Here is a 57671-nt window from a genome sequence, read left to right on the forward strand (position 1 = left end):
TTCGGCGCCGATGAGCAGGCCGATGGTGAGCGAGAAGGCCACCAGCAGATAGCGGGGCCCGTCCGTCCACAGGCCGCCCCAGCCGGAGGTCCAGGCGAACACCGCGTACAGGGCCATCGCGCTGCATCCGCCGACCAGTGCGAGCGCCGCCTCGACCGCGCCGAAGCCGGCCGCGGCGCGCGGGCGGAGCCGTTTCGCGGCGAGGGAGCCGACGCCCATGGCGAAGACCATGACGGAGAGCACGACGGATGCCTGGGTGACCGAGTCGCCGATCAAGTACGAGGCGAGGGCGACGAGTTCGAGTTCGTACACGAGTCCGCACGCCGCGCAGACGAACACTCCCGCCAGGACGAGGAACCTGCCGATGCCCGGGCGGACGGGGAGCCGCGCCTGGCCCTGGACGCCCCAGGGCGGCGGCACGCCGGGGGGAGCTGGCGCGTGCGGTTCGATCACGCCGTGAACGCTACGTCACGCCGCCACTACGTCTCGTCACCCACACGTGTGGAAACCATTGCTCTTCATGGCATACGGAGGTGACCTGGGCATCTTCCCCGCGCACCGCCCGCGAACCCCCACATCCGCGCGCTCCGCCCTCAGAGGGCGGACGCGCTGAGGGCGTCCGCCCGGACGCCGACCCGCGTACGCGTCGCGACCAACTGGCCGTCCTGCGGATACGCGTGCCACGTACGCCAATGGACCTGGCCCTCGTGGTGCTGGGCGAGCATCGCGGTGAACGCGTGCGGGCTGCCGGGGAAGACGCCGGCGAGACCCTGGGGGTGGTCGGACACCAGTGCCAGCAACTCCTGGGCGCGGCCCGCGAAGGAGCCCGGGGACAGGATCTCGACGCGGGCCGCGAACTCGTACTCCCAGTCGTCGAACCGCTTCGCGACCCCGAGCGGCAGGGGTGTGCTGCTGCCGGGGATGCACGCGACGGTCTCCGAACACATGCCCCGCTCCTCCTCCAGAAGTACCTGGTGGGATGCGCCGAGCAGTCTCAACTGGAGTTTTGCCCCCGCCAGTTCGAGGTCGAGTGTGGCGAGGGCCGGCAGCGGTTCGCGGCCCAGAGTCCAGGCGAGATCGGCCGCGCGCGTGTCGGTGTACGAGGTTTTCAGGGTCGTGAGCATGGGTCGGCTCCGCTAGCACGCAAAGGTGAGGTGGGGTTCCGGCGCACCCGGTCAACACCGGGGGAACGGCCCGGTCAGCCCGGCCGGAAGGGCATCCGAAGGACGCGTCCGATAGGAACATCCGATGGACTTCCGAGGCCTGTCGGCCCAGGGCTGCTTGGTGATTTACCAGGGCTGCTTTGGTGGTTTAGAGGGAATCATGAACTGTGGTGCCGCCACAGCGTTTTTACCCAACTTCGTGGGGTTTCCATCCCCCCGAGGGCTCCACAGCTCAACTGTTCAACTACGGCGTGCGCCCCGCGCATGGATGTGCCCGTCGGCATTCGTCGGCCGACGGGCACATCCGTGCGCCGGATGCGTTTTCCCGCAGGGAGCTCAGCTGCCCCGTGTCAGCTGCCTCCGCCGCATCCGCCCCCGCCGCACGAGGACCCGCCTCCGCAGGACGACCCTCCGCACGACGAGTGACCCCCGCAGGAGTGACCCCCGTGTCCTCCGTGGTGCCCGCCCGACGAGCCGCCGGACGAATCACCGAACGAGGCGCCGTCCGCACCGCCGGCCCACCAACTGCGGCTGCCACCACCGCCGCTGCCCCGGGAGCGGCGCCGTCCCCTCCTGACCCCGCCGACGACCTTCATGACCACAACAAGCACAACGACCGCCAGGATGATGCCGATGACCATGGCGTCACCCTCCTCTCGTTCCCCCGAAGCGGCCCCCCGTGGGCCGTGCTTCTCTCTTCCGGTCCTGCGTGACAGGGGGATGCCCCCGCGCCCCGCGGCCCAAAGCAGAGTTGAGGAACTCCAGAGCTTGGGCGGAGGATGGCCGGCATGACCTCCAGCGCGCGCCCCTTTCTGAACCGCCGGCTCGCCGAGTTCGGGACGACGATCTTCGCCGAGATGTCCGCCCTCGCGATGACCACCGGCTCGATCAACCTCGGCCAGGGCTTCCCGGACACGGACGGCCCCGAGGAAATTCGGGAGGCGGCCGTCCGCGCGCTGCGGGACGGGCGCGGCAACCAGTACCCGCCGGGTCCGGGCGTCCCCGAGCTGCGCACCGCGGTGGCCGCGCACCAGAAGCGCCACTACGGCCTGTCGTACGACCCCGACACCGAGGTCCTGGTGACGGCGGGGGCCACCGAGGCCATCGCCGCATCGCTGCTCGCGCTTCTGGAACCCGGCGACGAGGTGATCGCCCTGGAGCCGTACTACGACTCGTACGCGGCCTCCATCGCCATGGCGGGCGGGACGCGCGTGCCCGTGACACTGTGCCCCGACGAGGGCACCACCGACGGAGTCGCCCACCGGCGCTTCCGGCTCGACCTCGACGAGCTGCGCGACGCGGTCACCGACCGGACCCGGCTGCTGCTGATCAACACCCCGCACAATCCGACCGGCACCGTCCTCACCCGCGCGGAACTGACGGAGATCGCGCGGCTCGCCGTCGAGCGGGATCTGCTCGTGGTGACGGACGAGGTGTACGAACACCTCGTCTTCGACGACGCCGAGCACGTACCACTGGCCGGACTGCCGGGGATGCGCGAGCGGACGGTCACCATCGGCAGCGCGGGCAAGACGTTCTCGTTCACCGGCTGGAAGGTGGGCTGGGTGACCGCGCCGCCGGCCCTGGTCAGCGCCGTACGGTCGGCGAAGCAGTTCCTGACGTACGTGGCGTCGGGGCCCTTCCAGTACGCCGTCGCCGAGGCGCTCGCGCTGCCGGACACCTACTTCGAGGCCTTCCGTGCGGACATGCTGCGCAAGCGGGACGTGCTGGCGGCGGGCCTGACCGAGGCGGGCTTCGCGGTCTTCCGGCCGCAGGGCACGTACTTCATCACCACCGACATCCGGCCGCTCGGCGAGACGGACGGTTTCGCCTTCTGCCGCGCCCTGCCCGAACGCGCCGGGGTCGTCGCCATCCCGAACGCCGTCTTCTACGACCACCGCGAGCAGGGCGCGCCCTTCGTACGGTTCGCGTTCTGCAAGGCGACGGACGTGCTCCACGAGGCCGGCAGTCGCCTGCGTCGCCTCGCATCCTGAACTCACGTTGTCCCGCTGTCCCGAGGGGGGCGGGGCGAGGGGGAAGACGGTTCGCCCGGTGCTAGTGAAGAGTCCAGGCCCCGGCCACGAAGAGGGTGAGGACGAGCAGGCCGGGGCCCAGCGGGAAACCGCGGCCGCGGGGTGGGACGGGTTCGGTGGGCCTCAGTTCCGGGTGGTCGCGGAGCGCGGTGACCTCCTCGGTCATGCTGACGTAGGAGGGGTTGAGGCCGAAGCGCCGTTCCAGCTTCGGCATTCCGAGGCCGGGCAGCCGCCAGTCACCGCCGTCCGGCATCCTTATCTTCACGCTCCCTTCCCTGGTGTACCGGGCCGACCGCAGGCGATCCCACGGCAGGTGCCGCACCTTCCACCACCCGGACAGCCACAGGCCCGAACTGTCGGCGGTGACACGCCAGTTGAGCAGTTCCGCGGCGGTCCCGAGCCAGCTCAGCAGGCAGAGCAGGAAGAAGACCGTCTTCACACCGAACCCGCCCGTCACGAGAGCGCGGGTGTTGAAGGCGACGCCCGCGATCATGATCAGGGCCAGAGCCGCACCACCGGCGCGGGCCAGGGCGCCGGGTCCCCAGCTCAGCGGGCGTCCCGTCGTGACCAGAGTCGCCGGGACCGCGGTGGCGACGCCGTCGGTCGCGGCGTGGGCCTCCGTTTCCGGGGCGGACACCGGTCGCCGGACGGAGCGTGGCAGCCGGACCGGGCCGCTCGTGCGCAGGACGGCCGGCTGCCCGTCCCGGAACGTGGTGACGAGGAACAGTTCGCCGCCGTCGTAGGGGGAGCCGAACATGACGGCCTCACGGGGCAGCATGGCGGCCGAGATCAGCTCTTCCATATCGACGTCGTCAGCCGCCGGGTGCGCCGGTTCCCGCTCATCCGCGCCGGGAGCCTCGGCGACGAAGCCCGCGCCGAGAACGGGCCGACGGCAGGCGGTGTCGTCGCCCGCGTGGATCCAGACCAGACCGTCCTCGTCCATGCGTTCCAGCACACGCAGGACCGGAACCGGTCCGCGGCGCAGCGCCGCGGCACGGCGTCGGGCGAGCAGACCGGTGACGAGCAGGGAGAGTCCGGGAAGACCGGCGGCCAGAACCCCCAGCTGCGGGCCCATGGCGTCGTACGGCTCGGACACCAGGCGCCGCCACGACCCGTCCTCCAGTACGGTCACGGTGCCGCCGACGCGGTGGTCCTCCGGATAGAGCGAGTCGAGCCGCAGCCGTCGCCCGTCGTCGGTGCGCACCCGGACCGACTCGTCGTTTCGGCCGACCACCTTCGCCACGGCGGGGACCGCGTGATCGGCGTGACGCCGGTCGTCGCGGACGCCCGCGAGTCCCTGGGCCACGCAGAAGGCGGCGACGGCGACAAGCAGCAGTCCCGCCCCGATCGGGATCAGTCCGCGCCGCAGGCGAGCGACGGGCTCGGGCAGCGGGTGCCGCACGCCCGAGGAGCCCTCCACCAGATCCCGCCGCCGGCGGCGGGCGGCGATGCGTTCACGGGCGGCTGCCCATCCGAACCCCAGGGCCCCGAGCACGCAGAGGTTCGCGGCCAGCGAGTTCGGCCCCGCGCCCGGCAGCTCCAGCCGGGCCACGACCGCCGCCAGCACGGGGGCGGCGACCAGCGTCAGCTCCGGCAGCCGGGCGAGCCAGTACAGCAGCCCCACGGCCAGGCCCATCTCCACCATGCCCGGCCAGTCCGCACCGCACGGCGCGACCTCGGTGCACGGCGGTTCCGGCGCCGCCGCGATCGCCCACACCACGGTGATCAGCAGCGCCAGTACGGACCAGAGGGGGCGCGCCCAGGACGCGGCGCGGACGCGCGACCACCGGGCCGCCTCCTCGGAGGACCAGACAGGGGTGCCCGCGGGAACGCAGCCGGACGGTATCGGGGCAGGTGTCGGGCCGGGGGTCTCGGTCACGCGAGGATTATGCGGTACGGCTGCCCGCTTGCCATTGCCGGTGCACGGCGACGTTCCGGACCCCGCGCCCGCATGCCGACGGCAGGTCGACAGGGGCCGGCCAACGGGACCGGAAGCCGGCCGGGAACCCGCCCGGCGAAGCCGTCTAGCACCGGGGGCACCTCGCGTGCGGGCGGCGCGCCGGGGGCCCCGGAACGGAACCCGCACGGACGAGCAAAGCTCGCGAATACCCCGTAGGGAACGCACAGTTCGGGTGTGACCCACCCGAGTACCCTCGCTCGCCCCGCCCTCACGGAGCCCGGCGACCGTGCTGTCCGTCCGTCCCGCGCCGCACGCAGCCTGACGTCCGCCGCGATCACGGCGCTCGGGCTGTTCGCCGCCGTGCGCCTGGCCGGTCTCCTCGTGCTCGCCGCGACCGCCTGGGCCACCGGCAGACACCCGCTCACCCTGCTCGCGCGGTCCTGGGACTCGGCCTGGTACCTGGGGATCGCCGCCCACGGCTACGGCCGGACGCTGTTCTTCCACCCCACGGTCATCCACAGCGACCTGGCGTTCTTCCCCCTCTACCCGGCCCTCGTACGGGCCGTCACCGCGCTGACCCCGCTGAGCTCGGGCACGGCGGGCCTGCTGGTCTCCTGGGTCGCGGCGGCGGCCGCCGTGTGCGGGGTGTACGCGATCGGGGCCCGCCTGCACGGCCGGGCGGTCGGTACCGCGCTGGTGCTGCTGTGGGGTCTGCTGCCGCACTCGGTGGTGCTGTCGATGGCGTACACCGAGCCCGTACTGACCGCGTTCGCCGCCTGGTCGCTGTACGCGGTGCTCGACGGGCGCTGGCTGTGGGCGGGCTCGCTGGCCGCGCTCGCGGGGCTGGCCAGGCCGAACGGCTTCACGGTGGCCGCGGCGGTCCTCGCGGCGGCGGCGCACGAGCTCTGGCGGAGCCGCGGAAAAGTTTCCCACAGGCTGTGGACGGGTGCCGCGCTCGCACCGGTCGGCTGGGGCGGCTATGTGCTGTGGGTGGGACACCACAAGGGCGACTGGCTCGGCGGCTACTTCGAGGTGCAGCGGCTGTGGGGCTCGCGCTTCGACCTCGGCGCCGGGTCGCTCCACTTCGTCAAGCACCTGCTGCTGCACGGGGACCGGTTCGTGTTCCCCATGACGATGGTGATCGTCGCCGCGGCCGTCCTGCTGTACGCGCTGCTGATCGCGGACCGGGCGCCCCTGCCGCTGCTGGTCTACAGCGGCATCCTGCTGCTGATCGCGCTGGGCGGCTCGGGGTTCTTCGAGTCGAAGCCGCGCTTCCTGCTGCCGGCGTTCCCACTGCTGCTGCCGCTGGCCCGCGCCCTGGTGCGAACGGCGAGAGCCCGTCCCTGGCACGCGACCCTGGTGGTCGGTGCCCTGGCCGGGCTCTCGTTCGCCTACGGCACGTATCTGGTCGTGATCGCGCACACCCCGCTGTAGGGGCCGCGCGCCACGAGAAGCGCCGCTGGGAGGACGTTCCTACTCTTCGTCGCCGTCCTCGGGCTTCTCAGCCTCGTTGATCTCCTGCTCCAGGCCGAGCTGCTCGACGAGCCACTTGTCGAACTCGATGGCGGCGCGGACCCAGCTGACCGTGGAGGAAACGAAGTGCTCCAGGCTGACGCCGGTGCCGATCAGCATCTGCGCCTCGCCGATCAGGCGGACGGTGCCGTCGTCGTGGGTGTGGCTGTAGACCTTCGGCCACAGGGTGCGGCGGTTCCAGTCGTCGATCGACTCGAGGAGCGCGTGCTTCTCGTCGAGCTGGTGCGGGCGGTCGTAGAACGTCCGCACCGAGAAGACCTGCTGGTCACCCTCGCCGCGGAACATGAAGTACGTACGGAACTCCTCCCACGGCGCCGCGAGGTCACCCTCGTCGTCGACGACGTACTTCAGCTCCATCTGGTCCAGGAGCTGCTTCACGAGGTCCTGATCCGGGACCACGGGGCCCGCGGGGCCGCCGGACTGCGGCTCGGGCTGGCCCCCGAAGTTCGGAATCGAGGACGGGTCGATGCTCACCGTGTATTTCCCTTCGTACGGATGGTGCCATCCTCTCTCATGCGGGACGGGGAGTGGCAACCTCTGGCGGGGCCTGTCCGCCGGGGGCTGACAAGATCCGGTCATGTGCGGGCATCGGGCCAGGTGGGGGTGGTCCGCACGGGCACGCCGGGAATCGCCCGGACAGCGGTGGCATGAACATTCATCGCGCTGCCGATCCCGACCACCTGATCGCAACCGTCGCGGAACGGCGGAACGAGCGGGCGCGGGCAGACAAGGGGCCCGCGGCGGGTGTGCCGCGGGCCCCTGTCGGGTTCCGGTGCCGGTTACAGCGTCTTGCCCGTCGGCGGTCCCACGATCAGGCCGTCGCCGAAGGCGTCCACGCGGACCGTGTCGCCGTCCTTGACCTCGCCCGCCAGGATCTCCTTGGCCAGCCGGTCGCCGATGGCGGTCTGGACGAGGCGCCGCAGCGGGCGCGCTCCGTACGCCGGATCGTTGCCCTTCTCGGCGAGCCAGGCCAGGGCCGCGTCGGTCACCTCCAGGGTGAGCCGGCGCTCGGCGAGCCGCTTCGCGAGGCGGTCGATCTGGAGCCTGGCGATGCGCTCCAGCTCCGCCTGGTCGAGTGCGGAGAAGACGACGAGGTCGTCCAGCCGGTTCAGGAACTCCGGCTTGAAGGAGGCGCGCACGACCTCCAGGACCTGCCGCTTGCGCTGCTCGTCGGAGGACAGCGGATCGGCGAGGCCCTGCCCGCTCAGGAACTGGCTGCCCAGGTTCGAGGTGAGGATCAGGATGGTGTTGCGGAAGTCGACCGTCCGCCCCTGCCCGTCCGTCAGCCGCCCGTCGTCCAGCACCTGGAGCAGGATGTCGAAGACCTCGGGGTGCGCCTTCTCCACCTCGTCGAGCAGGATCACGCTGTACGGGCGACGGCGTACGGCCTCGGTGAGCTGGCCGCCCTCCTCGTAGCCGATGTACCCGGGCGGCGCTCCGACCAGCCGGGCCACGCTGTGCTTCTCGCCGTACTCCGACATGTCGATGCGGATCATCGCCCGCTCGTCGTCGAAGAGGAAGTCCGCGAGGGCTTTGGCGAGTTCGGTCTTGCCGACGCCCGTCGGGCCGAGGAAGAGGAAGGAGCCGGTGGGCCGGTCCGGGTCGGCGATTCCGGCACGGGTGCGGCGCACGGCGTCGGACACCGCCCCCACGGCCTCGGCCTGGCCGATCAGACGGCGACCCAACTCCGCCTCCATGCGCAGGAGTTTCTGCGTCTCGCCCTCCAGGAGACGGCCGGCGGGGATACCGGTCCAGGCGCCGACGACGTCCGCGATGTCGTCCGGCCCGACCTCCTCCTTGACCATGGTGCCCTTCGTGACCTCCTCCTCGGCCTGCGCGGCTTCCTCCAAGTCCCTTTCCAGGGTGGGGATCTCGCCGTACAGCAGCTTGGAGGCGGTGTCGAAGTCGCCGTCGCGCTGCGCGCGTTCGGCCTGGCCGCGCAGCTCGTCGAGCTTCTCCTTCAGTTCGCCGACGCGGTTGAGGGACTGCTTCTCCTTCTCCCAGCGGGCGTTGAGACCGCGCAGCTCCTCCTCCTTGTCGGCGAGGTCACGGCGCAGCTTCTCCAGACGCTCCCGGCTGGCGGCGTCCGTCTCCTTGCCGATCGCCAGCTCCTCCATCTTCAGCCGGTCGACGACACGCTGGAGCTCGTCGATCTCGACCGGGGACGAGTCGATCTCCATGCGCAGCCGAGAGGCCGCCTCGTCGACGAGGTCGATGGCCTTGTCGGGGAGGAAGCGGGAGGTGATGTAGCGGTCGGACAGGGTCGCGGCCGCCACCAGCGCCGAGTCGGCGATCTGCACCTTGTGGTGGGCCTCGTAGCGGCCCTTGAGCCCGCGCAGGATGGCGATGGTGTCCTCGACGGTCGGCTCGGCGACCAGCACCTGCTGGAAGCGCCGCTCCAGCGCCGGGTCCTTCTCGATCCGCTCGCGGTACTCGTCGAGGGTGGTGGCGCCGACCATGCGCAGCTCACCGCGGGCGAGCATGGGCTTGAGCATGTTGCCGGCGTCCATGGCGGAGTCGCCGCCGGCGCCCGCCCCGACGACGGTGTGCAGCTCGTCGATGAAGGTGATGATCTGCCCGTCGGAGTCCTTGATCTCCGCGAGCACGGTCTTCAGGCGTTCCTCGAACTCGCCCCGGTACTTCGCCCCGGCGACCATCGCGCCGAGGTCGAGCGAGACGAGCCGCTTGTTCTTGAGGGACTCCGGTACGTCGCCCTTCACGATCCGCTGGGCGAGCCCCTCGACGACGGCCGTCTTGCCGACGCCGGGCTCGCCGATGAGGACCGGGTTGTTCTTCGTACGGCGGGACAGGACCTGCACCACCCGGCGGATCTCGTGGTCCCGGCCGATGACGGGGTCGAGCTTGCCCTCACGCGCCGCGGCGGTGAAGTCGGTACCGAACTTTTCGAGCGCCTTGTACTGGCCCTCGGGATCCGGGGTCGTCACCCGGCGCCCTCCCCTGGTCTTCTGGAACGCGTCGAGCAGCTTTTTCGCACTCGCGCCCTGCTGGGAGAGTACGTCGGCGATCCGGCCGCCCTTCGCGGCGGTCCCGATGAGCAGGTGCTCGGTGGAGATGAACTCGTCACCGAGCTCCTTGGCGCGCTCGGCGGCGTCGGCGATGACGGCGAGCACTTCGCGGTTGGGCTGCGGGGGCGCGACGGTGGAGCCGGTCACGCTGGGCAGCCCCGCCAGCACGCGCTCGGCGCCGGCCCGCACGGACGCCTGATCGGCGTCCACGGCCGCCAGCAGGTCGATGATGTTCTCGTTGTCCTGCCCCTCCAGCAGAGCGAGCAGCAGGTGGGCGGGGGTGAGGTCCGGGTGCCCCTCCTTCACGGCGCGGTTGCTGGCCGCGTTGATCGCGTCCCGGCTCCTGTTGGTCAGCTCGGCGTCCACGTTCGCGTTCTCCTCCTCCTGGTGTCCCTGACCGTTTCCTGACACGGCCAACCTGCACAAAGTTGAGTCTATTCCACTCAAGGCTGCGGCGGGAGGGAAACGGACACCCGCGAGGCGTAGATTCGGGCCCCATGGCTTCCTATCCGGTGGACCCGCGGCAGCCCGACGCCACCTACCTGAGCTTCTGGCGCGAGCGCCATCTGTGCACCCTGACGACCCTCCGTCCCGACGGAACCCCGCATGTGGTGCCCGTCGGCGTTACATACGACCCCGAGGCCGGTCTCGCTCGGGTCATCACCAACAAGTCCAGCGCGAAGGTGGGCCACGTGCTGGCGGCGGGGCCGGACGGCGGGCGCGTGGCGGTCTGCCAGGTGGACGGCCGGCGCTGGGCGACACTGGAGGGGCGGGCCCGGGTCTCCACGGACCCGGAGCGCGTCGCGGAGGCGGTGCGGCGCTACGCGGAGCGGTACGAGCGCATGCCCTCGCAGAACCCGTCCCGGGTGGTGATCGAGATCGAGATCACGGCGGCGATGGGCCGCGGATGAGACCACGGGCGGCGACGGCCGGGCGGAATCCGGGAATTTCCCGTAAAACTGCAGCGGCGTCACCGTGTTCAGGTCACGGTGACGCCGCTGCGGGGGGAAGTACCTGCGCGATCTACTACGACGGGGGAATCGCGTCAGGCACTGCGGGGGGTGGCTGCGATGGTCTCGATGTCCGGGACATCCGGACCGGCCAGCTGGTGGTCACGCTGGTCGAGGTTCACAAAGATCATTCCGTAACGAATGGCGCACCGTACTGGCTGTGGCGCCCCCCGAGGCCGCCGCAGACACCGGTAAGCCCGTACGTCCTCGTCGTCGTCGCGGGTGACGACCACGGGCTCCCCGAACACGGTCACCATCAGCGAGTCACCGCTGCCGGGGATGGCGGTGACCAGATCGATGAAGTGCCAGCCGGATCGGTAGGCGGTGGCCATTTCTCGGCGAAAGGAACGGTCGTCTGGAGGAATAGTCATGTCAAGCCCAGACGCTGTCGTCAGTGCGGTCAGGAGACACCGGCCAAACGCTGTCGCCGGCTACCGCGTTGGCCGCGGCTGCCGCTGGCCAGACACTGTCTGCCCGAACGTCGCCCTTCGCATCGGAGAGGCCACTCAGCGCTCCGAAGGCCGTGACGGCAGAGAAGGCGGCGACAAGCACCAAGCGAAGCATTTTCTTACGCATAATCGGCTTCGTCCTCACTTGAAGGTCCCCTCTTCCCCCGTCGGATACGACGATGGCTCATTCGGGGAGGTCATGGCCACACAATCGGTGCATCATGTTCCTGCACGTTCAGGACCCTGGGGGGTGGAGATTTGATAACCAATGGGACTAAAGCGACACATCCCCATGCGGTGACCGAGTTGTGTGGGGAAGGTGGCCGACTTTATGCGAACGCTCTCCGCACGGGACGTATCGCCCGCGCAGACGTGGAGAGCGCTCCCTGTTTGATGGAGTTCGCCCTTCTCCACCCGGATCCTGACGATGCGAACTGGCTGCGCCCCGTGTCCCCGTCGGCCGCCCTGGCCCAGCGGCTCAACGCCATAGAGCGCGAGATCACCGAGCGTAGACGGATGTCGATCGAACTGGCCGACGCTTTCGAGCCGTTCATGACCCTCAGCGCGCAAGCGGCTGCGACCACTCACTCGATCACAGTGCTCGAGGGCAACGACCGGATCAACGCGGCACTCGACCTGGCCACGGCCCAGTGCCAGACCGAGATGCTCACGGTCCAGCCGAGCGGCCCCCGCCCCGAACGCAACCTCATTCAGGGGCTGGAGCGGGACAGGCCTTTGATCGAACGTGGTGTGCGCATACGGACCCTCTATCAGCACACCGCGCGATACAGCCCCGAGAAACTGGCCTACGTGGACCAGCTCTCCAACGGCAAGGTGGAGCACCGCACCATCGACGAGCTGGTCGAGCGGCTCATCATCTGCGACGAGACCGTCGCCTTCATCCCCACCCGCGACGACCAGAAGGTGGCCCTCGAGCTTCGTCACCCGGGCCTCGTCCGCTACCTGATCAAGGTCTTCGAGTTCATGTGGGGCCGCTCCGTCCCGCTGAGCGCCGGCGCACCCTACGAAACCGCCCCCGACGGCATCACGGACATCCAGCACTCCATCGCGAAACTCCTCGTGGAGGGCCACGTAGACGAGGCGATCGCCCGCCGCCTCGGCATGAACGTCCGCACCTGCCGGGCGCACATCGCCAAACTGGCCTCCGCCCTCGGCAGCGGAAGCCGGGCCCAACTCGGCTACCTGATAGCCCAGTCGAGGCTCCTGGACCAGCCCGAGACGGGGGAGTGACCCCGGCGCCCTCACCCGTGCGGACTCTCCCCCCGCTCGGCGGCGACGGACGGGCCCGGCTCGGCCGTCTCAACGGCCGGTCGGGGAGCCACGGTCGGAAACGCCGGAGGCTCCCGGAGCAGCCTCCGCGACGGTGATCGTCTCGAGCTCCGGAGAACGCTGCGGCCCGTCCAGCCCCGCCTGGGCGATCCGTACGCCCAACTGCGTCCGGCTCGCCGCGCCGAGCGTCTCCGACAGCCGGGCGATGTGCGCCCGGCACGTCCGCACGCTGATGCCCAGGCGTTCCGCGACGACCGCGTCCTGGTGGCCCTCGGCGAGCAACGCCGCGATGGACCGCTCCCGGTGGGTGATGCCCTCGATGCCCGTCGAGGGGAGCGGCGAGGCCAGCGGGATCGCCAGCCGCCACAGCCGCTCGAAGACCGTCACCAAGTAGTCCACCAGCGCCGGGTGCCGCAGTTCGAGCGCGATCGTGCGGTCCGAGTTCGCGGGGATGAAGGCGACCGTACGGTCGAAGAGGATGAGCCGTTCGACGACCTCGTCGAGGGTGCGGGCCTCCGCCGCGTCGCCCATCAACTCCATGTAGTTCAAGAGGCCTTGGCCGTGCCGGGCCACGTGGGTGTAGAGATCACGCATGCGCACCCCGCGCCGGCGCATCTCCATCGCCCGGTGCAGGCCCTCCACGAGTTCGTCCTCGCGCCGGATACCTCCCGGCTGCACCGTCAGGACCTCACTGACGCACTCGGCGGTCGCCTTGTCCATGGCGGCGTGGATCCGCGGCAGCCCGTCGAGGACCCGGATCGCCACTCCCTCGGCCGGCGCCCGCACCCGGCCGCCGAGCCCCGCGTACCACTCGAAGGCCGACACCGCGTCGCCCACCCGCGCCTGGCTCGCGCTGACTTCCTCGTACACGCCCCGCAGGAGCCGTGTCATGACCTCCTGGGGCGAGGTCGGCACCAGCCAGCCCATGTCGTCGGGATCGGGGTGCAGCAGCGCCAGCTCCAGCAGGCAGGGCACCGCCTCCGCGTCCTCACGGGGCACCCGGCCACGCCGCACGGCCCGGGAGTACACCCGGTCGCCCGCCTCGCACAATCGGTCAGCGCCGTGCGGGTGCCTGTCCATCCCGTGCCCGGCCATCTCCCACCCCTGGCTCCAGCTCCAACCCCTGGCGTGAGCCCCGCGTCAGGGCGTCCTCCGCAGCGCAACTATGCGCGGACGCGTCCGGCATCGCAACAAGGCTGCGCAGCCCACTGACGTCCGTTCGCCCCTTCTCATCCGCATAAATACCGACCCCTGCCGCGCCCGTTGCAACAAGCTGACGGGGGTGTCCCCCGGACGTCCGGCGGGTGAGACCGGTCGAAGCCGCCGGGCTCACCCGTGGAGTTCGCGAGGCCCGTAGATCGCCTGACCGGCACCCGTGGCGAGCGCCCAGTAGCGGTCCCCGTACGACCAGTGCCACCACTCCGTGGGGTAGTTGACGAGACCCGCGGCGGTCAGCGCGTCGGCGAGGAGCCCGCGGTGGGCGCGTGCCGTCCCGCTGATGCCGTCCGCGGCGGTGAAGCAGGCGCCGTCGCTCTCCTCGGGGTTCGCGTTCACCGGCGTGCCCATGTCCAGCTCCCGGCCGTCGGCGCCGACGAGGGTGAGGTCGACGGCGGCACCCGCGCTGTGCGGGGCGATCTCCGGCGGGGACACGTAACGGCTCGCCGCGTCCCGCAGGCGCCCGGCGTCCCACTCGGGGTGCTCCGCGCGGAGTCCGGCGGTGTAGCGGTCGAAGTAGAGGCGCTGGAGCGAGGGCGGGCGGTAGCCCTCGACGAACAGCAGCCGGACACCGTCCGGCAGCAGGTCCCCCGCCGCCACGAGCCGGTTCAGCACGCCTTCGCGCAGATGCGCGTACGCCCCCGAGTCGTCGCTTCTGCGGGCGTCGAGCGGGAAGGGCGCCTTCGCCCGTACGTCGAGGAGCCGCTCGCCGCAGTCCACGACGGGAATCGCGGCGATCTTCGGGTCGGACATCAGCACGATCCTGGGCATGCGGCGATCATGCCGCATCGACGTGTACGGCCACAGGGCGCGCCGGGACGGCCGGGTGCGTGCCCGGCCGGGGCGGGCGGATGCTGTGCGGTCAGACCGCCGTCCAGCTCCCCGGAAGGGCTCCTCGCCGCCCGTCACGACGGCGGGGAGCCGTTTCTTCACGCCGGCCGCCGGCCGGCGGGCGCCGGAGCGGCTCCGGGCGCGCGCTCACGGCACGCACCCGGGGCCGGACGGGCCCGCCCTGCCCACCGTCTCGACCCCGAGACGGTTCGGCGTATGCCCTACTTGAGACCGAGCGCGTTGCAGGCCGCCTTGTAGGGCGTCGTGCAGATCTGCTTGACGGTGTAGATGCTGTCCTGGATGACCGTGTCGTCGATGTTGGCCGTGGTGAGGTCCACGACGGGCACGAGCTGGGCCGGGATGTCCTTGTCGGTCGGGCTGCTGACCTTGTCGCGGGTGAGCGCGTCGAACTCGATCGAACGGCCCTGGACCCGGGCGACCGCCATCTCGGCGGCGGCGTTGGCCTCCTGCGGGTACGACTTGTACACGCTCATGAACTGGTCGCCCTTGATGATCCGCTGTACGGCGATGAGCTCGGAGTCCTGGCCGGTGACCGGCGGCACCTTGTCGACGCCCGCGCTCTTGAGGGTGTCGATGACAGCGCCCGCGATGCCGTCGTTGGCGGAGTAGACACCGGCGATGTTGCTCAGGCCGACCTTCTGGATCGCCTGCTCCATGTTGGCCTTGGCGTTGACCGGGTTCCAGTCCTTGGTGTCGTACGTGCTGGCGATGATCACCTTGTCCTTGAGCTCGGCGAGAGCGCCGGCCTTGAACTGGGCCGCGTTCGGGTCCGTCGGCGAGCCGTTCATCATGATGATCTTCTTCGTCGCCGAGCCGGCGCCCAGCTCGGCGACCAGGGCCTTGCCCTGCACCTCGCCGACCAGCTCGTTGTCGAAGGAGATGTACGCGTCGATCGGGCCCTGCGCCAGACGGTCGTAGGCGATGACCGGGATACCGGCGTCCTTGGCCTTGCGCACGCCCTTCGCGATGGTCACCGAGTCCACCGCATCCACCAGGATGACGTCGACCTTGTCGTCCACCATCTGCTGGAGCTGGCGGAGCTGCTTGGCCGCGTCCTGCTCGGCGTTGGCATAGGCGACCTTGCCCTTGCCCTCGGTGAGCTTCTTCACCTGCTCCGCGATGATCGGGTAGTCGAACTTCTCGTAACGGGTGTTCTCCTTCTCCGGAAGGAGCAGGCCCACCGTGATGTCGTCGCCCTTCGTGGGGCTGGCCTTGGTGTCGCTCCCGCCGATCCCGCCCACGCCGCAGCCGGCGAGGGTGATGGCCATGGCGGACGACGCCACGGATATGACGGTACGGCGGAGGCCGGTGTTACGAGTGTTCACATCAGGTGCCTTCCGGGCGAGGTTGCAGCATTGCGACCCAGGTGGCTGAAAGCCAACGCGGCGATCACCTCAGCGTCAAGGAGTAACCACTTAACGAGATGGCAACGGCGTTTCGTGTTCCACAAGTGAACACGACGGGAAGAGACTACGCCCAACCTTCGAGCAATCCCCTCAGCTTCACCTTCTGTCATTCACCCGTACAACCAACTCCCGCTCCCGGGAGTCGTGATCGTCAACGGTTTTTTAACCGCCGTTGACGATCGGGCAGACCAGAAGGAACGCATGAACAGAGCCACCGGCACGACGGGCTTCCTCTCCTCGGCCCTCGTGCTCGCCACCGCGGGCGGACTGCTGACCGCGGCCGGCACAGCCGCCTCCGCCGTGACGAACTGCACATCGCCCGTTTATAAGCGGCAGTTCTATGCGAACACCACATTCTCGGGCACACCGAAGAAGACGGACTGCGATTCCGCGATCGACCAGAACTGGGGTTCCGGCGCGCCCGCGTCGGGTCTGCCCGCCGACAACTTCGGCGTCCGCTGGACGGTGACCCGTGACTTCGGTTCGGGCGGCCCCTTCACCCTCCCCGCCACGACGCAGGACGGAATACGGGTATATCTGGACGACGTGCGCAAGGTCGACCTCTGGAAAAACGTGTCGACCACCCAGTCGAAAACGGTCAACCTCACCATTCCGTCCGGAAAGCACACGCTGCGGATCGATTACGCGAATTGGACGGGCAACGCAAACGTCACCTTCGCCTACAAACCCGTCACTTCCGCCACGACCGACAAGATCAGGCCACTGGTGCCGACGGGTTCCTCGGCCTCGTACGACACCGCCACGGGCAAGGCCAAGGTCTCCTGGTCGAAGAACCAGGAGATGGACCTCGCGGGCTACCGCGTCTACCGCCGCCTCAAGGGCAGCACCACCTGGACACGGCTGACCACGACGACCGCCACCTCGTACACCGACACGACCCTCCCGGTGACCGGCGTGACCTACTACTACGAGGTCCGCGCCTACGACAAGGCGGGCAACGCGTCCACCGGCACGGCGGACCAGGGCGTCACCACCGTCGACAGAACCCCGCCCGCGGCACCGTTCGTCGAGATGGACAGCTGCCCCGGCGATCAGCCTTACGCGGCGCCGGAACTCGTCACCACAGCGGCGAACGCGGCCGACATCGCGCAGTACGAGATGCAGCGGCTGAATCCGGCCACCGGTGCGTGGACCACCGTGTACACCGGGACCAAGGGCGCGATCTGCGACACCGGGTACCGGGCCGACGGCAGCAAGGTCACCTACCGGGGACGGGCCCGCGACGCCGCCGGGAACTGGTCCGTGTACTCGGCCGCCACCACGTTCACCACCTCCGACCTGACGCCACCGGAGCCCGTCTCCGGCGTCCGCGTCGAGTACCGGTCGGGCGTTCCCCATCTGGTGTGGTCCCCGGTCTCCGGGGCCTCCTCGTACCAGGTCCTCCAGTACGACCCGTCGAGCGGCGGCTACTCCGACGCCCTGTCCGGCGGCGGCTCCACCACACGGACCGACGTCGTGCCGCGCCAACTGGTCACGGTCTCCGACAGCTACCGGTACGCGGTGCGCTCGGTGGACGGCAAGGGCAACGCCGCCGCCCCGGCGGAGATCACCCTGGCGATGGCCGACCGGCCCGAAGCCATCCCCGCGTACGAGACCACCGCGAACCGGTTCGACGAGGGGGTGATGATCGAGTGGACGAGCGCCGACCCGTGGGTCTTCGACGGGGGACCGCTCCTCACGTACAGGATCGTCCGCACCGACCCGGCCACCGGGCAGAGCACCACCGTGGATCTCTGCAAGCCGAACATCATGTTCGACGACACGCTGCGACCCCCGACGACGTCCTGGTCGTGGGCCGATGACCGCGCCCCGTCCTACGCGGGCCGCAAGGTCGTCCGAGGCACCTGCTGGGACATCTCCGGCGCCTCCGAGACGACGTACGAGTACCGGATCGTCACCGTCGACCCCTACGGGCACGCGTCGCAGCCCGGCCCGGCCGCCACGGCCACCACGCCGGACACCGAACGCCCCGCTCCTGTCGGGAACCTGACGGCGGAGCAGCTCCCGCTCGGTGTTCGCCTGACCTGGACGCCGCCCGCCGACGACGACGTCACCGACTACAAGGTCTGGCAGGGGGTCACCGACCCGGAGACCGGCGAGACCCGGTGGGCGAGGAACTGCTGGAGGAGCACCTCGCTGGCCGACACCGAGATCCTCTGCCCCACCGTGCCCGACGGCGCCACCCACGTCTACAAAGTGGCCGCCACGGACGGGTCCGGCCTGGTGGACGAGGACGCCGGCCCGGAGGCCTACCACCCCGCCGAAGTCTCCGTCACCCTGCCGGACACCCGCCCGCCGGGCTGGACCGGGACCGACCTCCGCGAGGACCAGTACCCGGAGCTGATCGTCCGCTGCGGCGAGACCGTCTACGACATGCCGTGCGGCGACTACACGGACTACCGCTGGGAGAAGTGGGACGCGGCCGCCGGCGTCTGGACCACGTTCGCCACGGGCAAGGTGACCACCCCGAAGACCCACATGGACACCACCGTGAACGAGGACCGGCTGGGGCTGTACTACTACCGGGCCGTCTACATCGACCCGTCGGGCAAGGAGGAGGTCGTGAAGCAGCAGGCTTACGGCATCTGGGACGACTGGCTCTGATCCGGACCCAAACCGAAGGGGCCCGGCGGTTCGGGTGAACCGGCGGGCCCCTTCGGGTGAGTGTGGGAACTACTCGGACGTCCGCTTGGGGCGCCATACCACCAGGGCGCTCGTCTGCTGGACCTCCTGGTACGGGACCAGGTCCCGGCGGTAGGAGGCGTGCACGGCGGCCTCGCGCTGCCGCATGGCGGCCGCGGCGCCGTCCAGGGCCGACTCCAGCTCCGCGACGCGGGACTGAAGCGCGGCGACCTGGTTCTCCAGCTCGATGATGCGCTTGATGCCGGCCAGGTTGATGCCCTCGTCCTGCGACAACTGCTGGACGGTGCGCAGCAGTTCGATGTCGCGGGCCGAGTAACGGCGGCCCCGGCCGGCCGTGCGGTCGGGAGAGACCAGGCCGAGCCGGTCGTACTGACGCAGGGTCTGCGGGTGCAGTCCGGAGAGCTGGGCCGCCACCGAGATGACGTAGACCGGTGTCTCCTCGGTCAGTTCGTACGGATTGCGTCGACGACCGGTCGTGTCCATGGCTCCGTCACGCTCCCTTCGCGGCCTGGAACAGCTCCGCCCGCGGATCCTCACCCGCGGTCGCCTCGCGATACGCCTCGAGAGCGTCACGAGCCTTGCCCGACACGTCCTGCGGGACCGCCACCTCCACGGTGACGAGGAGGTCGCCCCGGGTGCCGTCCTTGCGGACCGCGCCCCTGCCCCTGGCGCGCATGGTGCGTCCGTTGGGCGTGCCCGGCGGCACCTTCAGGGTCACCGGTGGTCCGCCCAGCGTCGGCACCTTCACCTCGCCGCCGAGCGCCGCCTCCGTGAAGGTGACGGGCACGGTGACGGTGAGGTTGTCGCCCTTGCGGCCGAAGACCGGGTGGGCGTCCACATGGACGGTGACATAGAGGTCGCCGAACGGGCCGCCCCGTTCGCCGGGACCGCCCTTGCCGCGCAGCCGGATCCGCTGCCCGTCGGTGACCCCCGCCGGGATGCGGACCTGCATCGTGCGGGACGACTTGGCGCGGCCGCTGCCCTTGCACTCCATGCAGGGGTGCTCGGCCGTCAGGCCGCGGCCCTTGCAGTCCGGGCACGGGTCCGTCAGCGAGAACCCGCCGCCGGAGCCCCGCGCCACCTGGCCGGTGCCGACACAGGTCGGGCACACCCGCGGTGTGCCGTTCTTGTCGCCGGTGCCGGAGCAGGCCTTGCACGGCTGCTGTGAGGTCATGCGCAGCGGAACGGTCGCGCCGTCCACCGCCTCCGTGAAGGACAGCGTGACCTCGGTGTCGATGTCCTGGCCGCGCCGGGGCTGCGTCCGCGTCCCCGTGGTGGCGCCGCCCCGGTTGAACAGACCCCCGAAGACGTCCCCGATGCCGCCGCCGAAGCCGCCGGCTCCTCCCGCGCCTCCGCCCTGGGGAGCACCTCCGAAGAGGTCGCCCAGGTCGAAGTTGAAGTTGCCGCCGCCCGCGCCGGGCCCGGGCCGGAAGCCGCCGTTGCCGAAGAGGGCGCGTGCCTCGTCGTACTCCTTGCGCTTCTTGGGATCGCCGAGCACGTCGTTCGCCTCGGAGATCTCCTTGAAGCGCTCCTCGGCCTTGGCGTTGCCCTTGTTGGCGTCCGGGTGGAACTCGCGGGCGAGCTTCCGGTACGCCTTCTTGATCTCGGCCTCGGTGGCGTCCTTGGGGACGCCGAGGACCTTGTAGAAGTCCTTCTCGATGAAGTCCTTGGTGCTCATCCCCGACGTCCCTCCTTCCCTATCCGTTCAAGCTCAGCCCTCGTCCGGGCCACCGCTCTCCTTGTCCTCGACCGCCTCGGCCGACTCCTCGGCCTTGACCGTCTGCGCCCCGGGCTGCGGCTCGGCGACAGCCACCCGCGCGGGGCGGATGGTGCGCTCGCCGAAGCGATACCCCGGCTGCAGAATCGCCACGCACGTCGTCTCGGTGACGTCGGGCGCGTACGAGTGCATCAGGGCCTCGTGGATCATCGGGTCGAAGGGCTCGCCCTCCTTGCCGAACTGCTGGAGCCCCATCTTCGCCGCGACGGTTTCGAGGGACTCGGCGACGGACTTGAATCCGCCGACGAGCTCGCCGTGATCCCGCGCGCGGCCGATGTCGTCGAGTACGGGCAGGAGTTCGGTCAGGAGGTTCGCCACGGCGACCTCCTTGACCGCGATCCGGTCGCGCTCGACACGGCGGCGGTAGTTCTGGAACTCGGCCTGGAGCCGCTGGAGGTCCGCGGTGCGCTCGGTGACTGCCGTGCGTGCCTGGTCCAGCTGGGCCGTCAGGCCGACCAACTGTGCTGCTGCGTCCCCGTCCGGGGCCGCCGCCCCCTCCGCAGAGGGGGTGGCGGACTGCGGCTCGGCGTCGTCAGAGGTGGCGCCGGAAGGGACGTCGGGCTGCTCTTCGAAGCCCGGGGTCTCCTCCGTCACGCGGCACCGTCCCGGCGGTCCTCGTCGACAATCTCGGCGTCGACGACGTCGTCGTCGGCCCTCGGGGCCTCGGCACCGGGAGCGTCGCCGCCCGCGGCCTGCGCGGCCTGGGCGTCGGCGTACATGGCCTGGCCCAGCTTCTGCGAGACCGCGGCGACCTTCTCGGTGGCGGTGCGGATCTCGGCGGTCTCCTCGCCCTTGAGCGCGGCCTTCAGCTCCTCGACGGACGCCTCGACCTCGGTCTTGACGTCACCGGGGACCTTGTCCTCGTTGTCCTTGAGGAACTTCTCCGTCTGGTAGACGAGCTGCTCGCCCTGGTTGCGGGTCTCGGCGGCCTCGCGGCGGGCGTGGTCCTCGTCCGCGTACTTCTCGGCCTCCTGGCGCATCCGGTCGACCTCGTCCCTCGGCAGCGAGGAGCCGCCGGTGACGGTCATCTTCTGCTCCTTGCCCGTGCCGAGGTCCTTCGCGGTCACGTGCATGATGCCGTTGGCGTCGATGTCGAAGGCGACCTCGATCTGCGGGACACCACGCGGGGCCGGCGGCAGACCGGTCAGCTCGAACATTCCGAGCTTCTTGTTGTACGCCGCGATCTCGCGCTCGCCCTGGTAGACCTGGATCTGCACGGACGGCTGGTTGTCCTCGGCCGTCGTGAAGATCTCGGACCGCTTGGTCGGGATCGTGGTGTTGCGCTCGATGAGCTTCGTCATGATCCCTCCCTTGGTCTCGATACCGAGGGACAGCGGGGTCACGTCGAGGAGCAGGACGTCCTTGACCTCGCCCTTGAGGACACCGGCCTGAAGGGCGGCGCCGATGGCGACGACCTCGTCCGGGTTCACACCCTTGTTGGCCTCGTTGCCACCGGTCAGCTCCTTGACGAGCTCGGCGACGGCGGGCATACGGGTGGAGCCACCGACGAGAACGACGTGGTCGATCTCGGACAGCTGGATACCGGCGTCCTTGATGACGTTGTGGAACGGCGTCTTGCAGCGCTCCAGAAGGTCGGCGGTCAGCTGCTGGAACTGGGCGCGCGTGAGCTTCTCGTCCAAGTGCAGCGGGCCCTCGGCGGACGCCGTGATGTAGGGCAGGTTGATCGAGGTCTCGGTGGACGAGGACAGCTCGATCTTGGCCTTCTCGGCGGCCTCGCGGAGGCGCTGGAGGGCCATCTTGTCCTTGGACAGGTCCACGCCGTGACCGGCCTGGAACTGCTTGACCAGGTAGTCCATGACCCGCTGGTCCCAGTCGTCACCACCGAGGTGGTTGTCACCGTTGGTGGCCTTCACCTCGACGACGCCGTCGCCGATCTCCAGCAGGGACACGTCGAAGGTGCCGCCGCCGAGGTCGAAGACGAGGATCGTCTGGTCGTCCTTGTCGAGGCCGTACGCCAGCGCTGCGGCGGTGGGCTCGTTGACGATGCGCAGGACGTTCAGGCCCGCGATCTCGCCGGCCTCCTTCGTCGCCTGACGCTCGGAGTCGTTGAAGTACGCCGGGACGGTGATGACCGCGTCGGCCACCTTCTCGCCCAGGTACGCCTCCGCGTCGCGCTTCAGCTTCTGCAGGATGAAGGCGCTCATCTGCTGCGGGTTGAAGCTCTTCCCGTCGAGTTCGATCTTCCAGTCCGTGCCCATGTGACGCTTCACGGAACGGATGGTCCGGTCCACGTTCGTGACCGCCTGGCGCTTGGCGACCTCGCCGACGAGCACCTCACCGTTCTTCGCGAAGGCGACGACGGACGGCGTGGTCCTGGCGCCCTCGGCGTTGGTGATGACGGTGGGCTCGCCGCCCTCCAGAACGCTGACGACTGAGTTAGTCGTGCCCAGGTCGATGCCGACCGCACGTGCCATTTCGATTCCTCCAGCAATGACTTGAGTGGAACGGGCTCAAGTGTGCACGACGTCCGCCGCTCGGTCAACAGACCTGAGCCGCAGGGGCTCAACTCTTATCCGTTCCTTACACGCAGGCAGCTTCTGACCTGCGGTTTTCTCGCAGAGTCAGGGAACCTTCACCGCATCCGAGGGGGTACGCCGAGGCCGTCCCGGCCGGTGCGAGGCTCTCGGGACGGGTCCCCCGGGGGCGGGGATCGCATGCGGATGGGGACGGCGCGGGCGGGGCCCCGGACGGACGGCCCCCGCTACGGCGACCAGCGCCACGACGCCGGCCACCCACCAGGCGGCTCCCGCCCCCAGCCACCCCAGATCGATGAGCAGCCCCACCAGCGCACCCGCGAACGCGGCGAGCCCCATCACGACCATGACCCCCTGCCGGGTCAGCCCCGCCCGCCGCAGCCGGTGCACCAGATGGTCCGGCGCGGACCGCAGCAGCGGCCGCCCGGCCCGCCGCCGCGACACGAGGACCAGGACGGCGTCGGCACTGGCCACGGCCGTCAGCGCGAACCCGGCACCGAACCCGGGCCCGGCGGGCCGCTCCGCGTGCACCTGCACGACCGCCGCCGCCAGCACGAATCCGGCGAACAGCGACCCGCACCGCCCCGGCGCGATCCGGGCGGGCGGCCATCCGTGCATCAGGAAGCCGGTGAGCGCGGCGGCCAGCACGCTGAGCAGCGCGGCGAGCCCGTCCATGACCTCGGCGGCCGCGCACCCGCTGAGCGCGAACGCGGTGATGACGCCGACCGTCCCCATCACCCCGTCGGCGTGATCGAGCGAGCGGAAGGCCTGCGTGACGAAGACGATCCAGGCGACGGCCAGCACGGCTCCCGGCACGCCGAGTTCGTCCTGGGGGACGGTCAGCGCCGCGGCGACGGCGACACCGACGACGCACACCACCGGCGGCACGGGCAGCAGATCGGCGGCCAGCCCGAGCAGGGCGACCACGATCCCGGCGGCCAGCAGCCGTCCGGCCTCCGGCCCGAGCGGGGCGACACCCGTCCAGTTCCCGGCCCAGCCGACGAACGCCGTCCCGCCGACCACGGCCACCCCGCCCAGCGGCGGAACCGGCCGTCCCCGCCCCGGCGCTCGCGGTCTGGCCCGGCGCGAGGGCAGCCCCGTCCCGTCGGCCACACCGAAGCGCAGGGAGAACGACCGCAGCAGCGCGGCGAGCGCGGCGGTGAGGAGCAGAGCGGCGGTGGCGGCCGAGATTCCGTACAGCACATCGCTAATTTAGGGGTAATTGTCACAGTATTGTGCGAATAACACGATCGGCTTTACGTGTCCCGGTCGCCCCAGGGCGACACCGCCCTTCCGCCCGCCCGGGCGGGGCCGGTCAGGCTTCCCTCAGCGACGCAGATCACCGCACCTCTGGCTACAGTGCGGCGGAAGAAGTGGGTAGTCTCAGACGGACTGCATAAGTTACCGCTTAGTAATCACCTTCGAGGTCACTCTCGAAGCAACACCTCGCAGGCCCGAGGAGCCCCCGAATGCAACTCGCCGCGATCATTGTGTCGCTGGTCCTGACCGTGGTCGGCGTCGCGCTGATCGCACGGGCAGTCGCGCAGATCTACCGGTTCATCAAGCTCGGCCAGGCCGTACCCGCCGGCAGCCGCACCGACGACTGGAAGGCCCGCAGCGTCACGCTGGCCAAGGAGTTCGTCGGCCACACCCGTATGAACCGGTGGGGGATCATCGGCGTCGCGCACTGGTTCGTGGCCGTCGGCTTCCTGACCCTCGGCCTGACGATCGTCACGGCCTACGGTCAGCTGTTCAAGGCCGACTGGACGCTGCCGGTGCTCGGCGGCTGGCTCCCGTACGAGCTGTACACCGAGTTCATCGCGCTGTTCACGACGCTCGGCATCCTCGTGCTGATCGCCGTCCGGCAGCTGAACCGGCCGTCCAAGCCGGGCCGCAAGTCACGCTTCGCCGGCTCCAAGACGGGCCAGGCGTACTTCGTCGAGGCCGTGATCCTCGTCATCGGCCTCGCGATCATGACCCTGCGCGGCCTGGAGGGCGCGATCCACGGTGTCGACCACTACGAGGCCGCGTACTGGGCCTCGTACCCCCTGGTCGCCGCCTTCAAGGGCCTGAGCCTCGGAACGCTGCAGAACCTGGTCTACCTGACCGCCATGATCAAGCTCGGCGTCACCATGACCTGGGCGATCACGGTCGGCCTGAACACCAACATGGGTGTCGCCTGGCACCGCTTCCTCGCTTTCCCCAACATCTGGTTCAAGCGCAACGCCAAGGGTGAGACCGCCCTCGGCGAGCTGCTCCCGATGACCAGCGGCGGCAAGGCCATCGACTTCACCGACCCCGGTGAGGACGACGTCTTCGGTGTCTCCCAGGTCGAGCAGTTCTCCTGGAAGGGCCTGCTCGACTTCTCCACCTGCACCGAGTGCGGCCGCTGCCAGTCGCAGTGCCCCGCCTGGAACACCGGCAAGCCCCTCTCCCCCAAGCTCCTCATCATGTCGCTGCGCGACCACGCGCACGCCAAGGCCCCGTACCTGCTGGCCGGCGGCGGCAAGACCATGGAGGGCGAGGAGAAGGCGTCCGAGGAGCAGCTCAAGGACGTCCCCGCGGCCGCCCTCGCCGAGGCCGAGCGCCCGCTGATCGGCACCGCGGAAGAGAACGGCGTCATCGACCCGGACGTCCTGTGGTCCTGCACCACCTGCGGCGCCTGTGTCGAGCAGTGCCCGGTCGACATCGAGCACATCGACCACATCGTCGACATGCGCCGCTACCAGGTGATGATCGAGAGCGCGTTCCCGTCCGAGGCGGGCACGATGCTCAAGAACCTGGAGAAGAAGGGCAACCCCTGGGGTCTCGCCAAGAAGCAGCGCCTCGAGTGGACCAAGGAGGTCGACTTCGAGATCCCCGTCGTCGGCCGCGACATCGAGGACCTGACCGAGGTCGAGTACCTGTACTGGGTCGGCTGCGCCGGCGCCCTGGAGGACCGCGCCAAGAAGACCACCAAGGCCTTCGCGGAGCTGCTGCACATGGCGGGCGTCAAGTTCGCGATCATGGGCGGCGACGAGAAGTGCACCGGTGACTCCGCCCGCCGCCTCGGCAACGAGCCCCTGTTCCAGGAGCTCGGCATGGAGAACGTCGCCGCGCTGAACATGGCGTTCGGCGAGGAGCTCGACGACGAGGGCAACGTCACCGCCGAGTCGAAGAAGCCGCGGACGGCGAAGAAGATCGTCGCCACCTGCCCGCACTGCCTCAACACGATCGGCAACGAGTACCCGCAGATCGGCGGCGACTACGAGGTCATCCACCACACCCAGCTGCTCCAGCACCTCATCGACGAGGGCAAGCTGTTCCCGGTGACCCCGGTCGAGGGCCTCATCACCTACCACGACCCCTGCTACCTGGGCCGCCACAACAAGATCTACACGCCCCCGCGCGAGATCATGTCCGCCGTCCCGGGCCTGCGCCAGCAGGAGATGCACCGCCACAAGGAACGCGGCTTCTGCTGCGGCGCCGGTGGCGCGCGGATGTGGATGGAGGAGCGGATCGGCAAGCGCATCAACAACGAGCGTGTCGACGAGGCTCTCTCGCTGAACCCGGACATCGTCTCCACCGCCTGCCCGTTCTGCCTCGTCATGCTGACCGACTCGGTCAACGGCAAGAAGAACGACGGCAAGGCCAAGGAGTCCATCCAGGTCGTCGACGTCGCCCAGCTCCTCCTCGACTCCGTCAAGACCCCGGTCGACGACGAACCCCCGGCGGGCGCCGCCGAGTCGGAGAACGAGCCAGAGCCGGAGCCGGTGAAGTAGCAGCCACGACCGACCCCGCCGACCGGCCCGGTCCGATCGGTACGACCGACACCCCCGTGCTCTCCGGAGCACGGGGGTGTCGTTGTAACTCGAACGCGTGCATCATTACTCAGTCGTTTTCAACGGGGCTGACGAGGTGAGCGGTGCGCGGGCGAATACGCGGGACACATAAGGCGACGGCTCTCGGCTGCGTCCTCCTCCTCGCCGCCTGCGGCCCCACCGCCGACGCCGGAGCCCCCCGGCACACACCCGTACGGGTCGCCGACGCCCCCGCCCAGCTCCCCGTCCCGCACGGCAGGGGCAGCAAGGTCGCCGACGACTTCAACGGCGACGGACACCGCGACCTGGTGATCGACGACCTGGTCAAGGAACAGAGCCACGCCGACGACGCGGGCATCGGGATCGTCTACGGCGGCGCGCGCGGACTCACGCCCGGCGCACGGCAGTTGCTCGATCCGCGGAAGCAGGCCGCCGCGACCGAGGGCGAACTCCCCGCCCTCTTCGACGCGGAGGAGAGCTGCGATCTGGACAAGGACGGCTTCACGGATCTCGTCGTGTCGACCGACCCGCCCTACGACGGACAGGGACAACCCCCGGTCCCCCTCCAGATCCTCTTCGGGTCCCCCACCGGCCTGAAGGGGAAGGCGGTGCGGCTCGCCATCCCCGCGCAGGCACGTTTCGGCAACGACTGGCCCGACCAGCCGGTCTGCGGCGACTTCGACGGCGACGGCGCGCAGGACCTCGTCGTGCACGCCTCCAACGGTGAACTGAGCTATCTGCGCGGCCCGTTCAGCCGTATGGGCACCCCGCGCGCCGCGGGGAAGCCGCTCGCCTCACCGGGCAACGTGCCGACCGGGCCCGCCGTCGACGTCAACCGTGACGGCTACGACGACCTCCTCGTCCGTACGGCGGCCGACGGCGCGACCACCTCCGCCGTCGTCCTCGGCGGCCCGGCGGGCCCCACCCGTACCGGGACCACCCTGCCGGCCGGCATCGACGTGGCGTTCGGCCGCTTCGGCCGGGGCAAGGCACTCGACGCGGCCGTCGGCTCGATGGGCGGAACGTCTCTGCGCTACGACCTCCCCGGCGCCGCCCGCGGGACCGTCGCGACTCCGGGATCGGCCCTCGACGCGGGCGACTTCGACGGCGACGGGCTGAGCGAACTCGTCTCCAGCGGATCGGAGTTGCGTGTCCTGCGGGGCCGTACGGGCGGACTGTCCGCGACCGGCACGGTGACCGTGAAACCGCCCGCCGAGGGCACCACCCGCGTCCTGGCCGTCGCCGACTTCACCGGGGACGGACGGGCCGACCTGGTGGTGCGGACGTTCCGGGGCGAGACACGGGACACGGTCGCGGTGTACCCGGGCGAGAAGGGTGGGCCGGTGGCCGCCGCGCCCGACGTCACCTTCTCCACCGCCGCGTTCCTGCCCAGGACCTGACGGATCAGGACTTGTCGACGAGTTTCCCGACCGAGGCGGGCAGGCCGCCGTCGTCGGGCACGTAGAACGACGGGCAACCCTTCGTACGCCTCGGGAGTCACTCCCCGAAACCCCTGGTCCCCGTCCGATCCCCTGGTCGTCGTCCGATCCCCCAGTCCCCTTTGGAGCCCACCATGCGTACGCGCCGCCGACCCGCCGCCGTGCTGGGTTGTGCCCTGCTGTTCGCGGTCGCGGGGTGCGGCGCCAACGAGCCCTCCGCCGGCGACCGCTCCTCCCGCCCAGGCACCACGAGGCCCGCCGCCGGAAAGCCCGACCCCGGCGACTTCAACGGTGACGGCTACGACGACTTCGTGGACGTCGTGGAGTCGAAGTCCAAGGACCGCAAGAAGTACGCGGCGAACCTGGTCGTGGTCTACGGATCGCGCTCGGGCCTCGACGCCGCCACGGCACAACGGACTCCGGCCGGCACCGAGAACTACGCGATGTTCATCACGGAGCCCCTGCGCACCGACCTCGACGGCGACGGTTTCACGGACCTGGTCGGCAGCCGCGGCGCGGACGGGGACGCACGCGAGTCCTTCGCGCTGTTCGGCGGCGACGGCTCCGTGGACCTGCTCGACGGAGGCCACGGCGGCTCGACCGACCCCGACGCCACCGAGAAGGGCGCCGGCGGCCTGCTCCTGTACGGCCCCTTCGACCGCAAGGGGTCACCGAGCCGACAGGCCGTGCTCGACCTCAGCCAGCACGGCTACGCCACGACCGCCTCGGCCACCACCGGCGACTTCGACGGCGACGGCAGGGCCGAAGTGGTGCTCACCTACTCCTTCGACTCCGACGACGACGACAACGCGCCCACCGACCTGCACTCGGTCGGCGTGTACGAGGGCGACGAACAGGGGCTTGTGCGGGACACCCGTCAGGAGAAGGCCATCGAGGGCCTGACGGTGCCCGACATCCCGGCCACCGGGGACGCGGACGGCGATGGCCTCCCCGACCTGCTCGTGCACACCCAGCTCACCGCGACCCCGACGGGCGCCCTGACGATCCTGTACGGGGCGAAGTCCGGTCTGGACACGGGCCGCGAGCGGACCGTGATCGGCAGCACGGACACCGCCGACCGGCACCCCACCGACTTCGGCTCGTCGCCCTCCGTCGGCGACGTCAACGGCGACGGGAGACCGGATGTCGTCGTGAACGCCCCGACCTTCCGGGGTCACGACGGCAAGGTGACGCTGCTGCCCGGCGGGTCGGACGGGGCGCAGTCCCTCGACGGCGAGCAGGCGATCGACGCGGAGACCGACGGCCTGCCCGGCACCCCGAATCCGCACTACTGGAACGTCTTCGGCCACCGTCCCCCGCTGCTCGACGTCGACGGCGACGGCCACGCGGACGCGGTCGTCTTCGCACCGCTGTACGAGAAGCGGAAGGGCGCCTATCTGGTATTGCGGGGCACGGAACACGGGTTCGACCCCAAGAAGACACGGCTCTTCACACCGGACGACATCGGCGTACCCCGGCGGCTGAAGTAGCGGCCGAGGCAGCTACATCTGAAGCAGCGGCCGAGGCAGCGGCTGCCGCGACGGCCGACACCTCGGGCCGGGGCCAGGGCCCGAGGCACCCGGCGCACTCGCGCCCGGACGGGTGGGTGGGGCGCGTTCTTCCACGGGCGCGTCCTTCCACGGGCGCGCCCCCTCCGCCTCGTGAATCCCACCCAGCTCAAACGTTTTTCGAATTCTTGTACAACCTTCACCCACCTTCGCCGGTCTCCTGTTCGCTGATCAGTCAGTGAACCGCCGGACAACTCCAGGCAAACACAGACGGTCGGCTCCCATTGACAGGGGATGCGTGCCCAGCATCCCCGCATGCCGCAGGAGAATCCCGCATGCACAAGCGTCACCCGCACCACGTGCGACTCGCCCTCGCGACGGCCACCGCTGCCGCGCTGACGGGCGGTCTGCTCACCTTCTCGGCCGCGACCGCGAGCGCCGCGGACTCCGCCACGGTCCCGCAGGCCGACTTCAACGGCGACGGCAAGGGCGACGTGGCCTTCTCGGCACACGGCGCCTACGTCGGCGGCCACGCCGGCGCCGGGCAGATCGTCGCCCTCTACGGCACCTCCACCGGCGTATCGTCCGCCAAGCGCTCCACGATCAGCCAGAACACCAGCGGTGTCCCGGGCACCGCCGAGGCCGGGGACGCCTTCGGTGTCGAGTCGGCGTACGCCGACTTCAACAACGACGGATACGACGACCTCGCCGTCGCGTCCCCGTCGGAGAAGGTCGGCACCGACACCAACGGCGGCGGCCTCGCCATCCTCTGGGGCTCCGCGAGCGGCCTCACCGGCAAAGCCATCAGCGTCCCGGACCCGTCCCCCTCCTCGCACGACTACTGGGGCAAGGACCTGGCCGCCGGCGACTTCGACGGCGACGGAAAGGCCGATCTGGCCGTCGGCAGCTCGTCGAGCACGATCTACGTCTACAAGGGCGGCTTCAGCACGGCCGGCACCCCCGGCGGCCGTACGACGATCAAGCCCCCGATCGACACGGGCACCAACGACGCGCCCTACGGCCCGCTCAGCCTGACCGCGGGCGACGTGAACGGCGACGGCAGGACCGACCTGATCGTCGACGGCTTCGAGACGCAGACCGGCGACTTCTGGAACACGAACTACTTCGTGCCCGGCACGGCGAGCGGCCTGAGCGTCGCGTCCGCGCAGGCCCTCAAGCCCGGCATGATCACCGGCATCGGGGACGTCAACGGCGACGGCTACGCCGACATCGTCAGCGGCGCGGGCTGGGACGCCAAGACCGAGGACGGCACGCCCGTCCCGGACGCCGCCGACGGCGGCAAGGTGAACATCACCTACGGCTCCGCGTCCGGCCCGGCCGGCACATCCGGCATCACCCAGAACACCGGCAGCGTCCCCGGCACCTCGGAGAAGGGCGACGGCTTCGGCTGGGAGCTGGACCTCGGCGACATCAACGGCGACGGCTTCCAGGACCTGGTCGTCTCCGCCCCGGACGAGGACGTCGACGGCGTCTCCAACACCGGCAGGGTCACCGTCCTGTACGGCTCCGCGACCGGCGTCAACGTCTCCTCCGGCGCGCAGGCCTTCTCGCAGAGCACGGCGGGTGTCCCCGGCACCGACGAGAAGAGCGACCTGTTCGGCGCGGACATCAAGCTCGACGATGTCAACGGCGACGGCAAGGCCGACCTGATCGTCGGCTCGTACGAGAACAGCGGCAACGGCGCGGTCACCTACCTGCCCTCCAACGGCAGCGTGATCACCACGACCGGCTCCCGTAGCGTCTCGCCGAGCACGTCGGGCGTCTCGACGTCGGGCACCCCGCAGTTCGGCGCCGTCTTCGCCGACTGATGCCGCCGCTCCGGTCGGACGGGCGGCATCACTCCCACCGGCTGAGCACGATCACGACTCCCCGCGGCTGAGCACCATCGCCCGTACGGGCTGAGCACGATCACCCGAGTCGGCCGATCCCGGTCCCTCGCACCGGCCGATCCCGGCCGCCCTTCGGACGGAGGTTCGCGCGAATGTTCGCGCGTACGTTCGTACGGCGACCGGGACCACTCGCCCCGAAGGGGCCGCCTTCCCCCAGCGGCCCCTCTCCTCACACGCCGGGCCCGTACCGCTCGCGGGCCCGGCGTGTCCCCAACTTCCCCCTGCCCAGAGGCGTCGCCCGGGTGCTCCCGGCCCTCCCGTAGGGGCAGTCCGGAGAACCCCTTAGGGGATGTCACAGCTCGGCCCCAATGCCGGGCCCGTTGCCCCGGCCCCGGCACGTCACTCTTCGGGACCAGGTACGTTCGATAACGTGGCTGGATTCAGGATCGGACGCGGCGGCCGGGACAACCGTGCCCCGCAAGCGCGACCGCAACAACAACCGTCGTACGGGCAGTCCCCCCAGGGACGGGGGCAGCAGCCCCCTCAGGGAGGCGGGCAACAGCCGTACGGCTATCCGCCCGCGCCGGCGCAGCCGCAGTACGGGGGACAGCAGCCGTACGGCGGACAGCAGGGCGGCTGGCCCCAGGGCGGCGGACACGGCGGCGGGGGCGGACACGGCGAGCCGGAGTACTTCGGTGACGGTCACCCGCAGCAGGGCCCGGACCCGTACGCCGCGAACAGCCCTGGCCATACCCAGGCGTTCTCGATCGGCGACGACCCCTACAACCAGGGCGACACCTACCGCGCGGGCGCGGCGGCGGCTCCGCCGGTCGGCCCCCGGCTGCACTGGAAGGACCTGCTCAAGGGCATCGTGACGGCCCCGAACAGGACCTTCCTCCAGATGCGCGACTACACGATGTGGGCCCCGGCCCTCATCGTGACGTTCCTCTACGGGCTGCTGGCGGTCTTCGGCTTCGACGGCGCCCGCGAGGACGCCATCAGCGCGACCCTCTCCAACGCCGTCCCGATCGTCCTGACGACCGCCGTCGCCATCGTCATCAGCACGTTCATCCTGGGCGTGGTCACCCACACCCTGGCCCGCCAGCTCGGCGGCGACGGCGCCTGGCAGCCGACGGTCGGCCTCTCCATGCTGATCATGTCCATCACGGACACCCCGCGTCTGCTCGTCGCCATGTTCTTCGGCGGCGACGCGTCGTTCGTCAAGCTCCTCGGCTGGCTCACCTGGGTCGCCGCGGGCGCCCTGCTGACCCTGATGGTCGGCAAGTCCCACGACCTCCCGTGGCCGAAGGCCCTCGCCGCGTCAGCCATTCAGCTGATCGCCATCCTGTCGATCATCAAGCTGGGCACGTTCTAGCGGCCCTCGCGCTTCACCCGCACAGATGAGAGGGGCTCCCGGCACATCACCGGGAGCCCCTCTCGCGTTCTCCCACGCCCGGTTCGACCACCGCCGACCACGGCTACCCCGTGCGCCGATGAACTGGATCAGTGTCCGTCACCTGCCGGTGTCCAGCCGGAGGGCGAGGTCGTGGGCGTCGGCGCTGGTGAGGTCCCCGACGAAGGCTCCGACGATTTCGACACGGCCTCCGGTGAGCGAGGAGGTCACGGCGGGGTTGGCCCAGAGCTTGCCGTCGATGACGATGGCGAATCCGTTGCGAGGGGACGGGGCCGCGGCGATGGAGCCGGTGAGGGCGGCGAAACGGGTCCGGTCGGCGGAGCTGAGGGTCACCTCGACCTTCCAGGTGCCGTCGAGGGTGCTTTTTTCAGCCTTTGCGGAGGTGACACGGACGTCGGTCATGCCCCTGGCCCGGTCGGCGTGGATGCAGAACGCCGGGTGGGTCGTGCTCGCGTGCACGGTGTAGCCGCCGCTGCCATGGGTGCAGGCGTGCTCCGTGGACGAGGTGACCGGCAGGATGGACATCAGGGCGACCTCCTCGCCGTTCCCCGTGCCCTCCGCGGCAGGCTGAACCTCGTGCGCGTGCCGGGTCGCGCCGTCGTCCGCGACGGCCACCCAGGCGGCGGCGACCACGGCGGCGGCCGCGATGCCGACCCCGGCGCGGGTCAGCCGCTGCCGCCGCCGGGCGACCTGCAATGCGCCGTCAGCCAGGCCGACCAGATAGGGACCGGCGGCATCACCGCCACCCTCCCGGACATGAGCGTGCAAGGCGTCGTGCAGCAAGGTTTCGTGCAGCGGGTGTTCGGTCGAGTCGTTCATGCGATCACGCCCCTTCCGGAGGCAGCGGAGGAGGAGGCGGCGGGGGCGGTGGGGGCGGCGGGGGCCGACGGCCCTGCCTCGGCCAAGGTGGTGCGGAGGGAGGCGAGGGCCTTGTGGGTCTGGCTGCGGACCGTCCCCTGGGCGACGCCCAGAATCGCGGCAATCTCGGCGTCCGGCCGGTCCTCGAAGTAGCGCAGAACGATCACCGCACGCTGGCGCTTGGGCAGCCGCCGCAGCGCGGCCATGATGTCCTGCCGCTGGACCACGGTGTCAGCCCAGTCGGTGGCCTGCGCGGACGGCTGGTCCGGCAGGGTGTCGGTGACCGTCTCCCGTCCCCAGCTGAGCAGTCGGAAGCGGTCCACCTGGGCGTGGTAGATCGCCCGGCGCACATAGATCTCCGGCTGCTGCCGGTCGCGCAGCTGCGACCAACGCCGAGCGGTGGAGGCAAGCGCGGTCTGGAGCAGGTCGCGGCCCTGCTCCCAGTCCCCGGTCAGCAGGTAGGCCGTGTGCAGCAGCGATCTCGACCGCGCCGCCACGAACTCGCGGAACTGGCGTTCGTCGTCGGCGTTCATTGTGCCCTCCCTCGTTCCCCCGTAAAGACGGGTACGGAAGGGGGTTCGACTGCCCTGCCAGTCAGACTTTCTCCACCACGACGCTGTCAGGCCCCTCGCGCGAAACGTCGTGACGGTTCATGCGGCCCGGTCCTGTCGCCCCGAAGAGCCACGTTTCCGCAGACATCGGACAGGGCGTCAGCATGAGGCGGGCACCGACGACCAGACGCCCTCCACCCCACTCAAAAGTCAACGTCCACAGTCCCCCGTGGTCGACCCAACGGGAAACCCGGGGAACAGCGGCCCCTCACGGGCAGCTACCCACAGAACGGCCCCTGACTGATTTACCTGGTCAGGGGCCGTTTCACTGTGCGGTGGGAGTGGGATTTGAACCCACAGTGACATCGCTGCCACGGCGGTTTCAAGATTGCTTACCGGATGGCTCGACGCGGCCCTTGTGTGCTTGCCGTCGTCCGGGGCGAGACCGGGGGCACGGCGCTTGCGGTGTTTTCGGCACTAACGATGACACCGGTATCGGCGTTCTCCTGCGTGAGCACCAGCGGGCCGAAAACCGGGTTCGCCGGCAGGTCGTACCCGGGCGGAGCCGAAGTCTCGCGCCAGTAATAGGTGCCCAACATCACGGTGCGGCTGCACGATCCGTCGGCACCGGTGGTGCAGGGGTCGCCGATCTGCGTGTCCGGCTGGGTGCCACTGGTCTGGAGGCCCTGGATGCCGTTGGTCTCGGACCATAGTTCGAAAGTGGCACCGGCAATCGGGTTGCCGGTGTCCGAGTCCTCCTTTACCACCGTTACATCGCCGGTGCGCGCGCCGGGGCCATCGCCGTCGGACGGACGGCCGGTGCAGGGGGGCGGCGGGCACTCCTGGCCGTAGCCCCCGCCGGAAGAGCCGGCAAGTGTCGGCGATGGCTTGGCGACGAACCGGCCGCCGAAGCCGGAGGCCGACACGGTGGCCGAACTCCGGTTTCCGGCCGGTCCACCACCCGGGCACTGGGCGGCACCCCTTATGGGTTCCCCGGTGGCGCCGGGGAGATACGGGGCGACTGCGCCCGCCTCGGCGGCCGCAGCGTATGAGGGCGTCGCAGCCAGCAGAACTGCCGTCGCCATTCCAATGATCCAGGGACGCCACCCGCCCAACCGGCGAAGGAATTGACTTGGTGTCATGAGACTCCATCCGCTGCCTGCTCCGGTGCTTCCATCTCGTGACATGATCGGCACGGCTGTGGTCTGCGAGATGACGACACTCCTGCACTGCGCCATTCCGCTCAGACGATCACTCGGACGTACTGCTACGGATCAGAAGGTCAGCAGCGTTCCTGAGCAGCACGAGAGCCCCTCGATGATCTATCGAGGGGCTCTCCCTTGAACTACGGGGTACTCGCAGCTCAGACCGCTTCCTTGTTCGACTTAGCGGCTTCTCCCGACCTATGTACTGCAGGCAGAACACTCCACGGGAAGTTGATCCACTCGTCGGTCCGCTTCCACACGTACTCGCATTTCACGAGCGACTGGGTCTTCTCGTAGATCACGGCGCTGCGGACCTCGGCGACGGCGTCGACGCAGAAGTCGTGCACGAGCTTGAGCGTCTTGCCCGTGTCGGCGACGTCGTCGGTGATCAGGACCTTCTTGTCGGAGAAGTCGATCGCGTTGGGGACCGGAGCGAGCATGACCGGCATCTCCAGCGTCGTCCCCACCCCCGTATAGAACTCGACGTTCACGAGGTGGATGTTCTTGCAGTCCAGGGCATAGGCGAGCCCGCCCGCGACGAAGACGCCGCCACGGGCGATGGACAGCACGATGTCGGGCTCGTACCCGTCGTCCGCGATGGTCTGGGCGAGTTCGCGCACGGCGACGCCGAACCCTTCGTAGCTGAGGTTCTCGCGCACGGGAGACATGCTCGTCGCCTCAGACCTGGGTGCGGTGGAAGTTCAGGAAGGACCGCGAGGCGGTCGGACCGCGCTGGCCCTGGTACCGGGAGCCGTACCGGTCACTGCCGTACGGGAACTCGGCCGGCGAGCTGAGCCGGAACATGCACAGCTGGCCGATCTTCATCCCGGGCCACAGCTTGATGGGCAGGGTCGCGAGGTTGGACAGCTCAAGGGTCACGTGCCCGGAGAACCCGGGGTCGATGAACCCGGCGGTGGAGTGCGTGACCAGTCCCAGCCGCCCCAGCGAACTCTTGCCCTCAAGCCGCGAGGCTAGGTCGTCGGGCAGCGAGATGACCTCGTACGTACTGGCGAGGACGAACTCTCCGGGGTGGAGGATGAACGGCTCGTCACCCTCGGGCTCGACGAGCCGCGTGAGGTCCGCCTGCTCGACCGCGGGATCGATGTGGGGGTAGCGGTGATTCTCGAACACCCGGAAGTAGCGGTCGAGCCGCACGTCGATGCTCGACGGCTGCACCATGGATTCGTCGTAAGGATCGATCCGGACCCGCCCGGCGTCGATCTCGGCCCGGATGTCCTTGTCTGAGAGAAGCACGCCCTGAGGATACGCAAGGCGCGCGGAGCCACCACAATCGTGACGACACCGCGCGCCCGTACTACTCCGTCACTGCCCCGGCGCCCGTACTGCTGGGCCCCTGTTTCTCCACCACTGCTACGGCGCCACGGCTCTGTGTCACTGCTGCGGCGCCACTCCTGCTCCGTTACGCCGTCACCGCTTCTCCAAAGCCACCGGCACCACACTGCGGAGCCGGGCACAGCGTGGACACCGGAGCAGCCGGCCGGGGCCGAGCCGCTCGGCCTGCTGCATCGGGAACGAAGCGGTGCTGAACACGTGCCCCTCGGCACAACGGACGACGGTGCGCTCCATCAAGTCCCAGAGTCCCTTCCCCAAGAGCCGCGTCAGGCTGATGCCCTGACAACGAAAGCCACATTACGGGATGAAAGGGACGGCTCTCCAGGCGGCACTCCGGTCCCGCCAGGGCCCTCTTCAACGCCCCTACCGTACGCCTCAACTCCCGCCCCCCGCAGCCGCATCCACCCTCCGCAACACGAGCGGGCCCCACGGCTTCGACGCCGGGGGCCGGGCATGAGGTAGAGTGAGCGAGCATTCGGCACCGGCTCAACCGGCGTCTTACGCGGGTGTAGTTTAGTGGTAGAACATCAGCTTCCCAAGCTGAGAGTGCGAGTTCGATTCTCGTCACCCGCTCCATGTGAAACCCCCAGGTCGACGACCCGGGGGTTCTTTGTTGTCCAGACCAGTGGGGAGTGCGCGCACCACATCCGCACCATAAGGACCGGCTAGCTGCCAGTGGGCTCCTCCTTGTGGTGCGCCCGGTCGTCACCGTGACGCTTCGCACGCTCCGCACGGACCATGTCGTCCAGCCCGGCCGCCACGTCCCGTTGCCGCTCGGTGTCGGAGTGTTGATAGATCAGCGCCGCCTTCTCGGAGGACTGGCCGGCGCGGACCATCGTGTCCTTGAGGGTGGCTCCCGAACGGGTCGAGAGCGTGTGGCCGGTGTGACGAAGGTCGTAGAAGCGGAAGCCTTCCGCGAGCTGTGCAACTGACGATCACCGATTACGCCTGGGTCGTGGTCTTCTGCTTGAGGCGTTCGTAGGGTGTCTGGCCGCCGAGGTCGCCGTGGGGGCGATGGTAGTTGTAGTAGTCCTCCCACTCGCGCAGTTTGTCGTTGAAGACCTCGGCGTCGTCGATGATGACGCCGTCGAAGAGCCGGTAGAACTCTTCGGCGTCGATGCGGTGGGAGCGTTCGACCTTGCCGTTCAGCCGCGGGGTGCGGGGCTTGATGTAGGCGTGGGCGATGCCCTTGTCGAGGACGTGCCAGTGGAAGACGGACTGGAACTCGGCGCCATTGTCGGTCTGGATGACCTCGACCTGGAACGGCAGGCGTTGGATGACGTAGTCGAGGAACTGGATCGCGGTGGCCTGGTTCAAGGTCGGATAGATCCGCAGGACGCGCAGGCGGGTGCAGTCGTCGATTGCGGTGAACTGGAAGTACTTGTTGCGTCCGCCGCGGCGGCCCTGGGGCATCGAGGCGAGCGGTTCGATGAATTTCACGTCGATCATCCTCAACCGCCTGGACATGGGCCGCCTGCCGGCCTCGCAGCGCTACAAGCGTCACGACCGCCGGTGGAAGCGGTACGAGAAGCAACTGCCCGGCCACCGCGTCCAGGCAAGCGGTACCACGACGTCACCATCAGCAAGTCCGGCGTATGGCGCCGAAGCGGGCCCAGGGATGCAAGCACGTCCAGGCCGTCATCGCCCTCGCCCGCCGACGTGTCGATGTCCTCTGGGCGCTCTTGCGCGACGGCAGAGCCTTCACCCTCCATCCACCCGTCGCTCAAGCCGCCTGAAACGGGCCATCGCTGCCCGCCTGCCTGGGGATAGCCTGCGGGCCAAACCAGGAAGGTGGGTCCGGTGGGCTTCGACGCAGAACGATCAGCGCGCATCACTGCCATGCAGGAAACCGCCCGGCCCGTCTGGGAGGCCACCGGCGACACGGACACCCTCCAGCAGTTCCTCAGCGACAACGGGTGTCACGGCGTGGAAGCCGTGCTCGTGACCATGGGCCTGCTGAACTGCGATCTTGCCGAAGCCCAACGAGCCTTCTTCAACGCCCCATGCCGCGACACCGAACGCCGCTTCCACAACGACGCCATGGACCTGCTCGAAGAGGCTGCCGACCACGACGCCTGACAGCGCCGCCGACCGGTGGAGCCTCTTGACTCAGCCATTAAGACTCCACCGACCGCGTGGGAGCAGCGCCCACTCGCACCTGCAGAAGAACCGATCTTCGCCCGCTGATCGTTGTGGCAGGGTGCACGCATGTCCGTTGACGTCGCGTATCCCGTCTTCCACACTCCAGATCCCGCACTCGCACTGCTCGTGGCCCGTCAGTTGCTCAGCGTGGGTGACCAGGAGCACGCGAGGGTGTGCGTGGATGTCGAGCTCCCCAGAGTGGCGGACGTCCTACATGTCTTGAGCGCAATGCCCGACGCGTGGTTCAGGAAAGAGGACGTCGACGACTGGGTCCGGGATCAAAGTGACCCAACTGGTCTGCACATTGGAGTTCACGCTCCGCAGCTGCCCATGGACGCCGCCTTCCTGTCCACGCATCTGCCGCTGTGGGCTTCGATGCTGGATCAGCCCGTAGGAAGCATCGAGGACACCTTCACAGCGGTCGCCAGCAAGTACGTGGCAGAGATCCGCTGGGACAGCCTCGCGTGGCCGGAAGTTCCGGAACGCGATCTGTACGCGGATTACAAGCATGCCGTAGTCACTGTGCTGTTCAACGCCTCCACCCGCGAGCTGGACGAGTGGTCCAACGGGCACACCGTCCTCGTCCACGTCCGCCGCGGAAACGGTCACGGGTACGAAGAACGGCATGCATCGTGGTTGGCCGAGCAAATCGGCCAGACTGTCATCGGCCCGCCACAGTTCAGCTAGGGCCTGAAGGACTGCAGTACAGCAGAGAAGTACAGCAACCCCACCAACCGTAGGCACTCACCGCTGGTCCTTAGAAACCGCTCGACCTGCCCAAGAGACCTCAGCGACCGCAATGCCGGTAGTTCGCTTCGAGGGGCCGCTAGGCGTGCCACTTCCGTGCCAGAACGGACGGGGACTCACGGGAACCGAGGTTCGCCAGGGTGCGCACCGCCCCGCGCTGCCCAAGGCCGGGATTCCCAGGTCACGCCTAGGGTCCCCTAACCTCGCTCCAAGGCGCCCGGGACCGTGGGTCCCGGGCGCCCTGCGGGTGTGCGGCCGTCAGGAAAGGGACTTGTAGCCGGACCAGCCCGTGGCGATCTGCGCACGGGATCCGAACGATCCCTTGCCGTCGCCGTTGTTCCGGTAGACGTTGCCAGCGCTGTCGCACGAGACGAGGTCGGCCTTACCGTCGCCGGTGATGTCGCCGACGCCGACGACCGCGTTGTACGAGCTGCCCCAGGCGCTGAACACCTTCACGCGGGTCTTGAACGTGCCGGCGCCTGTGCCGTTGTAGCGGTACAGGTCGTTGGAGCCTGTCTGGGCGAGGAGATCGCCGATCCCGTCGCCGTTCAGGTCCCCGACACCGACGACCTTCTTGTAGCCGGACCAGTCTGCGGACAGCTTCACGCGCGCGGACAGGGTGCCGGAGCTCGTCCCCTTGTAGAGGTAGACGGCTCCCGTGGAGGAACTGCGGGCGATCAGGTCGGGCCGGCCGTCGCCCGAGATGTCCCCAGGCGAGGTGAGGACGTTGTACTGGTCCCAGCCCGTGCCGAGCGAGGTGTACGACGTCGTCGGGGTGACGGCCTTGCCGCAGCCCGGCTTGTAGAGGCGCAGCGAGCCGCTGCTCAGGCGCACGAGAACGTCGTTGCAGCGGTCACCGCTGAGGTCCCCCATAGGCACAACCTTGACGGAGGTGGCCCAACCGCTGCCGCTGACCTTCCCGGAGAACGTTCCGGTGGCACGCTTGCCCAGCTGATACGTCAGAGCGCCCGAGGAATTGAGGGTGAGTAGATCACCGGTGCCGTCGGGGGTGGCTGAGGTGCCGCTGAAGTCATGAGCCACGGCGGCGCCGCCGGTGACGGTAACCATGCCGGAGGCCAACTTCACCGCAATGGTCGCGCCCACCTGGGTCGCGCGCAGTGTCCAGGTAAGCGATCCGTTGGGGGCATAACCTCCGCTGCTGGTACGGCCGTTCCAGTTCGCCGCGACCTTCAACCCGTCGGCAGTGCCCGTAAGGGTCCGCACGGTCCTACCCGCCACGTCGGTCAGGGTCAGCGACCACGACGATATGGGCCGGCTGAGCTGCCAGACCGGCGCCCAGGCCTTACTGGAGGCAGTGGTGCCCCTGAGGGCGGTGGTCGCTGGGACGTCGGATCCGCTGACGGCGAGCGCGGGCCAGGCAGTCCGGGTCCCGTAGAGCCGGTCGACGCTGCTGCCGCTGGTGGCGCCGGACCAGACGGCGGTTGCGCTGCCGTCTGGTCCGGCGGAGACCTGGCCGCGGACGTAGGCGTTGGCGGAGCCCGGGAGCTGGGTGGCGGTGGTCCACGCGCCGTCGCTGCGGGCAGACTCCATCAGGACGCGCCCGCCACCACCCATCTGGGTCCACAGGGCGTGGACGGTGCCGTCGTCGCCGATGGCGACGTCGTACTGCTCGGGCACGTAACCGGTCGACAGGGTCCGTACGGCCGACCAGGTTCCGTTGGTGCCGCGGGTAGCGGTGCGGGTTGCGAAGGTGGTGGTGTAGTCGACCCAGACGAGGGTTATCTCGCCGTTCGGAGCGATCAGCGGCTCGGGTGTGTCAGCCAGGTTGTCCGTGCTGGCCACTGCCTGGGCGGCCGACCAGGTGCCGCCCGAAGCGGCGCGGGTGGAGGTATAGATGGGCGTCGGCTCCGACTCGTCGGTGTGCCCCGCCCAGGCAAGGGTCAGCGAGCCGTCGTCCGCAGCCGCCAGTTCGGGCCGGGAAACCGACTGATACGTGCCAGCCACCACAGACGGAGCCGTCCACGCGGTGGACCCGGCCGCCCTGGTGACCGTGCGCAGCGAGGCGGTCTCGCCTGCCCGCTGCGCGTAGACGACGACGGTTGTGCCGTCGGCGGCGACGGCCACGCTCGGGTCTGCGGCCATGCTGGCCCCGTCCGCCACGGCGGTACTGATCTGCTCGGGCTCGGACCAGGTGCTGCCCGGGCCTCGGGTTGCGGTGCTGACCTCCAGCTTGCTGGTGGCTGTCGCCCTGGTCCCCCAGACCGCGGTGAGTGAGCCGTCGGACGCCTCAGCGAGGTCGATGCCGCCGTCAGTCCAGGCCGCGTCGGTACCCACGAGTTCGACGGGGGCGGACCAGGCGGAGCGGTCGGCCGGCAGTACGGAGCTGACGAGCCGGACATTCAACTCACCCGCACCCGGCGAGGTCTCGTTGGGAAACTCCACCCACAGGGCGGTGACCGTGCCGTCCGCGGAGGCGTGCAGTTTGACGCCTCCGCCTTCGGTCGGAGTCGTTGCCAGCAGTACTGGAGTTTCCCAGGTATCGCTGCCCGCCGAGCGTACGGCGGCGTATAGCTTCCGCTCGTTGCTGTTGACACCGGCGAACTGATTCCAGACGGCCACGGCCGAGCCGTCGGCTGCAGTGACGAGTTCCTTTACCGAGGCGCTGACCTCGGTGCCGGTGATCGATGTCGCTGTACCCCAGGGGGCGAGCGTCGCGGCGCTGCTCGGTGCTGCCGTGATCAGCGGGTAGACGGTGACCCCGCCGACGGCGAGCGCCGCGACGATGGCTGCCGTAACCAGACGGCCGCGTCTGAGGACAGGAAGGCCCACGTGGTTTTCCCCTCCCTACGAAGGAACGTGCGCCCCTCGCACAAGTGCGCGGATGCTATCAGCGGCTGCCGCAATCGCCGCAGGCCAGGGCGGGTCCTTCGATGCGCGGTTCATGGGTCGGGGGCGTCGTTCTCCGTCGCTCACCGCAGGAAGAGAGCGGAAGGCGGCGCCTTTGGCCCTGGGGCTGTACCTTGCCCAAGGCTTTGGGACTACAAGGCCCCGGTACAGCAGCGAGGTACAGCAACCACGGCAACCGGCTCTGTCCGGCAGAGTCCTCGGAAGGCCGTAGCGCGACCAGCATGACCGCCACCGACCGATCTACTCATAGCTACGGATCAGAAGGCACCCGTGCCCCATCCGTGCCCGGTAGGCCGGGAACTCACGGGGAACTGCGGTCACCAACAGGCAACCTGCACGGCGAAGGCCCCTGACCGATGTTTCTGGTCAGGGGCCTTCGACCTGCGCGGTGGGTGTGGGATTTGAACCCACGGTGACTCGCGCCACGACGGTTTTCAAGATCGCTCCCGGGCTGGACTCGCCCATTGACTCCGTCGATCACGTGGGCAGGCTCGCTGCGCGTACTAGGCGCCGTTCAGTTCTGGTTCACCGGCCAGACTGCAGCCGGGTCGCAGTGGGCCGGGCAAGCCAGCAGATAGACCTCGTTACCGAGGAAGAGCCCGTAGGTGTCGGCGCCGATGCTGTAGGGCTGCTCTGGTTGGCCTGGGTGGACGGCGAATTCCATGCCCTCCGGTACCTCGCAGAGGTACACCAGATCGGCGCCACACGCGCACCGGTAGAACTCGGGGTCTTGCGCCCAGGACGGCATACGGCCCACTTTGAGCGTCTGGGCCCCCAGCCCTCGCGCGTTGGGGTTGTCCACGAAGGGGCGCAGGGTCAGCGGCAGGGCGCACAGGGATGGTTCGGACTCCGCTGTCGGCAGCGTCGACCAAGACAGATCAAGGACCAGTCATCGCCTTGATCGTGTACGGGTACGACTCTTGCTGCCACGTGGTCGTGAACACGGCCGTCGGACGCGCTGCGACCTGTGGCACACGGCCGTCCGTCGTGAGCGTCTTCGCGCTGCCGAAGGTGCCGGAGCGGCTGATCAGCCGGGCGGTGGCCTTCGTGACGCTGTACGGCGGCGTGGAGATGGCCGTGGTGGTCTGCGACACCAGCATGCCGTCGCCGTCGTCGTCCAGGGCGAGGTCGGGGCGGTCGCCGGCGCCCAGCGACGTGATGGCGCCGAGGGTGCCGCCGGCGGAGAGTTTGCGGCCGTACAGCTCGCGCTTGCCGGCGTTGTTGCGTACCCACACGATCATCGAGTCGCCGTCCAGGTCCGTCCCAAGGGTGTGGTGGAAGTCCACGTTCTCCATGGATGTCGAAATACGCAGCGGGTTCGACAGCGTGCCGGTGTGGCTCCAGCGCGAGGCCCAGACCTGCGAGCGGTCGCCGCCGCCGGAACGGTAGCTGATCACCGCGTCGCCGTCCCGGTCCACGCCGACCCGAACCATGCCGAAGCCGCCGTACGCCGCGATCGGCGTGGTGAGCACCTTCGCCGCGGAGATCGAGGTCGCGGTCATCCGCTTGGCCACCACCTCGGAGCCGCGTACCCAGGCGACGACGAACTGACCATTGCGGTCCACTCCGATGGCCGGCGGCTCCGCCGAGCCCGAGCCGAGTGTGTGCACCGCGCCAAGCGTGCCGTCGAGCTTCAGTCGACGGGCCACCGCGTACCAGCTGCCGTCGCGGATCTCCGTCCACGCCACCATCGAGCTGCCGCCGGGCGTCACGGCTACCGAGGGCGTGGTTGCGGGCGACCCGGGGGTGGAGAGCATCTGCAGCGAGCCGACGAGGCTGCCGGAGGACGCGACCCGGCGGCCGACGACGGTGCTGTCCTGCTGCCACACCACCGACGAGTCGCCGGTGTCATCGGAGTCGGCCTGCACCCAGCTGATGGCGCGGCCGTCCGGGGACAGGGTGCGGGTCGCACCCAGGGTGCCGTTTGCATACTTCACCCGGGTCTGTACCCGAAAGTAGGAGCTGTTCGCATTGTCCATGGCCGCCCATGCGAGCAGCGCATCGCCCGAGCGGTCGATGGAGACCTGGGGGTCGTCCTGGCCGGACCAGCCGGACGCGGTGACATTCCACGTGGACGTCCACGCGGCGTCGGCGTTCACTACGAGCGTCGCGGTGAGCGCGATTCCGGCCACGGTCGCCACGGCGCCTGCGCCGATGAGGCGGCGCTTTGTCGAACGCCGGTGACGTGCTGCCTGAGGTGCCACTCGTGTATCCCTTCCAGGGCTGCCATGGACTCCACGGCAGCGAGGCTGTCCCATACGATTGCTCAGTAGGTACAGCGGGGTTGCGTGCGCATACGTCACACGAGCAACACAGGCCCCTGCCTGATGACCTCAGTACCTGTAGGCGGGCCTATGCGGATCTGCCCAGCAGGCGTATGCGCTGGAGCAGTTCGCCAGGAGCACCGTGGGTCTGGAGACGGGTGGGGGCGTGGCGGGCCAGCCAGGTGGCCAGCTCGGCGTAGGGCACCTCCTTGCCCTCCCACCGCTCCCACGTGTCCCAGGGCCGTTCGTCTCCCTGCAGGTCGTACTGCCAGTGGCGACTCTGTCGGGGATCTTGAACCCGACCCGATGCCCCCGCCACGACGCGTGGCGAGGGCATCTGACCGGGGTCAGTGGTGCCGACCGCGCTCTTCGGGCCTCACGGCCACGGGTGTGACCGGAGGGTGTGGCGTGGCGGACCGGACGACACGCTGCTTACGGTGCTTCGCCTGCGGGCCGCTTCCTCGCCGGTCGAACGCATGTCGAAGTCACCGATCGTGCGGATTCCGATCCGGAAACAGCCAGGTCAGGCCTACTCATCCAGGGGTGCGCTCAAGCGCCTTCTAAGCACCTGCCCAACGACCGCGGGGCCGCGTCCGAGGGCTCACGTGCCAGATGCGTGCCAGATGGTGCGGGGAACCAAGGGGAACAGCGGAAAACAAGCGACCGCCCACCATGCGCCGACACCGCTCCGCCGCAGGTCAGTTGAGCTCTCGCAATCAGAGAACCCAAGCTTCCCAAACTGAGAGTGCAAGTGCGATTCTGGTCAGTTGCTCCATGCGAAACCCCCAGGTCGATCACCCGGGGGTTCTTCGCAGCCCAGGCCATTAAGCGGGACGGGCGCCAACTGGGGCAAAAGGACGACCGAAGGCTGTCCCCTGGGGTGGCCTGCCGTGCCCGTTCCGGCTGGTCCGAGAATGGGTTTACTTCAACGCAACGCTGTCGCCTGCGGCCGTCGCAGAGCTCGTCGTCCCCGTTCCCGCGAAGTGCCAGCGCCAGGTGCCGGAGGCATTCGCCGTGATCGTCGTCTTCAGCCTGCCCGTGCTGTCGGTGGTCACCGTTTTGACGGTGGTGTACGTCGAGGCGCCGGACTTCTTGAACTGGAGGGCAACCTTCTGGGCGGCGAAGCCGACATAGGTGTTGGTATTCCAGTCGGCCCGGGTCAGGGCGCCGGTCACCGTCAGCGTTTTACCCTTGGCTACCGGTTCGGGCGTTGCCTGGGTCGTCGTCAGTTTGGCATAGCGCTTGATCTTCATCGTGACGCTGCTGTCGAGCGTGTAGAAGTCACCGTCGTAGGCGCCGGCCTCCGCGTCGAGGTGCCAGGTGCCGGCCGAGCTGTTGCGAAGGTCGAAGTAGTCGTCAGCGCTGTCAGGGTCCAGGCTGTACGACCAGGTGCACTTCATGGTCGTCGACGTCGGGCGCGTGCACGTCGACGACTTCGCGAACTGGATGTGACCGTCGGGGCTCACCAGTTTGAGCCCCATGAGGGTCTTGATGCCGGAGTTGTCCTTCAGCGTGGCGGAGGCGGTCAGCTTCTGGACCTCGCTGATGCCGACGTTGAGGGTGGTCTTGCTGAAGGTCACCGACGTGAAGGCGATGTCGCCCCTGTGGGTGTCCGCCTGCGCGGTAGGCGCGAGGAAGGTGAGCAGCGCCAGGCTGCCGGCGGTGGCGGCCGCGGCCGTACGGATGTGCATGGTTCTCCAGAGGCGACAGGTGAGCCGGAGCTCCGCGCTTGGAGTCCGGGCGTGCACAAGACCCTCTACCTGGGGAAATGGTTGTACGGACACCTCAGGTCGGCCCGACTCGGCCGTGGCCCCACCGTTTGACCAACGGGTCGGCTACTCCGACCTCCAAGCAATTGTTGAGCACTCGGCCTGGTATGTGGTTCTTACGAGCAACAAGACACCCATCTGCGAGAAAATCACCCAGTTCCGCACGGTGTACGCGCAGATGATCCCCCTCGTCGAGATTTCCGGATCATGGGTGTACGAGCTGACTAAAGGGGGACCCCGGACGGCTGGGGCCGACGTCCTCATCGCACGACTGGAACGAGCACGAACCCGAGTCAGGAAGCCATCCGGCTGAGACTTGCCGTGGCCCCTGAGTGTCTAACTGCGTGACAACGCCGACGAACAGCAGCAGACGAGCGCAGACGCCAATAGACGATCACCACAAGTGAGGGCCGCACCAGCCCAAGGCAGCGCCCCCACCGAAGTTGCTTCGGGACGAAGCAGTCGCGTCGCTAAGGTGCGTCGCATGAGCGACGGCGTTCCGGTCTGCCCTGAGTGCAGCCAGCCCATGCGATCCGGTGGCCTCGTGCTCTCCGAGCGGGAGGACGATGGCCAGCGGACCTGTCGGTCGCTATGAAAGTGCGCCGACCGACACGTCTGGTGGCGCTGGGCCGACCGGCCGGACGGGCCATGGGAGGTCTGCCCAGCGCCGCAGCTGTTCCGCTGACATCCAACGCTGACATCAACGACCACGAACAGCCGCGGCGGTCAGCACCCGGCGATGGCACCCGCGCACGAGCTGAACCGCGGCCACGCAGGCGCGGGATCGAACTCCTAAAGCGGGTGTCGCAGGTTCGAATCCTGCCGGGGGCACACGATAAAGGGCCAGTTCAGAGGCTTGATCCTCCCGAACTGGCCCTTTGCCATGATCTCGGCCGTGCCACACCCGTGCCACGCTCCACCAACCGCGCAGTACTGTGCCGGCAAGGAGGGGCCATGACCGACCAAGAGCCCGTGCAGGACGCACTACATGAGGCCGCTACAAGCCTTATGCGCACCCTCGGAGTGATTCTGTTGATCATCGTCGCGCCGATTGTCCTCTTGGGGGCCATCGGCATGCTGTTCTTTGCCTTGGGCGCCGTTGTCGACCATTGATCGGTCACGCAGCGCACACCCCGCTCGGAGCGAACTCTTGAGGCGGTGGTCAGCGACTGTGCGATACAGCACCGAAGTACAGCAACCACGTCGACCGCAGGCGACTTGCCAGGGCCGCTACCGCCCCCGTGACCGGGTCGAGAAAGCTCAACGACCGTCCTGCCCGTAGTTCGCATCGAGGGGCACTGTGCCCACTGCGCGCAGGTTCCAGCGGGGAAGCGCGGGGAGCGGCAAGCCTGGGTTGCGCTCTGCCCAGGTCTCGGCATGCCTCAGCCGGCCGCCAGTAAGAAGAGCAGGCTGTGCACATGCAGCTCCCCCCGAAGTAGTCGCGTCCACCGTGCTGCTCGAGGTCGTGAGGATCTCCGCCCTGCCGACCAAGAAGGGTGCCCCCTACCCCGGCAGGGCGGTCGCCCACTGGACCGGGAGCGAGGCCGCCAAAGCCCTGACCTTGATCGAGAACCTGCCCTGCAGCGAACAGCACCGCTGCGGCTTCTCGCCAGGCTGGAGTGTCCGAGCGTACGAGGACTCTCTCGACCTGGCGCTATTCGAGGCGGCGTTCTGTTTCAGTTGCCACGAGGTCCGCATGCACGGAACGGCAGTGCCAGCCGCGCTGGCCACGCAGTTCTTCGACGCGGACACCCCGCCAGCCCAGGCCCTCCTGGACCTCTTCCGCGCGGCAACCACGTAGCCGGCTGGCCGGATGAGCGAGCAGGAGCCGAGCACGATGGCGTGCCACATCCGTGCCAGAACAGGCGGGGACTCACGGGGAATCGGGGTGCGCGAGGGTGCATACCGCCCGACTCGGCACAAGGTAGCGAGTCTGCTGGTCACGCCAGTGATGGCCCAACCTCGCTCCTAAAGTGCTTGTCCAGTGCGCTCCGCGATCCACACCCGATGGAACTCTCCGGCTACCGGTGGAGTTGGCCGGCCGAGGTCAGCTCTGCCTGCTTGATGGCGATCAACTCGTTGCGGTCGATGGTGGGGGGACCTCTACGAGTTGTGTCCTGACGATCTCGTGGCCGAGCTGAACGACCAGACGGACCCTGCACGGATCGCTGCGCTGATGAAGCACTACAGGGCGCAGAAGCGATAGGCACGGCCGAAGCGGGGATGACGCAGGTGCGCACCACAGGCGCACCAGATCGAGCGGGGAACAGCGAGGAATCACGGTGAAAACAGCCAAGCCCGAGCAGGCCGCGCCCGCGCCGTTCGCCCAGATCACAGGCCGAACCACCCCAAGTGACCGCAGCTTCCCAAGCTGAGAGTGCGAGTTCGATTCTCGTCACCCGCTCCATGACAGAGGCCCAGGTCATCGACCCGGGCCTTTTTGCTGTCCGCTGCGATCACTCGCCGCGTGCCAGATCCGTGCCAGAACGCTGATCGTCTGGATCATCGGTGTTCTCTGCTGGCAGGTCCTCTACTGGCACGGCAGCAGCTTCCTGCACCTCGTGGCGCGCCCTGCGGACGGTCGCGTCGAGTCCGGCGGAAGGGGGATCCCTTCCCCGACGAAGATCAGACCGTCCGGCCCCGACTCGGCGTACGACTCCAGATGCCAGCGCGGCTCTCGGTGGAGGAACGCAGGGAGGACGACCGTCCGGGTACCCGCCGCGGACTTGGTGTCGCCCTGCACACGACGCCCGTTCATCCGTTCCGGGCTCGGCGAGGCGAACGCGAATGCGCAGGGTGTCGAGGTCGACGTCTCGACGACGGAGGCCGGCCAGCTCTTCCGGCCGCATTGGGCCGTAGGCGCCGAGGTAGACCATGAGCCGCCATCGCATCCCGACGGCATTGGCGAGAGCGTCGACCTGGGGGACCGTCGCGATGCGCCGCTCGACGGCCTTGTTTGCCGCCGCCCTTGATCCGGCACGGGTTGGCCAGGCCCGGCCGTTCCGCCGGGAGGGAGGAGGCGACGGCGACCGCTTCAGGGGCGATGTCGCCAAGGGCCATCTTTGCCGAGGCCTCGTCGTTGACGCGGTGGCAGACGCGTCCGCTGAGTTGAGCGCGCAGCATGGTCGCGCCCTTGCCCAGCTCGGCGCCGAAACGCTGCCCGCAGATCTCCAGGTAGATGCCCGCGGCCCGCCCGAAGGCCGCTTGGCTCAAGAGCCAGTCTCTGACCGACCTCGACCCCGAGTCAGCCCTGTCCAAGCTCATTCGGTTCGAGACCGAGGCCCAAAGCCGCGGAGTCACCCACACGACGTTCCGGCGTCTCACCGAAGCCCTGAACCTCAAGGGCTCTCAGCGCGATGGCCTGCGCCAACTCCTCCTCAACAGGCAACCGGAACGGTATTCAGCACCTCTGTGGGCAGTGAATTAACGGACCCAGGCAGTTACCTCAACTCCGTGGCCGGCTGAAGTCGACGTGCCCCTACTGTGCCCGTTCAGTCGGGAAGCAGCGGGGAGTCACGGGCGCCGGCGGACACCGGGCACGAGAACGGACCCTGACCGATTTACCTGGTCAGGGTCCGTTTGTGCTGACGGTGGGTGTGGGATTTGAACCCACGGCGACTCGCGCCACGACGGTTTTCTAGACCGTTTAGCACTTGACTCGCGCATTAAGGACTCCGCCGACCTTCGCAGCCCACACCCTCGTCTATTGCTTCCTCCTGTGTCCTAGTTGATGCGGGTGACGTCGGGGAGGTGCGGTGTGGGGTTGTCGAGTAGGGGGCGCCGCCGGTGTTTCAGGGACTGGTCGAAAAAGGCGGTGAGGTAGGCGCGGCGGGCGCCGGTGAAGCTGACCGGGTCAATGTCTCCGATCATGGCCGCCACGACAGTGGGCGGTGGGGTACCAAAGTGGGCGGCGAGCGCTGGGATGAGTACCTGGAAATCGCTGTAGGACTGGTGCCGTGCCCGGGCGGTCCACAAGTCGCGTTTCCAGCTGGTGGAGTTCTTCCACAGAGCCTGCCAGGCGGGTACGTGAGTGTGTGTGAAGGGGAGCTCAGGCGTGTATGAGCTACCTGCCAGGAGGAAGGGTTGCCGCAGCCCTGTATGTGTGACAGGTGCGAACAGTTCCGGGTCGTCCGGGCCATAGCCGAGAGGGCCCTCAAGGACCGCACCGGCGCTGATGCCCCGGTCCAGGCGCATCACCTCGGCTGCGGCCGTGCCGCCCAGGGAATGCCCGAAGACTCCGACCGACCCGAGGTCGAGCGCGGCTCCGAGTCCGGCCGGGAGGGTGCGGTCGTCGGAGTCGGGGATGCCACCGCGAGCGAGCAGGCGCAACTGGTCCAGCACGAAGCGCAGGTCGGCCACACGGCAGTCCACCGCGGCCTTCATGACCTGGGGTGACAGCTCGCCAGCCAGAGCGAGGGCCGGGGTGATGACACGGCCGTCGGGGAACTCGACAGCGAGCGATTCGTAGGTGTGGTCGACGGCCACGACGGCATACCCGTGACTGGCCAGTTCGGCGGCGACGCTGGTGTCGAGGAAGCGCGGGTTGAGCCGACCGGGCGTGTAGAGCACAACGGGCAGCCGCCTGGCCGCGTGCGCTACCGGGGCGCCGACGGTCGTATGCGTACCGATGCCAGCCCAGTCGACGGAGCCGGCGGGGATGCCGAGGGATCCCGCGAAGGTATCGAAGGCCCGACCAAGTCCGGGCGTGGCGTAGGGCGTTGCCGGTGCTTCGGCGTCTCGGCGCGCGGGATACCAGACAGTGATCATGAGTTCCCGTGGCTGGGAGCCGTCCTCAACCCATGGGTCACTCCGCCGAGGGTCGACAAGGTGCAGGTCGACTGTGCTGACCGGATGCGGTCCGGTGGGGGCGGGCAGGGCGCAGCGGAAGAGGTCGCCGCTCGGGCTTGTCGCGGCGCGCGCGGAGGAGGGCAGCGCGAGAGTGGCAACCGTGGCCGTGAGACCGCCGAGGATTAAGCGGCGGGAAACGGGCCGACCTATTGAGTTTGCAGAAGTTGAGATCATGACTCGATCATGGCAGAGACAATCATCCGTGCTCCCGACTACCTGATGGGCGGCGGTGCGCGGCGGCTGAAATCAGGCTTCCTCAGCCAAGATCGCCTGTGCAGAACCTAGTTCCGGCGTGCCACAGTCGTGCCACATAGTGCGGTCAACCACGGTCAACGGCGGCTCACCACAGTCGAGATAGCGCTCCTCCAGGGCCCTGAAGCGACCGGAATGGCCGGCGTTGACCGATCCGGCTAGAGCTACGGATCAGAAGGTGCCCGTGCCCCTGCCGTGCCCGTTCGACCGGTGCCTGACGGGGAACCACGGTGATTGACAGATAGCGCACATGAGAACGGCCCCCAACCGATTTACCTGGTCAGGAGCCGTTCACCTGCGGTGGGGTGGGATTTGAACCCAAGGTGACATCGCTGCCACGACGGTTTTCGAGACCGTCGCGATCTCGGGCGCCTGACCTCTTTGACCTGCAAGGCAACCCTTAGGGCGCGTCCGCAAGCCGCCCTCGGCCCATGCATGGCCCACTGGGGAGGGATTCCTCCACCGCGAGCCTCTTGGCGGCCGCCCGGATCCCGGGCACCGCACCCTCTCCGCCTCGCGGGAGGCGGGGATTGTCTGATGCCCCATTGTGATTCGCGGGTGTACAACCCCGTGTGGATGCCGGCTGTCTGTAAGGCGCTGGAGAGATGTGCCTTCGGTGCATTTCCGTAAGGAGATTGGGGATCAGGTGGGGAAGCAGGTCTGGAGAGTCGTCGTGGCCGGTGGTGCGGCGGCGGTGTTCACGGCCTTGGCCGCGGTGCCGGCCGGGGCGGCCGAGGGTGGGGTCTCGTTCACCCGTGTCCAGGTGAACGGCGGCAAGCCGATTGTGATCGGGGTGTCGAAGGAGGTCGCGGTCCCCACCTCCTTCCGGATGGCGACCACTCACCAGTGGAAGTGGCCAGCCGTGTTCCTGTACCGCGGTGGTGCGGGTGATCGGCTGTGGCACGCCGTCGAGACGAGCGACTGCATCAAGGTGAGCTCGGGCGTCTGCGACTTCAACGAGACGATGTACTTCGACCCGAGCGTGTGGGACATGCGTAACAGCGAGGCCGGGGCCTGGAAGGTCGGGGCCGAGGTGTACTTCGAGGGCGGCGGTGGTGACACCGACGACAAGGGGCTGACGGTCCACGTCAAGCGCAACTCCCGCCTGACCGTCAACGCCTCGCCCGAACCGGTGTCCAAGGACAGGACCATCACCGTGACCGGAAAGGTCGCGCGGGCCAACTGGGAGACCAGGAAGTACGCCTCCTACGGAGGCCGCCTGGTGAGCCTGCAGTTCAAGCCTGCCGGCACCGCCTCCTACACCACGGTGAAGAAGGTGTACGCGAACGGCTCGGGTGATCTCAGGACGACCGTGAAGGCCTCCAAGACGGGTACGTGGCGCTGGGTGTACTACGGCAACACCACCACCGGGCCGTCGACGTCGTCCGGGGACAACGTCGTGGTGAAGTGATGTCCGCGGTGCTGGCGGGCTGGTGGGGGCCGAGCCGGCGGTAACGGCTGCGACGGTCAAGGCGTCGGGTCCGCCGCGATCGCGGCGGACCCGACGCCTTGCGCTGGCCGACCGCGAGCGAAGAGGTCGTGCCAGGCCCGTGCCAGGCCCGTGCCAGGCCCGTGCCAGATCGTGCGGGGAACCACGGGGAACACCGGGGAATCAAATGGCACTCGCACCAGGCACCTATGCCGCTCAGCAGCAGGTGAGCCTCGGAGTAAGCCTCGATCACCTCAACTTCCCAAGTTGATGTCGAAAGCCCGACGGGATGGCTATCTGCACGTCAATCGAGGACCCCGCGCAGGCGCCGAGAACACCGATCGTCTGGATCACCGGTGTTCTCTACTGTTTGTGACTCAGCTGCTTTCTGGGGGACTTGGGAGGATGCGGGCCCGGCGGTGAGCGTGGCGTCTTTCCGGTCCGCCGGGAGTACGACTCGATGCTTCGAACCGAGTGCGCCGGGTCCGCCCTGCGTAGGTACTGTTCCGGATCCCGCCGCTCGTTCGGGTGCCCGCTGTCGGCCGTTCCTGCGCTGCGCGGCGCGTCGGCAGAGGTGAGGCAGCAGGGTGTAGAAGCGGTCGGGAAGGAATACGGCGTCCGCGACGATCATCGCGCCGGAGAAGAGGGGCAGCCCCATGAGCACCGCGATGCCGAAGTGCATGCCCAGCAGCATGACTAGAACGGGGTACTTGAGCCTGCCGAAGAGCACGAACGGGAAGGCCACCTGCAAGAGCACGGTCATGTAGCCCGCGATCGCGATCAGCAGCGTGTGTTCGTCCACGAAGTGGGAGAGCGCGGGCCAGGGCCGGAAGAGTTCGAGGTTCAGGACGTAGTGGAGAGCGGTGCCGCCGCCCCAGGAAGGGCCCTGGACCTTGTACAGGCCGGCTGATCCATAGAGAAGGCAAACCTGCGCTGCGATGACGAGCATGCCGCAGTTGTGCACGACAGTGATCAAGGTGGTGCGGGATTCGCGGAGTTGCCGCGCGAGGCGGCTCCCCGCTGGTTCCGGCGCGCTGTCCGCACGAGGCGCCCTCAGTCGGGCTCTGCGCGCGTCCAGGGACCAGCGCCGGCCGCACGCGGTGAGGACGAGGTAGATGGCCATCAGCAGGACCAGATTGTCGCCCCCGTCCGTCATGAAGATCGCGCGGGCATGGAACGAGCACACCACGACGGCGAAGAGGACGGACATGACCCGGGTTCGCCAGCCCAACAGGAACAGCGCGGACGTGACAAGGGCGAGCACGTAGCAGAACTCGAAGTAGGCGCGGCTGTCGGACAGGGTCAGGATGCTCCTCCACCCCGTCTGCTCGAAGAGCTCGCGTGCCAAGGCGGGCGTCCACGGTGAGTCGGGGCCCCAGATCTCGGCACGGTGCGGGAACTCGCGCAGCAGAAAGATCAGGTAGAGCAGCCCGTAGCCGATGCGCAGCACCGACGCGGCGTACAGGGACACCGGCCGGCCGGTCAGGAGGTGCCACGCGGTGGTGATCCGGTCGGCCGGCCACCGCTCGGCGCCGAGGGACGTGGCCCTGTGCGTCTCACTTTGCATGGCGGGTCACCTTCCACCAGGGCAGAAGCCGGTTCTCGACCGGCCTCGGCGGGCGATCGCCGGCCGCGGCGCCAGGCGCGGCGATCGGCAGTGTGACGACACGGAGCTGAACGAAGTCGAAGGTGCTGCCCCTGCGGGCGGCGACCCGGTCCGCGGCGATGTTGCTCAGGTACTTCTGCATCATCAAGGCGCGTTCCGTATGCGCCTTGTCGTCGCCTCCGTGCGAGTCGACGTAACCGGCCCAGGCACGGCGCAGCAGGTTCTGCGCCGTGTGGCTCGGGAACACTTGGTGCTCGACCGCAGAGCTGTCCACGGCGGTCAGGTCGAACCAGGGACTCGCCTGGACCGATCCGTCGCGTTCGGTGTGTGCGGTTCTCACCAGAATCTGCCGGTTGACGGATTCGGGGTCCGGGGCGAAAAGCCGCCAATTCTGCTCGAAGAAGGGGAACACCCATGCATTGATCTGCGGGCTGTATCGCTTGGACAGGGTGTTCGTCGGCGCTACATGAAGGAACACCAGAACCACGTGGACGACACTCGCCGCCAGGCACAGGACGACGGCAGTGCGCAGCCCGGCTCTCAGCGAACGGGCACTTTTCGGCAATGCGGGCGTCGCGGCCGCAGCGTCAGGACCTTCCCGCGCGACCGGACCTGATCCGGAGTGCTGAACCGCCTTCACATCCGCTGAGTCAATTCCGCTCGACACCGAGCACCCTGTCTTTCTCATTTCAGCTGCTCGCTCCGCGTTCCACGCCTACCGCCACCGACGGCGCGCGAGGGATTCGATGAGAATCCCGCCGCGCGCCGTCATCCGGTGAGCAGACTGACCGCAGTGCGCTGCCTAGCCCTCGTAGCTCTTGGAGTGGTGGTCGCCCTCGTAACCCTTGGGCACGTCGTCGTAGCCGTAGTCCTCTTCAGGCTGCTTGCCGTGGTCCGGCTTGCCGGGATGGGCGTACTGCTCGTCGTCGACCTTGCCGCCGTGGTCCGGCTTCCCATGACCACCTTGGTCCGGCTTTCCGTAACCGCCGTGGTCGGGCTTTCCGTGACCGCCGTGGTCGGGCTTTCCGTGACCGCCGTGCTCCGGCTTTCCGTGACCGCCGTGCTCCGGCCGGCCCGGCGCATGGCCGTGCCCGCCGCCGGGCCCACCGGTGGTGTTCCCCGCGGTGATCCCGCCGGTGGTGTTCCCGGCCGTGTTGCCCGCGGTGTTTCCGGAGGTGTTGCCGGCGGTGATTCCGGACGTGTTGCCCGCGATGTTGCCCGAGGTGCCGCCGGTCGAGACGAGGGGTCCGCCCAGGACGCCACCGGTGATGAGGCCACCACTGACGAGGCCTCCACCGGTGGTCGCGCCGGTCGTGGTTCCCGTAGTCGTTCCACCAGTGGTGGAGGCCGCGCACCCGCCGAGGAAGATCCTGTTGTTGTTGAGGGTCACAGAACCTACCTGGGCCAGTAGCCGGCCCTCGACGTTCGTTCCCTGGTTCACGGTGATGTCGTTCCCGGCCATGAGGGTGCCCACGAAGCTGGTGGTGACGCCGAGCGACGCGTCTTGGCCGATCTGCCAGAACACGTTGCACGCCGAAGCGCCGTTGGTGAGGAGAATGCGGCTGGAGGTCGCGGTCGTCAGGGATTCCGGAATCTGGAACACCCAGACCGCGTCGGAGCTGCCCTGACCGTCCAGAATCAGGTCGCCGGTGATGCCGACACCGGCGGTGGCGTGGTAGACGCCGGGAAGCAGCGCCGGGCCTCCGCCGATTCCCGCCGGAAGCGCGAAGTCCTGCGCCTGGCCGGCGGCGTTGTTGTACGCCACGATCAGGTCGGACTTGGCCTGGAGGGCGTTGGCGTCCGCCGCGTGCACGGCGCCCTGCACCAGGCCGGGCGGGAATCCGGTGATGGACGGGTTCGGGTGCGTTCCGAGGTCGTGGGCGAGCACCGAATTGCCTGTGTTGGTGACTCCCTGACCCGCCAGAACGGAGTAGAAGGCGGTTGTGCCCAGAGGCACGGGCAAGGCGATCGCCGACGCCGCGGTCGGCGTCAGGAAAACCATCGCAGCGGAAACTGTCACGGCGAGGGCCGAGGCCAGCAAGCCTGTCAGAGTACGGCGATGATCTGCTTGAGGGATCTTCAGTTTCATCGAGGCCATTCCTGTGGGGGCCGTGGCATACCGGGCCCTACCGATCACCCGGGAAGCCTTGGTGTTGCTGCCGCCGCATATTACGCAGAACTATTCCGGTGCCGATCCAAACACCAGCGCGAAGAACGCGGACCATTCGACCGGCGCACAGTATTGCGTAAATATTCCTATTCGCATTTCCGGCCGTCACCACTCCCTCGAATGGAAGGAGTCGTCGACACCGCACTCCCCACAAACCCCCAGGTCGACGACCCGGGGGTTCTTTGTTGTCCAAACCGATGAGTGGGTGGCGCGCCACGGCCGGGACAGGCCGGGCGGAGCGGCTCCGCCGTCAGCCGTTGGTCGTGGTGGTGATGTCGGCGATGTGGTTGTAGCGCTCGAGCAGCACGAAGAGCTTGGTCTTCTGCGTCGTCTCCCCGCTGCCGAACGTCAGGGTGACGATGACCTCATGCCCCATACCCACGGCGCCGTTGTCGGTCACCGTCCACTTTGCCGGGACGTTCTGGGCCCGCAGAACGCCGTCCGCCCCGTTCTTCTCCTCCCAGGCGGCCAGCCGCCCGGCGAAGTCGGCCGTCAGGTAGTGCTTGCGGAGCGCCGTGGCCAGCGTGGCGTCCGGGTCCTCGTAGTCGCCCTTCGCGTCGATGTACGCGCCGTAGAAGTCGGCGACCCGGGTCACCGCCTGGCCGGGCGTGCCGCTGACCGACTTCGGCGCGGCCGTGGACACCTTCGCGGGGGCATGGACGGCCGCCTGTGCCGACACGTGCGTCGAGACACCGAGTCCGACGGCCAGGACGAGGCCGGCGGCGACGACCGCGAGGCGGCCCGAACGGCGGTGTGCGGGGGACTTCTTGCTCATGCGTGTCTTC

At 68.9% G+C, this 57671-nt stretch carries 44 protein-coding genes, 1 tRNA gene and 4 pseudogenes (1 of these 49 cut by a window edge); 17 read left to right on the forward strand and 32 right to left on the reverse strand.

What is annotated here, in order from left to right:
• Both ABZX90_RS12875 and ABZX90_RS12880 read right to left on the reverse strand, forming a co-directional pair.
• Positions 1-453: the 5' end (the start) of a polyamine aminopropyltransferase gene (locus ABZX90_RS12875; protein WP_355204265.1), read on the reverse strand. It extends 1197 nt beyond the left edge of the window; only the first 453 of its 1650 coding nucleotides appear in the window; the start codon lies at positions 451-453; the stop codon falls past the left edge of the window.
• Positions 454-593: 140 nt separating this feature from the next.
• Positions 594-1124, reverse strand: coding sequence for a DUF2617 family protein (locus tag ABZX90_RS12880; RefSeq protein WP_351129011.1), 531 nt, complete (start codon positions 1122-1124; stop codon positions 594-596).
• Positions 1125-1942: 818 nt separating this feature from the next.
• Here ABZX90_RS12880 and ABZX90_RS12885 point away from each other — a divergent pair.
• Positions 1943-3157, forward strand: a complete 1215-nt coding sequence (locus tag ABZX90_RS12885) for a pyridoxal phosphate-dependent aminotransferase (protein WP_355204268.1) — start codon at positions 1943-1945, stop codon at positions 3155-3157.
• Positions 3158-3218: 61 nt separating this feature from the next.
• Here ABZX90_RS12885 and ABZX90_RS12890 read toward each other — a convergent pair whose 3' ends face one another.
• Positions 3219-5075 (reverse strand): hypothetical protein, encoded by a 1857-nt coding sequence (locus ABZX90_RS12890; RefSeq protein WP_355204271.1) that lies wholly within the window; start codon positions 5073-5075, stop codon positions 3219-3221.
• 255 nt (positions 5076-5330) lie between these two features.
• On the opposite strand from ABZX90_RS12890, the gene ABZX90_RS12895 reads away from it, so the two are divergent.
• The gene (locus ABZX90_RS12895) at positions 5331-6530 is read left to right on the forward strand and encodes a hypothetical protein (RefSeq protein ID WP_351129004.1); all 1200 of its coding nucleotides are present in this window, start codon (positions 5331-5333) and stop codon (positions 6528-6530) included.
• A 39-nt stretch (positions 6531-6569) separates the two neighbouring features.
• Here the strand turns inward: ABZX90_RS12895 and ABZX90_RS12900 are convergent, their stop codons facing one another.
• Together ABZX90_RS12900 and clpB are read right to left on the reverse strand one after the other, a co-directional pair.
• Entirely contained in the window at positions 6570-7103 is a 534-nt protein-coding gene (locus ABZX90_RS12900; protein ID WP_351129002.1) for a YbjN domain-containing protein, read from the reverse strand.
• A 305-nt stretch (positions 7104-7408) separates the two neighbouring features.
• Complete coding sequence (clpB, locus tag ABZX90_RS12905) at positions 7409-10021, reverse strand: ATP-dependent chaperone ClpB (protein ID WP_351129138.1); 2613 nt, start codon at positions 10019-10021, stop codon at positions 7409-7411.
• Positions 10022-10152: 131 nt separating this feature from the next.
• On the opposite strand from clpB, the gene ABZX90_RS12910 reads away from it, so the two are divergent.
• On the forward strand, positions 10153-10566 hold the full coding sequence (locus tag ABZX90_RS12910) for a TIGR03618 family F420-dependent PPOX class oxidoreductase (RefSeq protein WP_355204275.1): 414 nt from the start codon (positions 10153-10155) through the stop codon (positions 10564-10566).
• A gap of 134 nt (positions 10567-10700) precedes the next feature.
• On the opposite strand, the gene ABZX90_RS12915 is transcribed toward ABZX90_RS12910, so the two are convergent.
• Positions 10701-11036 (reverse strand): hypothetical protein, encoded by a 336-nt coding sequence (locus ABZX90_RS12915; RefSeq protein WP_351128998.1) that lies wholly within the window; start codon positions 11034-11036, stop codon positions 10701-10703.
• Between the two features lie 336 nt (positions 11037-11372).
• On the opposite strand from ABZX90_RS12915, the gene ABZX90_RS12920 reads away from it, so the two are divergent.
• Positions 11373-12365 (forward strand): helix-turn-helix transcriptional regulator, encoded by a 993-nt coding sequence (locus ABZX90_RS12920; RefSeq protein ID WP_351128996.1) that lies wholly within the window; start codon positions 11373-11375, stop codon positions 12363-12365.
• 69 nt (positions 12366-12434) lie between these two features.
• Here the strand turns inward: ABZX90_RS12920 and ABZX90_RS12925 are convergent, their stop codons facing one another.
• The 3 genes from ABZX90_RS12925 to ABZX90_RS12935 form a co-directional block, all read right to left on the reverse strand.
• Positions 12435-13499 carry a helix-turn-helix transcriptional regulator gene (locus tag ABZX90_RS12925; RefSeq protein ID WP_355204279.1) on the reverse strand — a complete coding sequence of 355 codons (1065 nt, stop codon included), beginning with the start codon at positions 13497-13499 and terminating at the stop codon, positions 12435-12437.
• A 234-nt stretch (positions 13500-13733) separates the two neighbouring features.
• A complete protein-coding gene (locus ABZX90_RS12930; protein ID WP_355204282.1) occupies positions 13734-14390 on the reverse strand; it encodes a M15 family metallopeptidase in 657 nt (218 codons plus the stop codon).
• A 281-nt stretch (positions 14391-14671) separates the two neighbouring features.
• A complete protein-coding gene (locus ABZX90_RS12935; RefSeq protein ID WP_351128988.1) occupies positions 14672-15754 on the reverse strand; it encodes a substrate-binding domain-containing protein in 1083 nt (360 codons plus the stop codon).
• A 324-nt stretch (positions 15755-16078) separates the two neighbouring features.
• Between ABZX90_RS12935 and ABZX90_RS12940 the strand changes: the two genes are divergently transcribed.
• Positions 16079-18502 carry a PA14 domain-containing protein gene (locus ABZX90_RS12940; RefSeq protein ID WP_355204285.1) on the forward strand — a complete coding sequence of 808 codons (2424 nt, stop codon included), beginning with the start codon at positions 16079-16081 and terminating at the stop codon, positions 18500-18502.
• Positions 18503-18571: 69 nt separating this feature from the next.
• On the opposite strand, the gene ABZX90_RS12945 is transcribed toward ABZX90_RS12940, so the two are convergent.
• The 5 genes from ABZX90_RS12945 to ABZX90_RS12965 all read right to left on the reverse strand — a co-directional run bounded on the left by ABZX90_RS12945 (position 18572) and on the right by ABZX90_RS12965 (position 24016).
• The gene (locus tag ABZX90_RS12945; protein ID WP_351128983.1) at positions 18572-19024 is read right to left on the reverse strand and encodes a helix-turn-helix domain-containing protein; all 453 of its coding nucleotides are present in this window, start codon (positions 19022-19024) and stop codon (positions 18572-18574) included.
• 7 nt (positions 19025-19031) lie between these two features.
• Positions 19032-20219 (reverse strand): molecular chaperone DnaJ, encoded by a 1188-nt coding sequence (dnaJ, locus tag ABZX90_RS12950; protein ID WP_351128980.1) that lies wholly within the window; start codon positions 20217-20219, stop codon positions 19032-19034.
• Positions 20220-20252: 33 nt separating this feature from the next.
• On the reverse strand, positions 20253-20912 hold the full coding sequence (gene grpE / locus ABZX90_RS12955; protein ID WP_351128978.1) for a nucleotide exchange factor GrpE: 660 nt from the start codon (positions 20910-20912) through the stop codon (positions 20253-20255).
• Positions 20909-22753: a molecular chaperone DnaK gene (gene dnaK / locus ABZX90_RS12960; RefSeq protein WP_351128976.1), complete on the reverse strand. Its 1845-nt coding sequence runs from the start codon at positions 22751-22753 to the stop codon at positions 20909-20911. Before dnaK ends, grpE begins: the two co-directional genes overlap by 4 nt.
• A gap of 147 nt (positions 22754-22900) precedes the next feature.
• Positions 22901-24016 carry an MraY family glycosyltransferase gene (locus ABZX90_RS12965; protein ID WP_351128973.1) on the reverse strand — a complete coding sequence of 372 codons (1116 nt, stop codon included), beginning with the start codon at positions 24014-24016 and terminating at the stop codon, positions 22901-22903.
• Between the two features lie 266 nt (positions 24017-24282).
• Here ABZX90_RS12965 and ABZX90_RS12970 point away from each other — a divergent pair, with 266 nt between their 5' ends.
• The 5 genes from ABZX90_RS12970 (at position 24283) to ABZX90_RS12990 (ending at position 32785) form a co-directional block, all read left to right on the forward strand.
• Complete coding sequence (locus tag ABZX90_RS12970) at positions 24283-26574, forward strand: (Fe-S)-binding protein (RefSeq protein WP_355204291.1); 2292 nt, start codon at positions 24283-24285, stop codon at positions 26572-26574.
• Between the two features lie 143 nt (positions 26575-26717).
• The gene (locus tag ABZX90_RS12975) at positions 26718-28013 is read left to right on the forward strand and encodes a VCBS repeat-containing protein (protein WP_355204294.1); all 1296 of its coding nucleotides are present in this window, start codon (positions 26718-26720) and stop codon (positions 28011-28013) included.
• Between the two features lie 173 nt (positions 28014-28186).
• Entirely contained in the window at positions 28187-29542 is a 1356-nt protein-coding gene (locus ABZX90_RS12980; protein ID WP_355204296.1) for an FG-GAP and VCBS repeat-containing protein, read from the forward strand.
• Between the two features lie 353 nt (positions 29543-29895).
• Positions 29896-31389, forward strand: coding sequence for an FG-GAP and VCBS repeat-containing protein (locus ABZX90_RS12985; protein ID WP_355204299.1), 1494 nt, complete (start codon positions 29896-29898; stop codon positions 31387-31389).
• A 370-nt stretch (positions 31390-31759) separates the two neighbouring features.
• The gene (locus tag ABZX90_RS12990) at positions 31760-32785 is read left to right on the forward strand and encodes a Yip1 family protein (protein WP_355204302.1); all 1026 of its coding nucleotides are present in this window, start codon (positions 31760-31762) and stop codon (positions 32783-32785) included.
• Positions 32786-32923: 138 nt separating this feature from the next.
• On the opposite strand, the gene ABZX90_RS12995 is transcribed toward ABZX90_RS12990, so the two are convergent.
• The 5 genes from ABZX90_RS12995 to dcd all read right to left on the reverse strand — a co-directional run bounded on the left by ABZX90_RS12995 (position 32924) and on the right by dcd (position 36692).
• Positions 32924-33643 (reverse strand): hypothetical protein, encoded by a 720-nt coding sequence (locus tag ABZX90_RS12995; RefSeq protein WP_355204305.1) that lies wholly within the window; start codon positions 33641-33643, stop codon positions 32924-32926.
• Entirely contained in the window at positions 33640-34215 is a 576-nt protein-coding gene (locus ABZX90_RS13000) for a SigE family RNA polymerase sigma factor (protein WP_355204308.1), read from the reverse strand. The genes ABZX90_RS12995 and ABZX90_RS13000 overlap by 4 nt, the downstream gene beginning before the upstream one ends.
• Before the next feature lie 410 nt (positions 34216-34625).
• Entirely contained in the window at positions 34626-35159 is a 534-nt protein-coding gene (locus tag ABZX90_RS13005) for a SpaA isopeptide-forming pilin-related protein (protein WP_355204311.1), read from the reverse strand.
• Between the two features lie 437 nt (positions 35160-35596).
• A complete protein-coding gene (locus ABZX90_RS13010) occupies positions 35597-36106 on the reverse strand; it encodes a phosphoribosyltransferase (protein ID WP_351128953.1) in 510 nt (169 codons plus the stop codon).
• 10 nt (positions 36107-36116) lie between these two features.
• Complete coding sequence (gene dcd, locus ABZX90_RS13015) at positions 36117-36692, reverse strand: dCTP deaminase (RefSeq protein WP_351128951.1); 576 nt, start codon at positions 36690-36692, stop codon at positions 36117-36119.
• Between the two features lie 601 nt (positions 36693-37293).
• Here dcd and ABZX90_RS13020 point away from each other — a divergent pair.
• Positions 37294-37367 (forward strand) — tRNA-Gly (locus tag ABZX90_RS13020).
• A gap of 89 nt (positions 37368-37456) precedes the next feature.
• Here ABZX90_RS13020 and ABZX90_RS13025 read toward each other — a convergent pair.
• Together ABZX90_RS13025 and ABZX90_RS13030 are read right to left on the reverse strand one after the other, a co-directional pair.
• A pseudogene (locus ABZX90_RS13025) lies at positions 37457-37705 on the reverse strand (hypothetical protein); the annotation flags it as partial.
• 28 nt (positions 37706-37733) lie between these two features.
• The gene (locus ABZX90_RS13030) at positions 37734-38231 is read right to left on the reverse strand and encodes an integrase core domain-containing protein (protein WP_355204315.1); all 498 of its coding nucleotides are present in this window, start codon (positions 38229-38231) and stop codon (positions 37734-37736) included.
• 164 nt (positions 38232-38395) lie between these two features.
• On the opposite strand from ABZX90_RS13030, the pseudogene ABZX90_RS13035 reads away from it, so the two are divergent.
• The 3 genes and pseudogenes from ABZX90_RS13035 to ABZX90_RS13045 form a co-directional block, all read left to right on the forward strand.
• Positions 38396-38527: pseudogene (locus tag ABZX90_RS13035) on the forward strand (IS110 family transposase); the annotation flags it as partial.
• A 64-nt stretch (positions 38528-38591) separates the two neighbouring features.
• Complete coding sequence (locus tag ABZX90_RS13040) at positions 38592-38870, forward strand: hypothetical protein (protein WP_355204318.1); 279 nt, start codon at positions 38592-38594, stop codon at positions 38868-38870.
• Positions 38871-38999: 129 nt separating this feature from the next.
• Positions 39000-39620 carry a hypothetical protein gene (locus ABZX90_RS13045; RefSeq protein WP_355204321.1) on the forward strand — a complete coding sequence of 207 codons (621 nt, stop codon included), beginning with the start codon at positions 39000-39002 and terminating at the stop codon, positions 39618-39620.
• A gap of 318 nt (positions 39621-39938) precedes the next feature.
• On the opposite strand, the gene ABZX90_RS13050 is transcribed toward ABZX90_RS13045, so the two are convergent.
• From ABZX90_RS13050 to ABZX90_RS13065, 4 genes are all read right to left on the reverse strand, one after another.
• A complete protein-coding gene (locus tag ABZX90_RS13050; protein ID WP_355204324.1) occupies positions 39939-42470 on the reverse strand; it encodes a VCBS repeat-containing protein in 2532 nt (843 codons plus the stop codon).
• Between the two features lie 592 nt (positions 42471-43062).
• Complete coding sequence (locus tag ABZX90_RS13055) at positions 43063-43350, reverse strand: hypothetical protein (protein WP_351134985.1); 288 nt, start codon at positions 43348-43350, stop codon at positions 43063-43065.
• A 76-nt stretch (positions 43351-43426) separates the two neighbouring features.
• The gene (locus ABZX90_RS13060; protein ID WP_355204327.1) at positions 43427-44680 is read right to left on the reverse strand and encodes a hypothetical protein; all 1254 of its coding nucleotides are present in this window, start codon (positions 44678-44680) and stop codon (positions 43427-43429) included.
• A gap of 1052 nt (positions 44681-45732) precedes the next feature.
• Complete coding sequence (locus ABZX90_RS13065; RefSeq protein WP_355204329.1) at positions 45733-46503, reverse strand: calcium-binding protein; 771 nt, start codon at positions 46501-46503, stop codon at positions 45733-45735.
• 1032 nt (positions 46504-47535) lie between these two features.
• On the opposite strand from ABZX90_RS13065, the gene ABZX90_RS13070 reads away from it, so the two are divergent.
• Positions 47536-47694 (forward strand): hypothetical protein, encoded by a 159-nt coding sequence (locus ABZX90_RS13070; protein ID WP_355204331.1) that lies wholly within the window; start codon positions 47536-47538, stop codon positions 47692-47694.
• 337 nt (positions 47695-48031) lie between these two features.
• Positions 48032-48382 (forward strand): hypothetical protein, encoded by a 351-nt coding sequence (locus ABZX90_RS13075; protein ID WP_351134994.1) that lies wholly within the window; start codon positions 48032-48034, stop codon positions 48380-48382.
• Between the two features lie 788 nt (positions 48383-49170).
• Here ABZX90_RS13075 and ABZX90_RS13080 read toward each other — a convergent pair.
• The 3 genes and pseudogenes from ABZX90_RS13080 to ABZX90_RS13090 all read right to left on the reverse strand — a co-directional run.
• Positions 49171-49566 (reverse strand): annotated as a pseudogene (locus ABZX90_RS13080) (site-specific integrase); the annotation flags it as partial.
• Positions 49567-49806 (reverse strand): annotated as a pseudogene (locus tag ABZX90_RS13085) (conjugal transfer protein TraS); the annotation flags it as partial.
• Positions 49807-50304: 498 nt separating this feature from the next.
• Positions 50305-51348: a lipase gene (locus tag ABZX90_RS13090; RefSeq protein ID WP_355204334.1), complete on the reverse strand. Its 1044-nt coding sequence runs from the start codon at positions 51346-51348 to the stop codon at positions 50305-50307.
• Between the two features lie 979 nt (positions 51349-52327).
• On the opposite strand from ABZX90_RS13090, the gene ABZX90_RS13095 reads away from it, so the two are divergent.
• On the forward strand, positions 52328-53092 hold the full coding sequence (locus ABZX90_RS13095; RefSeq protein WP_351123849.1) for a hypothetical protein: 765 nt from the start codon (positions 52328-52330) through the stop codon (positions 53090-53092).
• Between the two features lie 322 nt (positions 53093-53414).
• On the opposite strand, the gene ABZX90_RS13100 is transcribed toward ABZX90_RS13095, so the two are convergent.
• From ABZX90_RS13100 to ABZX90_RS13115, 4 genes are all read right to left on the reverse strand, one after another.
• Entirely contained in the window at positions 53415-54677 is a 1263-nt protein-coding gene (locus tag ABZX90_RS13100) for an HTTM domain-containing protein (protein WP_355204338.1), read from the reverse strand.
• Positions 54667-55404: a DUF5819 family protein gene (locus ABZX90_RS13105; RefSeq protein ID WP_355204341.1), complete on the reverse strand. Its 738-nt coding sequence runs from the start codon at positions 55402-55404 to the stop codon at positions 54667-54669. Before ABZX90_RS13105 ends, ABZX90_RS13100 begins: the two co-directional genes overlap by 11 nt.
• Before the next feature lie 114 nt (positions 55405-55518).
• Complete coding sequence (locus ABZX90_RS13110; protein ID WP_355204343.1) at positions 55519-56718, reverse strand: ice-binding family protein; 1200 nt, start codon at positions 56716-56718, stop codon at positions 55519-55521.
• Positions 56719-57136: 418 nt separating this feature from the next.
• Complete coding sequence (locus ABZX90_RS13115) at positions 57137-57661, reverse strand: hypothetical protein (RefSeq protein ID WP_355204345.1); 525 nt, start codon at positions 57659-57661, stop codon at positions 57137-57139.
• Positions 57662-57671 lie beyond the last annotated feature (10 nt).

The organism is Streptomyces sp. NPDC002935 (genome assembly GCF_040611295.1).
In the GTDB taxonomy this organism is placed as follows: Bacteria; Actinomycetota; Actinomycetes; order Streptomycetales; family Streptomycetaceae; genus Streptomyces.

Bases quoted from the DNA above. Each gene is read 5' to 3' on its own strand.
- ABZX90_RS12880 (WP_351129011.1), bottom strand. From the start codon at position 1,124: ATGCTCACGACCCTGAAAACCTCGTACACCGACACGCGCGCGGCCGAT.
- ABZX90_RS12885 (WP_355204268.1), top strand. From the start codon at position 1,943: ATGGCCGGCATGACCTCCAGCGCGCGCCCCTTTCTGAACCGCCGGCTC.
- ABZX90_RS12910 (WP_355204275.1), top strand. From the start codon at position 10,153: ATGGCTTCCTATCCGGTGGACCCGCGGCAGCCCGACGCCACCTACCTG.
- ABZX90_RS12915 (WP_351128998.1), bottom strand. From the start codon at position 11,036: ATGACTATTCCTCCAGACGACCGTTCCTTTCGCCGAGAAATGGCCACC.
- ABZX90_RS12925 (WP_355204279.1), bottom strand. From the start codon at position 13,499: ATGGCCGGGCACGGGATGGACAGGCACCCGCACGGCGCTGACCGATTG.
- ABZX90_RS12930 (WP_355204282.1), bottom strand. From the start codon at position 14,390: ATGCCCAGGATCGTGCTGATGTCCGACCCGAAGATCGCCGCGATTCCC.
- ABZX90_RS12940 (WP_355204285.1), top strand. From the start codon at position 16,079: ATGAACAGAGCCACCGGCACGACGGGCTTCCTCTCCTCGGCCCTCGTG.
- ABZX90_RS12945 (WP_351128983.1), bottom strand. From the start codon at position 19,024: ATGGACACGACCGGTCGTCGACGCAATCCGTACGAACTGACCGAGGAG.
- dnaJ (WP_351128980.1), bottom strand. From the start codon at position 20,219: ATGAGCACCAAGGACTTCATCGAGAAGGACTTCTACAAGGTCCTCGGC.
- dnaK (WP_351128976.1), bottom strand. From the start codon at position 22,753: ATGGCACGTGCGGTCGGCATCGACCTGGGCACGACTAACTCAGTCGTC.
- ABZX90_RS12970 (WP_355204291.1), top strand. From the start codon at position 24,283: ATGCAACTCGCCGCGATCATTGTGTCGCTGGTCCTGACCGTGGTCGGC.
- ABZX90_RS12980 (WP_355204296.1), top strand. From the start codon at position 28,187: ATGCGTACGCGCCGCCGACCCGCCGCCGTGCTGGGTTGTGCCCTGCTG.
- ABZX90_RS12985 (WP_355204299.1), top strand. From the start codon at position 29,896: ATGCACAAGCGTCACCCGCACCACGTGCGACTCGCCCTCGCGACGGCC.
- ABZX90_RS12990 (WP_355204302.1), top strand. From the start codon at position 31,760: ATGTCACAGCTCGGCCCCAATGCCGGGCCCGTTGCCCCGGCCCCGGCA.
- ABZX90_RS12995 (WP_355204305.1), bottom strand. From the start codon at position 33,643: ATGAACGACTCGACCGAACACCCGCTGCACGAAACCTTGCTGCACGAC.
- ABZX90_RS13000 (WP_355204308.1), bottom strand. From the start codon at position 34,215: ATGAACGCCGACGACGAACGCCAGTTCCGCGAGTTCGTGGCGGCGCGG.
- ABZX90_RS13010 (WP_351128953.1), bottom strand. From the start codon at position 36,106: ATGTCTCCCGTGCGCGAGAACCTCAGCTACGAAGGGTTCGGCGTCGCC.
- ABZX90_RS13045 (WP_355204321.1), top strand. From the start codon at position 39,000: ATGTCCGTTGACGTCGCGTATCCCGTCTTCCACACTCCAGATCCCGCA.
- ABZX90_RS13065 (WP_355204329.1), bottom strand. From the start codon at position 46,503: ATGCACATCCGTACGGCCGCGGCCGCCACCGCCGGCAGCCTGGCGCTG.
- ABZX90_RS13070 (WP_355204331.1), top strand. From the start codon at position 47,536: ATGACCGACCAAGAGCCCGTGCAGGACGCACTACATGAGGCCGCTACA.
- ABZX90_RS13090 (WP_355204334.1), bottom strand. From the start codon at position 51,348: ATGATCACTGTCTGGTATCCCGCGCGCCGAGACGCCGAAGCACCGGCA.
- ABZX90_RS13100 (WP_355204338.1), bottom strand. From the start codon at position 54,677: ATGCAAAGTGAGACGCACAGGGCCACGTCCCTCGGCGCCGAGCGGTGG.
- ABZX90_RS13105 (WP_355204341.1), bottom strand. From the start codon at position 55,404: ATGAGAAAGACAGGGTGCTCGGTGTCGAGCGGAATTGACTCAGCGGAT.
- ABZX90_RS13110 (WP_355204343.1), bottom strand. From the start codon at position 56,718: ATGGTTTTCCTGACGCCGACCGCGGCGTCGGCGATCGCCTTGCCCGTG.
- ABZX90_RS13115 (WP_355204345.1), bottom strand. From the start codon at position 57,661: ATGAGCAAGAAGTCCCCCGCACACCGCCGTTCGGGCCGCCTCGCGGTC.